We start from the raw sequence: 57509 nt of genomic DNA, 5'->3' as shown, positions 1-57509 counted from the left end.
GCGACCCCGGCCGTGCCGGCGAGCACACCGAGCAGGACCAGCATCGGCGAGCGGGTCAGGACGTCCTTGATGGGCAGCTTGGACGTCTGCTTGCGCTCCAGGGCCGCGGCCATCTCGGGGGTCTCGGCGAGCCGCAGGCGGATGAACAGGCCGACGGCGACGAGTACGGCGGAGAAGAGGAACGGGACGCGCCAGCCCCAGGACTCGAAGGCGGCGTCCGGGAGTTGGGCGATGCCGAGGAAGGCGAGCGTGGCGAGGAGGTTGCCGACCGGCGAGCCCTGCTGGGCGAACGCCCCGTACAGGAGCTTGCGCTTGGGCGGGGCGTACTCGGTGGCGACGAGGACGGCGCCGCCCCACTCGCCGCCCATCGCGACGCCCTGGATCATGCGCAGCAGCACGAGGAGGACGGGCGCGGCGGCGCCGATCTGGGCGTAGCCCGGGAGCAGGCCGACGCAGAAGGTGGCGGCGCCCATCATGGTGAGCGTGGTGACGAGGGCCTTCTTGCGGCCGTAGCGGTCGCCGAAGTGGCCGAAGATCACGCCGCCGAGCGGGCGGGCCAGGAAGCCGACCCAGAAGGTGGCGAAGGCGGCGAGGGTGCCTACGGCCGGCGAGGCCTCGGCGAAGAAGATCTTGCCGAGGACCAGAGCGGACGCGGAGCCGTAGATGTAGAAGTCGAACCACTCGATGGTGGTCCCGACGAAGGCGGTGACACCGGCGCGGCGGGCATCACGGGCCTGTGTTGCGCTGACCCCGGGGACTGGGGCGTCGTGCGACATGACGAGCGTCCTCTCGTAGCGGCGTCCCGCTGGGAGGGGACGGGCCGGAGGGGGCGGGGCCACCGAGCGGCCGGTGCCCGTCCACGCTCCACGCCCGGCGCTCATCGCTCCGTCGCGAGACGTGGATCACTCTGCACCCGCTCATTAGGATGTGTCCAAGACCAATACCGGCCTCCAGTCAGATGCCATCCGTCAAAATAATGGGGATCATCCGCGGGCGTCGGGTGCGTCCGGGGGCGTCGGCAGGACTTCCTCCGCCACGCGCAGGACCGCCTGGAGGGGCGCCGAGCGGTTTCCGGTGCGCCAGCCGAGGGCGATGGGGAGCACCGGCACGTCGTCCCCGGCCAGCGGCCGGAACACGACGTGTTCCAGATGGATGGCGCGCGCGGACGCCACGACGACGGCGAGCCCGACACCCGCGCCGACGAGGGCGAGCATGTTGTACGAGTCCGGCGCCTCCTGCGCGATCCGGGGCGCGAACCCGGCCTCGTGGCAGGCCTGCACCATGGCCTCCCGCACGGCCGAGCCGCGGGCGACGGGGAACGTCACGAAAGGCTCGTGCGCCAGCTCGGCGAAGTGGACCTCGTCCTGCCGGGCGAGCGGATGACTGTCGGGCAGCGCGAGCACGAGCCGCTCCATCCGCACGACGCGCGCCGTGATTCCGCGCCGCACCGGGAGCGCCACGAACCCCACGTCGAGGGACCCGTCCGCGATCCTTCCGAGCGCCTCGCCGGTATAGGTCTGGCCCTCCAACACCAGCTCAATACCCGGGAGTTCGGACGTGACGGCGCGGGTGAGCAGCGGCAGCGCCGAGTAGCTGCTGGCCCCGGCGAACCCGACGGTGACCCGCCCCACCTCCCCGAGGTGCGCGGCCTGCACGGTCCTGCGCACCGCCGACGCCTCGGCGAGCAGATGCCGGGCGGGCCCGAGCAGCGCGTGCCCGGCGGCGGTGAGCCGCACGGTCCGGGTGGTCCGGTCGAACAGCTTGACGCCCAGATCCCGCTCGAGCAGCTTGATCTGCTGGCTGAGCGGCGACTGCGCGATGTGCAGCCGTTCCGCTGCGCGGCCGAAGTGCAGCTCCTCGGCAACGGCGACGAATCCTGAGAGGTGACGTAGCTCCACGCAGGTGACCATACGGTGGCGCCGTTGTCGTCCGCGGGTGAGTGGGGGCTGGTCACGTCCACGCGGCGGAGCCGCAAAGTGTCACAGCCCCGCGCCCCTGACCGGGCGTCCCCGCCTAGTCTCTCGGCAATCCCAGAATCCGCTCGGCGACCACGTTCAGCTGCACCTGCGTCGTGCCGCCCGCGATCGTCAGGCAGCGCGACATCAGGAATCCGTGCAGCGCCCGCTCCCCCGCTCCCTCCCTCAGGGCGCCCTCGGGGCCGAGCAGCTCCAGGGCGAGTTCGGCAACCTTCTGCTGGTGCGGCGTCTGCACGAGTTTCCGTACGGACGCCCCCGGGCCCGGGTCCGCGCCGGCAACCTGCCGCATCGTCGTGCGCAGCCCTGTGCAGGCCAGGGCGTGCGCCTCGGTGGCGAGCGCGCCGATCCGCGCCCGGTACGCGCCGTCGAGCGTTCCGGCGCGGGCGATCAGCGCCTCAAGGCCCGTGTCGAAGGTCAACTGGTCGGCCATGTGGACCCGTTCGTTGCCGAGCGTGTTCCGGGCGACGCGCCAGCCGTCGTCCACCTGCCCCACCACGGCGTCCTCGGGGAGCAGCACGTCGTCGAAGTACACCTCGTTGAAGAGCGAGTCCCCGGTGATCTCCTTCAGGGGCCGTACGTCGATGCCGTCGGTCCGCTTCATGTCGACGACGAAGTAGGTGAGGCCCTTGTGCTTGGGGGCGTCCGGGTTGGTGCGGGCGAGCAGGATCCCGTGGTCGGCCCACTGGGCGGCGCTCGTCCACACCTTCTGCCCGTTGACGCGCCAGCGCCCGTCCTCGGTGCGCTCGGCCTTCGTCCGCAGCGAGGCCAGGTCGGAACCGGCGCCGGGTTCGGAGAACAGCTGGCACCACAGGACGTCGCCCAGGAGCGTGGGCAGGAGATAGCGGTCCCGCTGCTCCGGGGTCCCGTAGGCGAGGAGCGAGGGGACGACCCAGGTCCCGATGCCGAGGTCGCTGACGCGGACGCCCGCGGCGGCGAGTTCCTGCTGCACGGCGAGCTGCTGGACGGGGCCCGCGCCGAGGCCGTACGGCTCGGGCAGGTGCGGCGCGGCGTACCCCGTGGGCGCGAGGGCCCGGCGGGCCGCGGCCGGGTCGAGGCCGCGCATCCCCTCGACGGCCTCGCGGGCCCCCGCCCGGAACGCCTCCGCCTCCGCGGGCAGCTCCAGACGCAGCTCGCGCCGCGCCCCGCCCTCCGCGAGCCGCACCGCCCGCAGCCGGTGCGTGTCCCCCGCGCCGAGCAGCTGCCGCGCGACGACGGCCCGCCGCAGATAGAGATGAGCGTCGTGCTCCCAGGTGAACCCGATCCCGCCGAGGACCTGCACACAGTCCTTGGCACAGGAGTACGCGGCATCGAGCGCGGCCCCGGCGGCGAGCGAGACGACCAGCTCACGCGCCGCGCCGTCGTCGGCCCCCTCAGCGCCGCCCCCCGCCGCCCGCGCCGCGTCCCACACCAGCGCCCGCGCCTGCTCGACCCGGACCAGCATGTCCGCGCACAGGTGCTTGACGCCCTGGAACTGTCCGATCGGCCGCCCGAACTGCTCCCGCACCTTCGCGTACTCCGCCGCCATGTGCAGCGCCCACGCCGCGACGCCGCACGCGTCGGCCGCGAGGACGACCGAGGCCAGGTCACGCACGGTGGCCGTGTCGACGGCGAGGATCCTCACGGCCGGCACCAGGGCGCCCCGGGCGGTGATCTCCGCGGTCGGGCGCGTGGGGTCGGCGCTCTCGTGGACGCGGACGCCGATTCCGGCGGTGCCCGCGTCGACGGCGACCCATACGGTCCCGGTCGCGGACTCGGCGGCCAGGAGGAGCAGGTCGGCGTCCCCGCCGGACAGGACGGGCGGCGCCACCCCGTCGAGGACGAGTCCGTCGGACACGGTGACGGCGGTCAGCGTTCCCGTACCGAGGGCGGCGGCGCCGATGCGGTCGCCGGACGCGAGGGACGCGGCGAGGCCGGCGGCGCCCGCGTGGCGCAGGACCAGTGAGGCGGCGGCGCTGGCCGCGAACGGGCCGGGCAGCGCGGCCCGCCCCGCCTCTTCGAGGACGACCGCGAGGTCGACGAGGTCGCCGCCCCCTCCGCCGTACTCCTCGGGGAGATGGAGGCCGAGCAGCCCCTGTCCGGCGAGTCCGTCCCAGTGGGCGGGGCGGCCCGCGGGGGCGGCGGGGGCGTCGAGCAGTTTGCGCACTTCCTCGGGCGGTACGGCGCGTGCGAGCCAGCCGCGCACGGCGCCCGCCAGCTCCTCTTGCTCCTGCGTGATCGCGATGCCCATGCGGCGCACGGTAGAACACGTTCCAATCTGACGGAAGGTCAGACGCAGATTCCGCGACCCTCGGGCGTGTAATCAAAAGGTAAAGACCGTCAAGACTTCCCCTTGTACGACGCCCGTCGGAATAGTCGCCCCAGGTAACGGGTTCATCTTCCACGTACCCGCAGCGCGAAACCCGCCGCCCGCGCGACCCCTTTGACTCACTGCCTCCGGAGGCACTACGTAATGACGCAGACGACCCAACGGCCGACCGCACAACGCGGAATACGCGGAGTCGTCCCCGTACTCGCCTTCGCCGGCATCACCGTCGCGGTGATGCAGACGCTCCTCGTCCCGGTCATCAAGGACCTCCCGGTCCTGCTCGGCACCGCCCCCTCCAACGCGACCTGGGTCCTGACGTCGACCCTCCTCGCGGGCGCCGTCTCCACTCCGATCATGGGCCGCCTCGGCGACCTCTACGGCAAGCGCCGGATGCTCCTCACGAGCCTCGCGATCATGGTCGTCGGCTCGCTCGTCGCGGGCTTCACCAGCGACCTTCTCGTGATGATCGTGGGTCGTGCCCTCCAGGGCTTCGCGATGGGCGCCATCCCCCTCGGCATCGGCCTGATGCGCGACGAGCTGCCGCGCGAGAAGCTCGGGTCCGCGATGGCCCTGATGAGCTCCTCCATCGGCGTCGGCGGCGGACTCGCGCTCCCGCTGGCGGCCCTCGTGGCCCAGCACGCCGACTGGCACGCCCTCTTCTTCGGCGCGGCGGGACTCGGCGTCGTCGCGATCCTGCTCACCCTCTTCTTCGTCCCGGAGAGCTCGGTCAAGGCCGAGGGCAGCTTCGACGTCCTCGGCGCGATCGGCCTGTCCGCCGGACTCGTCCTCCTCCTGCTGCCGATCACCAAGGGCAGCGACTGGGGCTGGACCGACCCCATGACGCTCGGCCTGTTCGGCGCGGCCCTCGTCGTGCTCGTGCTGTGGGGCGTGATGGAACTGAAGCTCAAGGCCCCGCTCGTCGACCTGCGCACCACCGCGCGGCGCGAGGTGCTCCTCACCAACCTCGCCTCGATCATGGTCGGTGTCGCGTTCTACGCGATCTCGCTCGTCCTGCCGCAGCTCCTCCAGCTGCCGAAGGCCACCGGCTACGGACTCGGCCAGTCGATGGTCGTCGCGGGCCTGTGCGTGGCGCCGCTCGGCCTCACCATGATGTTCACAGCCCCCGTGTACGCCCGCCTGTCGGCGAAGTACGGCCCGAAGACCACCCTGATCCTCGGCATGCTGATCATCGCGATCGGCTACGGCGCCGGCCTCGGCCTGATGAGCGCCGCCTGGCAGACCATCGTCATCTCGGTGGTCGTGGGCGCCGGCATCGGACTCGCCTACTCCTCGCTGCCCGCCCTGATCATCGGCGCCGTCGACGCGTCCGAGACGGGTGCGGCCAACGGTCTCAACACCCTGATGCGGTCCATCGGCACCTCGGTGTCGAGCGCCGTGATCGGCATGGTCCTCGCCAACACGGCGAACCACGTCGGCGGTGCGGCCGTGCCCACCATGCACGGCTTCCGCGTCTCGTTCCTGATCGCCACCGCCGCGGTCGCCATGGGCGTCCTGCTCGCCGTCTTCCTGCCGAAGCAGCGCCAGGCGACCAAGCCGCAGCTGCGCGCCAGCAGCGAGGAGGACGCCGCGCTGGAACGCGCCGAGGAGATACTCGGCGGATTCCGCGGCCAGGTGCTCGACGCGGCGGGCCTGCCCGTCTCCCGGGCCAAGGTCACGCTCATCGACCGGCGCGGCCGCCAGGCGGGCGCCGCGCTGACCGACCACACCGGCCGTTACGCCCTGGAGGTCCCCGCCGGCGGCTCGTACGTGCTGGCCGCCACGGCCGCCGGGCACGCGCCGCGGGCCTCCGCGGCCACGCACCACGGCGAGGACCGGCCGGTCGATGTCGACCTGGCCCTTGAGCTCATCGCGCCGGAGAGTCGAACCGCGGCTCGCAGCTGAGCAGTTCGGAGACATCGGAGCCGACCGGCAGCTCCTTCGGGGACGCGTCGCGGGTGAAGAGGCGGGCAGCACGCTCGCCCTGAACCGCGGCGCGTTCGCCGTTCACCCGCAGCCAGGACCCCTCGCGCAGGCCGAGCACCGGCACGTCGTTCTCCTCCAGGAACTCGGTGAGGCGCTCCTCGCGGGTCTCGCCCTTGTGCGTGGACGCCGGGTCAGGGTCCAGGTAGTGCGGGTTGATCTGGAACGGGACGAGGCCGAGCGCCTCGAACGACGGGGGCTGCACGATCGGCATGTCGTTGCTCGTGCGGAGGCTGGGCGCCGCCATGTTCGTGCCGGCGCTCGCGCCCATGTAGGGCAGCCCACCGCCGACCGCCTCGATCAGGGCGTCGCGCAGGCCGGTGCGGTAGAGCGCGCTCAGCAGCCGGAAGGAGTTGCCGCCTCCGATGAACACGGCGTCGGCTGCGGCGAGTTCGGCCACCGGGTCGTCACCCTCGTGGACACCACGCACGCTGATCCCGGCACCGTCGAGCGCGCCGCGCACCCGGTCCGTGTACGTGTCGTGGTCCGCCAGCGCGTACGGCACGAACGCGAGACGGGCCTTCGGGGGCAGGAAGCCGGTGACGGTGTCCAGGGCGTGGGCGAGGTAACCGCGGCCGTACTGGGTGGAGTTGGAGAGCAGCAGCAGATTCAAGGGAGTGACTCCTCAGGGGCGGTTCAGGACTTCAGGACTGCAGGACTTCGGAACTTCGGGCTTCAGGACTGAGGCGCGCGCGGTTTGCGCGTGCGCTGCGGAGGGTGCGTGAGCCGCTTCTCCAGGAGGCGCGCGGCCTTGCGCAGGGCGTCGAGCCGGCCCTCGGGCCCGTCCGTGAAACGCTCCTTGGCGCCGCCGAGGCTGAGGCTGCCGTAGGGCTCGCGGCCCAGGAAGACCGGCACGGCGACCGTCGCGATCCCGGCGTCGTACTCACCGACCGTCCAGGCGTACCCCTGGGCGCGCACCTGCACCAGCTCCCGCTCCAGCTCGTCCGGGTCGGTCACCGTGCGGTCGGTGAAGCGGGCCATGGGGCGGCCACGGAAGAGCCGGTGGCGCTGCTCGTCGGGCAGGAACGCGTAGAACGACTTGGCCGTGGCTCCGGCGTGCGCCGGGTACAGCTCGCCGACCAGCGGGTAGTAGCGCAGCGGCCCGGACTCGCCCTCGACGGCCGCGACGCAGCGCATGTGGAAGCTGTCCGGCAGACAGAACAGGACGGTGTCGCCGGTCACCCGGCCCAGCTCCTCCAGGACGGGCGCGGCGAGCAGTTCGAGCGAGCCCGAGCGCTCCCAGAGCCGGCCGAGCCGGAGCACGGCGGGCCCGATGCGGTAGCGACGGGTGGCCGGGTCGGAGACCAGGAAACCGCGGCCCGCGAGTGTCGAGAGCAGCCGCTGGGCGACCGAGGTGTCCCACCCGAACTCGGCCGCCACCTCGGTCACGCCCCAGTCGGGCCGCGTCCGCTCGAAGGCGAGCAGCACCAGCAGGGCGCGGTCGACGGTCTGCAGCGCACCCGCGGGCGTCTTGCGGTCCAACGGGATCTCACTCATCGCATCTCACCATTCAGACCTGAATTGCAGATAACGGGAAACAGTTGCCGACAACGCTAACCGATCCCGAATCTGCTGTCAGCACCACCCGACCTGGAGTGCGTGTCGGGAGCGAGAGAGGCCGCCCAATGCTGAAGTACGTCCTTGACATCGTCGAACTCCTCGACGATCCGAACGCCGACGGCAAACGCGCCGTGGAGTACCTCGACTCGGTCGCGGGCCCCGAGGGCTCCGGCGCCGAGGTCACCACCGTCACCGGCGAGCGCGGCTCGACCGACTTCCTGCTGGTACGCATCCCGGGCAGCACGGGACGTACGAGCGGCGGCCCGTCCCGCACGCTCGGCGTGGTCGGCCGCCTCGGCGGCGTCGGCGCCCGGCCCGAGATGACGGGTCTGGTCTCCGACGCGGACGGCGCCGCCGCCGCGCTCGCCACGGCGGCCAAGCTGCTCGACATGCGCCGCAAGGGCGACGTGCTGCCGGGCGACGTCATCGTCGCCACGCACATCTGCCCGGACGCGCCCACCGCGCCGCACGACCCGGTCCCCTTCATGGACTCCCCGGTCGACATCGCCACGATGAACCGGCACGAGGTCACCGGCGAGATGGAGGCCGTGCTCTCCATCGACACCACCAAGGGCAACCGGATCATCAACCACAAGGGCCTTGCCCTGTCCCCCACCGTCAAGGAGGGGTGGGTCCTGCGGGTCAGCGAGGCGCTCGGCGAGCTGCTCGCGGTCGTCACAGGTGAGCCCTTGGTCACATACCCGGTGACCACGCAGGACATCACGCCGTACGGTAACGGTGCACATCACATCAATTCGATCCTCCAGCCGGCCACGGCGACCCCCGCTCCGGTCGTCGGCCTCGCGGTCACCTCGGCCGCCGCGGTCCCCGGCTGCCAGACCGGCGCGAGCCATGAGACCGACATCGCCGGTGCCGCGCGCTTCGCCGTCGAGACGGCCAAGGCGTACGGGGGCGGCCGCCTCGACTTCCACGACGAGGCCGAGTTCGACAACCTCGTGAGCCGCTACGGCTCCCTGTCCCACCTTCAGACCCTCGGCCATGAGAGCCGTGAGCCCCGGGAGTCCTCATGACCGCCACAGACACCGAGACCAAGCGGCTCGGCAGCGACGACTACTCGCTGACCCGCGTCCCGCGCGACCAACGCCTCGGCTTCTGGACGATGCTGCTCCAGTGGCTCGCCCAGTCGGGCTCCATCTCGCAGTTCACGCTGGGCGCCACCATCGGCGTCGGCATGACGTTCGGGAACGCGTTCCTCGCCTTCACGCTCGGCGCGGTCATCCTCGAAGTGGTGATCTTCGCGATCGGCCTGGCCGGCATGCGCGAGGGACTCGCGACCCCGATGCTCACCCGCTGGATCGGCTTCGGCCGCAACGGCTCCGCGCTGGTCAGCTTCGTCATCGCGGTCAGCCTCGTCGGCTGGTTCGGCGTGCAGAACACGATCTTCGGCAACAGCGTGTCCGCGCTCGTCGGCGGACCGTCGTGGGTGTGGTGCGTCGCCGCGGGCCTCGCCATCACGGTCCTGGTCATCTTCGGCTTCCGCTACATGGCGCTCTTCGCGAAGATCGTCACCCCGCTGTTCTTCGCCCTGGTCGCCTGGTCGGTCACGAACGCCCTGATGGACCACTCCGTCGGCGACCTGATCAGCTCGCCGGCGCCGGGTCAGACGATCCCGCTCGCCGTCGCGGCCACCGCCATCGCGGGCGGCTACATGACCGGCGCGATCGTCTCCCCGGAGATGACCCGCTACAACCGCAAGGGCTCGCACGTCTTCCTGCAGAGCGCCTCGTCGATGATCCTCTCCGAGTACATCGTCGGCCTCACCGGCGTGCTGCTCGGCCACCTGGTGAAGTCCAGCGAGGTGTCGCACATCGTGCTCTCCACCTCGGGCGCCTTCGGTGTGATCGTGGTCCTGATGTCCACCGCGAAGATCAACGACTGGAACCTGTACGGCTCCTCGCTCGGCGTCGTCAACTTCTTCCAGGTCGTCTTCGGCAAGCGCCTGCACCGTGGCGCCGTCACCGTCGCGCTCGGCCTCGCGGGCACCCTGCTCTCGGCCGTCGGCATCATGACCCACTTCACCGAGTTCCTGTCCGTGCTCGGCGTCGCCATCCCGCCCATCGGCGGCATCATCGTGGCCGAGTACTGGGTCGTACGGCGCATGCGCAAGCCGCTCGACGAGACCCGCGAGGCCGGGACGCTGCCCGCGTCCTCTCCGACCTGGGTGCCCATGTCGATCGTGATCTGGATCGCCGCGTTCTGCGTCGGCAAGTACGTGACGGTCGGCATCCCGGCGCTCAACTCGCTGGCCACCGCCTTCGTCCTGTACGCCGTCCTCGGCCTCCTCGGCCTCGTGCGGCCGTACGGCACCTCCGCCCTGGACGACGAGGACACCACCGTCCCCGCCGCCCCCGAAGCGACCCCCGTGGGAGCGGCATGAACACCCCCAGCGCCCTGACCCCCGCATCCGAAGAGGCCCAGGCCGAGGTCGTCGGGCTGTGCGCGGAGCTGATCCGCTTCGACACGTCCAACCCGACGAGCGACGAGCGCGCCTGCGCCGACTGGGTCGTGGACCGCCTCGCCGAGGCCGGCATCGACTCGACGCTCGTCGAGAGCGCGCCGGGCCGGGCGAACGTCATCGCCCGTATCCCCGGCGCGGACAGCACCCGCGGCGCCCTCCTCGTGCACGGCCACCTCGACGTCGTGCCCGCCGACGCCGCCGAGTGGCAGGTGCCGCCCTTCTCCGGCGAGATCCGCGACGGCTACCTGTGGGGCCGCGGCGCGATCGACATGAAGGACACGGTGGCCGTCATGCTGGCCACCGCCCGCCACTTCGCCCGCACCGGCACCCGCCCCTCGCGGGAGATCGTCCTCGCGTTCCTCGCCGACGAGGAGGCGGGCGGCAAGTTCGGCGCGCACTGGCTCGTCGAGCACCACCCGGAGCTCTTCGCGGGCGTCACCGAGGCGATCGGCGAGGGCGGCGGCTTCTCGTACGCGCTCGACGACACCCAGCGCCTCTACCCCATCGAGAACGCCCAGCGCGGCATGGCCTGGATGGAGCTCACGGCCACAGGCCGGGCCGGCCACGGCTCGTCCCCCAACGACGAGAACGCGGTCACCGACCTCTCCGAGTCCCTCACCCGCATCGGCCGCCACACGTTCCCGATCCGCCTCATCGAGCCCGTACGGGCGCTGCTGACCAAGGCAGCCGAACTCAAGGGCGTGAAGATCGACTTCGAGGCCGACGACCTCGACGCCGAACTCGCCGAGCTGGGACCGGTCGCCGACTTCATGCAGGTGGTGCTCCGCAACTCCGCGAACCCCACCATGTTCACGGCCGGCTACCAGACCAACGTCATCCCCGGTAAGGCCACCGCCCGCGTCGACGGCCGCTTCCTGCCCGGCCACGAGCAGGAACTCGTGGACACCATCGACGAGTTGCTCCTGCCGTCCGTGCGGCGCGAGTGGGTCAACCACGACATCGCCATGGAGACGACGTTCGACGGCCCGCTCGTCGACGCCATGTGCGAGGCCGTGCGCGCCGAGGACCCCGACGGCCACCCGGTCCCGTACTGCAACCCGGGCGGCACCGACGCCAAGGCCTTCACCAAACTGGACATCCGCTGCTTCGGCTTCAAGGGCCTCAAGCTGCCGCACGACCTGGACTACGGCCGCCTCTTCCACGGCGTCGACGAGCGCGTCCCGCTGGAGGGCCTGCGGTTCGGCGTCCGCGTCATGACGCGCCTCTGGCAGAGCTGCTGACCCGCAGCTCAGCCCCCTCGATCGCCCCTGACCCGGGCTCACCCCCCGTACGCCCCCGCCGCAGCCGGCGACGGGGGCGTACGGCAACATGAGCGGACCTCACCCACGCCTACGACAGGGGACCCCATGAGCGCGGCGCCCAAGCCGGAGATCCTCGTCGCCTTCGAGGCCGCCAAGGGGTTCATGCCTCTCGGCGAAGGGCTGGCGCTCTACGCGGCCGCTACCGAGGCCGCCGCGCTGGGCCTGCCGCTCCTGGAGGTCGGCACATACTGCGGGCGCTCCACGATCCTGCTCGCCGACGCGGCCCGCCAGGCCGGCGTGAGCGCGCTCACCGTGGACCACCACCGCGGCAGCGAGGAGCAGCAGCCGGGCTGGGACTACCACGACCCGGAGACCGTGGACCCGGTCGTCGGCCGCATGGACACCCTCCCCACGTTCCGGCGCACGCTGCACGCGGCCGGCCTGGAGGACCACGTCGTGGCCCTGGTGGGCCGCTCCCCGCAGGTCGCCGCCGTCTGGGGCGGCAAGCTCGGCCTCGTCTTCATCGACGGCGGCCACACCGACGAGCACGCCACAGCCGACTACGAGGGCTGGGCCCCGCACGTCGCCGAGGGCGGCCTGCTCCTCATCCACGACGTGTTCCCGGTCAAGATCGACGAGTGGACGGGCCAGGCCCCGTACCGCATCTACCTCCGGGCCCTGGAATCCGGCGCGTTCACAGAGGTCTCGGCGACGGAATCCCTGCGCGTCCTGCGCCGAACGGGCACCGGGATCTGAAGAAGGACCGTTAGGCTCACCCACGTGTCATACGTAGGTCCGGACAGTGACGGTTTCTTCGACGGCGACGGGGACGGCCCCCGGCGGCCGCGCCGGTTCAGCGGCGGTCCGCTGACGGTGGCGCTCGCCGCGCTCGTGCCCACGGCTCTCGCCGGGTGGCTGATCTGGCAGGTGGCGGGCGGCCCGGGCGAGAACGAGCCCGCGAAGACCCTGCCCGCCGCGAGCCGGTCGTCGTCGGCGGGCACGGACACCACGTCCCCCTCCCCGTCGAAGTCCGACGACGGCAAGAAGGGCGACGGGTCGCCCAGCGCCACCCCCTCGAAGTCGAAGCCGCCCGCCCCCTCCTCGAAGCCCGCCGGATCCGGCCCCCTCAAGGGCAAGGTCGTCGTCATCGACCCGGGTCACAATCCGGGCAACTTCCAGCACGCCACGGAGATCAACCGGCTCGTCGACATCGGGACGAACCGCAAGGAATGCGACACGACCGGCACCTCCACCAACGCCGGTTACACCGAGGCCCAGTTCACCCTCGACGTCTCGCGCCGGCTGCGCACCCTGCTCCAACAGCAGGGCGCCACCGTCGAGTTGACCCAGAACGGCGACCGCTCCTGGGGCCCGTGCGTGGACGAGCGCGCCCGGATCGGCAACAAGGCGCATGCGGACGCGGTGATCTCCGTGCACGCCGACGGTTCCGCCGCGGGCAACCGCGGCTTCCATGTGATCCTTCCCGCATCCGTGAACTCCGGTTCCGCGAACACCACGGCGATCGCGAGCCCCTCGCGCGATCTCGGCGAACGCGTCGCGGGCAACTTCCTGCGCGCCACGGGCTCGGCCCCCTCCAACTACATCGGCGGCGGCACCGGCCTCGACGTGCGCAAGGACCTGGGAGGCCTCAACCTCTCGACCGTGCCGAAGGTGTTCATCGAGTGCGGCAACATGCGCGACGCGAAGGACGCGGCCCTGTTGACGAGCGGCGCGTGGCGGCAGAAGGCGGCGCAGGGGATGTCTGACGGAATCGTGAGTTTCCTGCGCGGGTAGTTCTCACCCTGCGGATCTCGGCAGACACCCCCGCCGCGCGGACGATAGTGTCTCCCTACGATGTGGGGCCACCCCCGCGCTTCGCACGGCACATCAGCGACAGCGACGCCTCCGCCGACGACCGGACGACTGACGAAGGACCTGAAGTGAATATCCGCTCCCTCACTCGAGGCGACGGCGTGGTGATCGGAGCAGCGGTGTTGCTGTTCATCGCCTCGTTCCTCGATATCTATTCGATCGACGGGAACTCCAGCAACGAAAGCCTCCCGAACGCCTGGGAGAGCGCGCCGCTCCTGTTCAGCGTCTTCCTCGCGGGCGTCATCGCCGCGGTGCTGATCGTCGTCGCCCGGGGGCTGCCCAGCGTGCCGAAGGTCGCCGGTCTCGACCTCGGCCAGTTCGGCATCGCGCTCGCCGTCTTCGCGGCATGGAGCGCGCTGGGGAACATCTTCGACCCGGCGGGTGGCTGGAACAACATCGGCACGTTCCCGGACGACGCGTTCGGTGCCGGTACGGGCGCCATCCTCGGCCTGATCGCCGCTCTCGTGCTCGCCGGTGCCGCTGTCGCGACGCCGCTCGTGCCCGCGCTGAAGGGTGCCCTCGTCGGCGCCCCGCGTCCGCAGGCCCCGCAGCCGTACGGCGCACAGCCTGCCGGTGCCTACGGCTACCCGGGTGCCCAGCAGCCGGGCCAGCCCTACGGCGCCCAGCCGGGCCAGCCGGGTCAGCCGGGTCAGCCGGGTCAGCCGGGTCAGCCCTACGGTGCCGCCCAGCCGCAGCAGCAGGCGGCGCCCGCGCCGCAGGCCGCGCAGGCCCCGGCCGGCGACTTCTCGCCGTTCTGGTTCGCGGTGCCGGTGCCGCGTCCGCTGTACGCCGAGGACGGCTCCCCGACGCCGATCGCCGAGCTGGCGCCCGGCACGTGGTACCTGGCCGTCGAGCAGCGCGGCCCCGGCCTGGTGGCCCAGACGCAGGACGGCCGTCGCGGCGTCCTCCAGGACACGACCGGGATCCAGCGCGGCTGACGTCGCCCCGACTTCCGCGTCACGGCCCCTCACCCGTCTTCCGGGTGGGGGGCCGTTGTCGTACAGTCGCCCCGGAACCACGAACTGACAGTGCGTCAGAAATGGGAGCGGCCATGCGACTCGGACTCGCGCTCGGTTACTGGGGCCGCGGTCCCGACCCGCGCCACCTCGAACTCGCCCAGGAGGCCGAGCGGTTGGGCTACGACTCGGTGTGGACCGCCGAGTCCTGGGGCAGCGACGCGTTCACGCCGCTGACGTGGATCGCGGCGCACACCTCGCGTATCCGCCTGGGCACGGCGATCGCGCAGATGGCGGCCCGCTCCCCCACGACGACGGCGATGCACGCGCTCACCCTCGACCATCTGTCCGGCGGCCGCATGATGCTGGGGCTCGGCCTGTCGGGGCCGCAGGTGGTGGAGGGCTGGTACGGGCGGCCGTTCCCGAGGTCCCCGCTCACGGCGACCCGCGAGTACGTGGACGTGGTGCGGCAGGTCCTGCGGCGCGAGGGCCCGGTCGAGGTGGACGGACGCTTTCATGCGCACCCCTATCGCGGCGAGGACGCCACCGGCCTCGGCAAGCCGCTGAAGCCGATCACGCATCCCCTGCGCGCCGATCTGCCGATCCTGCTCGGCGCCGAGGGCCCGAAGAACATCGCGCAGACGACCCGTATCGCGGACGGCTGGCTCCCGCTGTACTGGTCGCCGACGCGCACGGACGCGTACGAGGCGTCCCTCACGGACCTCCCCGAGGACTTCGTGATCGCGCCGATGGCCCGCGTCACGGTCTGCGACGACGTCGCGGAGGGGCTGCTGCCGGTGAAGGCGATGCTGGGCTTCTACATCGGCGGCATGGGCCACGCCAAGCGCAACTTCCACGCGGACCTGATGGCGCGCATGGGGTACGCGGACGAGGCCCGCCGGGTCCAGGAGCTCTTCCTCGCGGGACGGCGCGAGGAAGCCGTGCTGGCCGTGCCGGACGCCTTCGCCGACGAGATCTCGCTGGTCGGCCCGCGTGGGCGCATCGCCGAACGTCTTGAGCTGTGGCGCAAGGGCCCGGTCACCGACCTGCTGGTCCTGGCCCCGGACCCGCACACACTGCGGGTCCTGGCAGAGCTCAACTCGTAGCCTTGCAAGTCCGGTTGGGGAGTCGGCGCTACGAGCCCGAGGACAGCTCCTTCGCCGACGGCACCTTGTCCTTCACCTCGGCGCCCGCGCTCTTGCCCGCGTCCTTCACCGAGTTGATGACATCGTCGAAGGAGTTGACGGCGGCGCCGTCGCCCTTGCGCAGCTTGGACGGCAGGTCCTTCAGCTTGTCGATGCCCGCCGTGAGCGGCGCGACGGCCTTGGAGAGCAGCGGGTCGCCCTTCGCGTTCTTCACGGCCGCCTTCAGCCTGTTGTACGCGAACGCGCCCGCGACACCCGCCTTGACGAGGGCGAGCTTCCGCCCGTGGGCGCCCTTCTTGAACTTGCCCTTGCGGTACGGCTTCACGATCCACTGGTAGGTCGCGCCGGCCGCGAGCCCCGCGTTGGCGACGAAGCGCGTCTTGGCGAACTTCTGCTTCTCGGCGGAGCTGCTGGCGGTCGGTTCCGCCACATCCGCGGCCACGGTGGCCGACTCCTTGGCCTTCTTCGTGTCGTTGCTGCTGCACGCCGTCCCGCCCACGAGGAGCGCGGAGCTGACGGTGAGCGCCACGACGGCGCGGCGTATGGGCAGGGTGGAACCGGTCACGACAAACCTCCAGGGCACGGTGCTGCTGCTCCCTGGCAGCGTCCCCCGGGCCCCATGGCCGTGCCACTCGGGCGAGCCCGTACGGGTTTCACCCGCCGCAGAGCGGTAACCAGTGCTTCATGTCTCCCAGCCAAGCAACGCGAGGCACCAACCAAGCCGCGACGATCGTGATGGTCGTCGCAGACATCCTGGCCGCGATCCTCGGCCTGTGGATCCTGATGTACCTGCTGGACGCCAACCGCGGCAACGACCTGGTGCAGTTCATCCACGACGCGGCCCTGTGGCTAGCCGGCTGGTCGCACGACCTGTTCACGTTCGACGACGCATGGGCGCGGGTGGTCGCGGGCTACGGCCTGGCGGCGCTGGTGTACCTGTTCGTCGGGCACTTCGTCGCCGGCCGGCTGCGCCGCTACTGAGCGGGGCTTCCCTCACAGCAGTCGGGTTCGAAGCCCGCCGGGAGGCGGCCGCCGAACACCGAGCAGGTGGCCTCGTCGCCGCCGAGCGCGGCGACGGCGAGCAGCACCGAACCGGCTGTCCACGCGGTCAGTTCCAACGGCCAGACCGCCCGGTCGTCGAAGACGTAGCCGGTCCAGTACAGGCCCGACTCCGGGTCGCGCAGGTGCTGGATCGACTGGAGGATCTCCAGAGCGCGGTCGGACTCGCCCACCGCCCACAGGGCGAGGGCGAGTTCGGCGCTCTCACCGCCGGTGACCCACGGGTTGGGGACGACGCAGCGCACGCCGAGCCCGGGGACGACGAAGCGGTCCCAGGACTCCTGGATGCGCTCCTCCGCCTCGGTGCCGGTGAGGGCGCCGCCGAGGACGGGGTAGTACCAGTCCATCGAGTAGCGGTTCTTGTCGAGGAACCGCTCGGGGTGGCGGCGGATCGCGTGCCGCAGGCTGCCGGCCGCCAACTCCCAGTCGGGCTGCGGCTCTTCGCGCTCTTCGGCGATGGCGAGGGCGCACCGCAGCGCGTGATGCACGGACGAACTGCCGGTCAGAAGCGCCTCGTTGACGGGTGTCCCGTCCGGCTCGCGCTTCCAGCCGATCTGCCCGCCGGGCTGCTGGAGCCGCAGGACGAACTCCATGGCCGCGTACACGGTGGGCCAGATGCGGTCGAGGAAGGCGTCGTCGCCGGTGGAGAGGTAGTGGTGCCAGGCGCCCACGGCGACGTAGGCGACGAAGTTCGTCTCGCGGCCGTGGTCGGTGATGTCACCGGCGTCGCCGTCGGCGTAGGCCGCGTACCAGGAACCGTCCTCGTTCTGGTGGCGGGCGAGCCAGTCGTAGGCGCGCTCGGCGGCGTCGTGCTCGCCGGCCGCGTCGAGGGCCATGGCGGCCTCGGTGTGGTCCCACGGGTCGAGGTGGTGGCCGCGGAACCACGGTATGGCGCCGTCCTCGCGCTGCACGGCGAGAAGCCCGCGGACGGTCGCGGCGGCCTGCTCGGCGGTCAGTACGCCGGGCAGGACGAGGTGTTCGGTCTTCTCCGGGCTCGTCACGCCTCGGCCTTGGGCAGGTGCGGCTTGGTGGCGTACGCGACGAAGCTCTTGCCGACGACCGGGTTGAGGAGCCGCTCGGTCACCCGGGTGAGCGCCGGCTTCTTCATGATGTCCCAGACCAGGAGCTTGTGGTACGCCCGCACGGGCAGCGCCTTGTCGTTGTCGACACCGAACGCGCACTTCAGCCACCAGTACGGCGAGTGCAGGGCGTGCGCGTGGTGGGTGCCGTACGGCTTGAGGCCCGCCTCGCGCATCTTGGCGAGGAGTTCGTCCGCCTTGTAGATGCGGATGTGGCCGCCCTCGACCTCGTGGTAGGCGTCGCTGAGGGTCCAGCAGACCTTCTCGGGGCCGTAGCGGGGCACGGTCACGGCGATGCGGCCGCCCGGCTTGAGGACGCGGACCATCTCGGCGAGCACGCCCTTGTCGTCGGGGATGTGCTCCATCACCTCGGAGATGATGACGACGTCGAACGAGGCGTCCGGGAAGGGGAGGTTGAGGGCGTCGCCCTCCATGGCGGTGGCCGTGGCGCCGGCGAGGGCCTCACCGGCCTCCTTCATCGCTGCGAACCACTTGGCGACCTCGCGGATCTCCTCGCCGTTCTGGTCGAGGGCGACCACCTGGGCCCCGCGCCGGTAGCACTCGAACGCGTGCCGCCCGGCTCCGCAGCCGAGGTCGAGGACGCGGTCGCCTGCGGCGAGCGGGAAGCGGGTGAAGTCGACGGTCAGCACGTGGCCCTGCTTTCGCGGTCGGATCCTGCACGTTCGAGAGGGGTGGTGGCCGCGGCGCCGGTGGTCCGGCCGGCCGAGCGGGCGATGGACTCGCGGTAGAGCTCGGCGGTGCCGAGCGCCGCGCGGGCCCAGGTGAAGTTCCCGAGGACGCGTTCGCGTCCGGCGGCGCCGAGCCGCGCCCGCAGCCGCGGGTCGTCCAGGAGTCTGCCGAGCGCGGCGGCCAGCGCGCCCGCGTCGCCGGTGGGCACCGCGAGGCAGGTCTCCCCGTCGGGCCCGGCGACCTCGGGAATCGCTCCGCCGGTGGTGGCGACCAGGGGGGTGCCGGTGGCCATGGCCTCCGCCGCGGGCAGCGAGAAGCCCTCGTACAGGGAGGGCACGCAGGCGACCTCCGCCGACCGTACGAGGTCGACGAGTTCGGCGTCGGTGATGCCCTTGACGAAGGACACGGCGCCTTCGAGGCCGTACTTCTCGATGGCCGCGGCGACGGGCCCGTCCTCGGCGCGCTTGCCGACGACGACGAGGTGGGCGGCCGGGTTCTCGGTGCGGACCTTGGCGAGCGCCTCGATGAGGAAGACGAGTCCCTTGAGGGGGACGTCGGCGCTGGACGTCGTCACGATGCGGCCCGGCACCTCGGCGACCGAAGGGTCGGGCGAGAACAGGTCGGTGTCGGCGCCGATGTGCACGACGCGGATCCGGTCCTGGCGCACGCCGAGGTGGTCGACGATCTCCTGGCGCGAGGTCCCGGAGACGGTGAGCACGGACGGCAGGCGGCGGGCGACGCGCTTCTGCATCCGCGTGAACGCGTACCAGCGCCGTACGGAGGCGCGCCGCTTCCAGTCGGGCGCGGCGTCGATCTCCAGCTGCCGGTCGACGGTGATGGGGTGGTGAATCGTGGTGACGAGGGGCGCGCCGAGGGCGGCGGGCCCGCCCAACAGGCCGTAGCCCAGCGTCTGGTTGTCGTGCACGATGTCGAACTCGCCGCGCCGCGCCCGCAGATGGCGCCGGGCGCGCAGGGAGAACGTGAGGGGTTCGGGGAAGCCGCCGATCCACATGGTGCCGACCTCGAGCGCGTCCACCCAGTCGCGGTACTCGTCGCGCTTGGGGGTGCGGAACGGGTCGGGGCTGCGGTACAGGTCGAGGCTGGGCAGCTCGGTGAGCCGGAGCCCCGACAGGTCCTCGCCGTCGTCGAGCACGGGGTACGGCTGGGAGCCGATGACCTCGACCTGGTGCCCGAGCCGGGCGAGTTCGCGGGACAGATGGCGTACGTAGACGCCCTGCCCGCCGCAGAACGGGTTCCCCTTGTACGTAAGGAGAGCAATGCGCAACGGACGGTCACCGTCGGCGGAGGAGCGGGCCCTGGGGCCCGCCTCCATGGCCTCAGCGGTCACTCGTGGCCCCCTTCTCGCGGCACGTTCACGCGAGACTACGCGTGGGCGGTAATCTAGAACAAGTTTCAGAGTTGCCGGCTCTTTGATCCTTCAAGGAGCACAGAATCTACCGGCAGGTAGCCTCGCTGTAACGCTCGGATCAGGTGATTCGCGCCACGACGGAGCCCCCGCTCCCCTGCCATGATGAGCCTCTCGAAAGCACCGGATTACGGCTTGACAGCCACGGAACGGGACACATGACAGCGGAAGCGAAGACAGCACATCCGGCGTCGCCACCCCTCACCGAGCGCCAGGAGGCGCGCCGCCGCCGCATCCTGCACGCGAGCGCCCAGCTGGCCAGCCGCGGCGGGTTCGACGCGGTGCAGATGCGTGAGGTCGCCGAGTCCTCGCAGGTCGCGCTCGGCACGCTGTACCGGTACTTCCCGTCCAAGGTGCATCTCCTCGTGGCCACGATGCAGGACCAGCTCCAGCACATGCACGCGACGGTCCGCAAGCGCCCGCCCTCGTCCGACCTGCCGTCGGAGCGGGTCGCGGAGACCCTGATGCGGGCCTTCCGCGCGCTCCAGCGCGAGCCGCACCTCGCCGACGCGATGGTGCGCGCCCTGACCTTCGCCGACCGCAGCGTGAGCCCCGAGGTCGACCAGGTCTCCCGTCAGACGACGGCGATCATCCTGGACGCCATGGAGCTCGACGACCCGACGCCGCAGCAGCTCTCCGCGGTCCGCGTCATCGAGCACACCTGGCACTCGGCGCTCATCACCTGGCTGTCGGGGCGCGCCTCGATCGCACAGGTGAAGATAGACATCGAGACGGTGTGCCGGCTGATCGACCTCACCACGCCGGACGCGAAGAAGTAGGCGCCCCGGGGCGGGGCGGCGGCCCCGGGCCGCGAGCGGCGCCGGGGCACGCGAAAGACCTACGAGACGGGTTCCCTGCGCCGGCATGGTCCGGATCAGGTGTTAGGGGTCGCCTTCCGGCTCTGCTACTGCCTTCTGGCCTCTCAGCCCTACCGTCGACGTCGGCCACGGCGGATGCCGTTTGCGTCACGCCACAGTCGGCTACTCCGGTGGGACTCCCTCACTCGCCTCATAGGCCAATTACCACAATAGACCGCCCATGTCATGACGCAACCCGCCAAAGGGGATTTTTTTCAGTCTTCCGGCGGGAAGACCGGCTCCCCGCTGCCGAGGAGCGTGATCATGACGGCCTCCACGGGGCAGCCCTCCGCCGCCGCCAGGATCTTCTCGTTGGCGTCGGCCTGCGCCTCAAGAGGGCGGGACTGCCTGCCGGAGTCGAGACGGAAGGCGTCCGGGGCGTGGTGGACGCACTGGGCCGAGCCGATGCACACGCCCCGGTCGACCTCTACGTGCCAGCGGTCCCCCATCACGCCTCCCAGCCGGCCGGCAGATGGATCATCTTGTGCTCCAGGAAGGCGCCGTATCCCTCGGGCCCGAACTCCCGGCCGAGACCGGAGTTCTTGTAGCCGCCGAAGGGGCCGAGCATGTCGAGGCTGAAGGTGTTCACGCTGTACGTGCCGGTGCGCACCTGCCGTGCGACGTCGATGCCGTGCGCGACGTCGGCCGTCCACACGCTGCCGCTGAGCCCGTAGTCGGAGTCGTTGGCGATCTTCACCGCCTCGGCCTCGTCGCCGTACGGGAGCAGGCAGATGACGGGGCCGAAGATCTCCTCGCGGGCGATGCGCATCGAGTTGTCGACGCCGCCGAAGAGGGTCGGCTCCACGTACCAGCCCCGGTCGAGCCCGGCGGGACGGCCGCCGCCGGTGAGGATCTTGGCGCCTTCCTCCTGTCCGATGCGGATGTAGTCGAGGGAGCGGCGCTGCTGGCGCTCGGCGACCAGCGGGCCGACCTGGGTCGCCGGGTCGAGCGGGTCGCCGACGACGAGCGCGGCCGCCGCCTCCGTGAGGGCTCCGGCGAACTCGTCGTAGCGCGAGCGGGGCAGGAGGATGCGGGTCTGGGCGACGCAGGCCTGGCCGTTGTTCATCCAGGCGGACTGGACGAGGCCGGGGACGGTCGTCGCGAGGTCCGCGTCCGGCAGGACGACGGCCGCGGACTTCCCGCCGAGTTCGAGGGTGACATGGGTGAGGCCCCGCGAGGCGACCTCCATGACGCGGCGGCCCGCGGCCACGGACCCGGTGAAGGAGACCTTGTCGACGCCGGGGTGCCCGACGAGGTACTCGCTGACCTCGCGGTCCGCGGGAAGGATGGACAGGACCCCCTCCGGAAGGCCCGCCTCCTTCGCGATCTCGCCGAGCAGATACGCGTCGAGCGGCGATTCCGGGGACGGCTTGAGGACGACGGTGCAGCCGGCGAGCAGCGCGGGCGCGAGCTTGGCCGCGGCCACGAACTGCGGGACGTTCCACGGGACCACGGCCGCCACGACGCCGACCGGCTCGCGCCGCACCAGGATCTTCCCGAGCGCGCCGTCGCGTGTCTCCTCGTACGTGAAGTTCTTGGCGACGGTGATCGCGGAGTCCCACACCATCATCGCGCCGAGCGCCTGCGCGAGGACGCTCCAGGAGTACGGGGAGCCGTTCTCCGAGGAGATGAGGCGGGCGATCTCCTCGTGCCGTACGGCGATCGCGTCCTTGATGCGGGTGACGACCGCGATCCGCTCCTCGAGCGGGAGCCGCGGCCAGGGGCCCTCGTCGAACGCCGTACGGGCGGCGGCCACCGCGCGGTCGACATCGGCGGGCGCGGCGTGCGGCACGCGCCCGAAGACCTCGCCGGTGTGCGGGGAGATCACCTCGATGACGTCCGTGCCGGACGGCTGGGTCAACTCCCCGCCGATGTAGAGCTGTCCGTGCTCCACGAACTCGTGCTCAAGCCGTTCCTCATGCCCGGTCATGACCGACCGCCTCTCGCGGGAAGTTTTCTGACACTGCATCAGAACCTCTGGAAACTGATACCAGTTCCAGTTCCAGGAGTCCACGGATCGGCACGGCGACCGTCACGCAACAAGTCGACCCGGGCGACCATTGGAACAAGTTCTATTACAGTGGCGGGAGTTCGAGGTCGTCGTACGAGAGGTGGGGCCCGATGACGCAGGTGACCGACCACGGCGGAGGCGTCTGGTCCCTTCGGGTGCCGATCCCCGACAACCCGCTCGGCTTCACCCTGGTCCACCTCCTCGACACCGACCGCGGGCCCGTCCTCATCGACACCGGCTGGGACGACCCCGAGTCGTGGGACGCGCTCACCGGGGGACTCGCCGCCTGCGGCACGAGCGTCGGTGAGGTGACGGGAGTCCTGATCACCCATCACCACCCCGATCACCACGGTCTGTCGGCCAAGGTGCGCGAGGCGTCCGGCGCCTGGATCGCCATGCACGAGGCGGATGTCTCCGTGGTGCGCCGCACCCGGGAGAACCCGCCGGAGCGCTGGTACGCGTTCATGGCCGCGAAGCTCGCCGCGGCCGGCGCCCCCGAGGAGCACATGGCGCCGCTGATCGCCGCCCGCGACTCGGGCCGGGCCCGCAGCCTCCCGGGCCTCGCCCCCGCGCTCCCCGACCGCACCATCACCCCGGGCGATCTGCTCGACCTGCCGGGCCGCCGCCTGCGCGCGATCTGGACGCCCGGCCACACCCCGGGCCATGTCTGCCTGCACCTGGAGGAGGACCACCCCGCCGGGCTCGCGGGCAACGGCCGCCTCTTCTCCGGCGACCATCTGCTCCCGGGCATCACCCCGCACATCGGCCTCTACGAGGACCCCGACGACGCCACGGTCACCGACCCGCTCGGCGACTACCTGGACTCGCTGGAACGCGTCGGGCGCCTGGCCCCCGCCGAGGTGCTCCCGGCCCACCAGCACACCTTCACCGACGCCCCCACCCGCGTACGGGAGCTGCTCGACCACCACGAGGAGCGCCTCACCGGCCTGCTCACCCTGCTCGCCACCCCGCTCACCCCCTGGCAGCTCGCCGAGCGGATGGAGTGGAACCGGCCGTGGGAACAGATCCCTTACGGGTCACGCACCATCGCGGTCTCGGAGGCCGAGGCGCACTTGCGCCGGCTGGTGAAACTGGGCCGCGCGGAGGCGGTCGCCGGGAGCGACCCGGTGACGTATGCACCGGTCTGACCTACGCACTTGACCTGTGCTTTACCGGCGTTGCGCGATCTTTACCGGGTGTGCGAAACAGCCTGCCCGGCGGGCCTTCCTCCGCATGGTCGGCGGGTGGCAACAGGCGTAATGTCTGGCATCTCAGAACTGGACCGACAAGGGGGCGGCCACCGATGGCGCCGGACGAGGCCGTGGTCGGCTGTACGGGGAAGCTGGTCATCGCCACGCGCGGAGCCGAGGGCCCGGGCGAGGTACTGGTGCGGGTGAGGGGCGGCAGCGAGACGTTTCTCGCGTGGTCCGACGAACCCATGGAGCGCGGGTCGACGGTCCTGGTGATCGAGTCCCGCGGCACCCGCCAGGTCGTCGTCATGGCCTGGAGCGATCCGTCGCTCGACGACGAGCGGACCGACGGCTCCGGCGACACGGGTGACGCCCGCTAAGGAGACTGAAGGATGTTCGGATATCGCGTTCCCGCTCCCGATGAGGCGATGCTGATCTCGGGTGGCAGGCGGGGACTTGGGGGAGCGCCGTTCCGGGTCGTGACGGGACACGGAAAATTCGTCCTGCCCATCTTCCGCAAGACCCGCTTTCTGTCCTTGGCCATGTCCGAGGCCGAGGTCGTCGAGAAGTGCGTGACCCGGCAGGGCATCGCCCTGACCGTGCGCGCCGTCATCGCGTTCAAGGTCGGCAACGACACGGAGTCCATCGTCAACGCCGGCCAGCGCTTCCTGTCCGACCAGGACCAGATGTCGGTCCTGACCGGCCGGATCTTCGCCGGTCACCTGCGCTCCATCATCGGCTCGATGACGGTCGAGGAGATCGTCACGGAGCGGCAGAAGCTCGCCGCCGAGGTGCTCGACACCTCGAAGGCCGAGATGGCGAAGATCGGGCTGATCGTGGACTCGCTCCAGATCCAGTCCATCGACGACGGCAACACCGGCTACATCGACGCGATGTCCGCCCCGCACAAGGCGGCCATCCAGCGGCAGGCCCAGATCGCCCAGGCGCAGGCCACCCAGGCCTCGACCCAGGCGGAGCAGGAGGCCCAGCGCAACCAGGCCGAGTACGCGCGGCAGACCGCCGTCGTCCAGGCCGAGTACAAGGCCGAGGTGGACCGCGCGCAGGCGGCGGCCGCCCAGGCCGGGCCGCTGGCCCAGGCGCACGCCGAGCAGGAGGTCCTCGCGGCGCGCACCGAACTGGCCGAGCGGGCCGCCGAACTGCGCCAGCAGCAGCTGGTGGCCGAGGTCGTGAAGCCCGCGGAGGCGGACGCCGAGCGGATCCGCGTGATGGCCATCGCCGAAGCCGAGCGGATGAAGATCCAGGCCGCGGCGGCGGCGTCGTACGACCGGGTCGCGCTCGACCGGATGCTGATCGACCAGCTGCCGCAGATCGTGAAGGAGGCGGCCGGCGGTCTCAAGGGCGCCAACGTGAACGTGCTCAACGGCGCGGACGGCCTCGGTGAGATCGCGGCCGGACTCGTCGGCCAGGGTCTGACCATCCTGGACTCGGTCCGCCGCAACCTGGGCGGCCCGGACGGCGACGCCAAGAAGAGCGGCGGCGAGATGGAGATCCAGCGGTACCTGGGGGCGGCGTCGAGCCCGGTGGACGGTCGCGACGGCCGTGACAGCGGCGACGACGGGCCGGTCGACATCCGCTAGGCACTGGCGTCATCAGCTGGGCGCACTCGTCCCGAAGGGCCGGGGCAGACTTCGGTCTGTCCCGGCCCTTCGGGCGCCCCGGGGGAGGTCCCCTACGGGCCGGTACAGTGGGCGGGTCGTCATCATGCCCGCACGGGGGGAAGCCGGTGCGAATCCGGCGCTGACCCCGCAACCGTGAACCACGTAGGTGGTGAGCCGGACTGCCCCGTGCGGCGCGTGACCGGCTCGTGTCATCGGCCCCCGCCGGTGGCCGGCACCGTCGAGGCATACGGAGCCGGAGCCGCCCGGTGCCCGCGTGTGCCGTGCCGCCCGGCTCCCCGCAGGGAGAGGCACCCGCCCCACCATGAACATTCGCCGCAGCGCCGCGCTCGTGGCGGCCACCGCCGTCATCGGCATGGCCACCGCCCCGGCCGCCCTCGCGGACGGCTCCGCGCCCTCCGCGTCCCCCTCGGTGGCGATCCCCTCCGGGCTCTACGGGAAGGGCGACCCGACGTACGACGGTGTCTGGCGGCAGTCGATCGCGCTGGTCGCGCAGGACACCGTCGGTGTGAAGCCCGCCGACAAGGCCGTGGACTGGCTGACCGGGCAGCAGTGCACGAACGGCGGGTTCGCCGCCTTCCGCGCCGAGCCGGGCAAGGAGTGCGACAAGAAGACGCTCGTCGACAGCAACAGCACGGCCGCCGCGGTGCAGGCCCTCGTCGCGGTCGGCGGCCGCGAGGGCGAGGTCACCCGCGGCGTGGACTGGCTGAAGAAGGCGCAGAACGGCGACGGCGGCTGGGGCTACAACCTCGGCATGGACAGCGACGCCAACTCGACCGCCGTCGTGATCGGCGCGCTCGTCGCGGCCGGTGAGAAGCCCGCCGACGTGAAGTCGGGCCGCGGCAAGACCGGCCAGGACGCCTTGGCCGCGCTCGCGCTCCCCTGCTCGGACGCCAAGGACGGCGGCGCGCTCGCCTATCAGCCCGACAAGAAGGGCAAGCTGGCCGCCAACGCGGACGCCACCGCGGCCGGCGTGCTCGGCGCGCTCGGGACCGGCATGGCGCCCGGCAAGGGCAAGGCCCCGGACAGCTACGTCTGCAAGGACGGCAGGACGGCCGGGGACCTCGCGCACAACGCCGCCGTCTACCTCCAGGGCCAGCTCAGCACCCGCCTGTACCTGAAGGCCGTCACCCCGGGCAGCACCAAGTCGCAGCCCGACTACGGCAACACCGCCGACGCGGTCACCTCGATCGCGGCCGCCGAGGGCGTCAAGTACACGAAGGACCCGTACGCCTGGCTGGAGAAGAACGCCGGGGACTGGGCCGAGCAGTCCGGTCCGGCCGCCTACGCCCAGCTGATCTTCGCCGCGCACGCGACGGGCAACGACCCGCGTGACTTCGGCGGCACGGACCTGGTCAAGGCCCTGAACGCGACGGGCCCCGCGCCGTCCTCCACGAAGGCCGCCACGGCCGACGAGAAGAAGGACGACGACGGCGGCATCAGCGTCTGGTACGTCGTCGCCGTCGCGGCCGTCGCCGGTATCGGCATCGGCTTCCTGTTCAGCGGCCGCAAGAAGCAGCAGCTGTGACCACGTACCGCCGCCGAAGCCTGGCCGTTCTCATATCGGGCGTGCTGTGTGCGCTCGTCGCGGGGGCGGGCCAGGCGCAGGCGACCGGCTATCGCTACTGGTCGTTCTGGGACCGCGACGGCTCCGCTTGGGTGTACGCGTCGCAGGGCCCGTCGACGGCCCGCCCGTCGGACGGTGATGTGCAGGGGTTCCGGTTCTCCGTGAGCGAGGACTCGCAGGACTCGGCGAAGCCGCGCGGGGCTGCTTCCTTCGACGCCATCTGCGCGGACACTCCGGCGAAGGGCGGCGAGAAGCGGGTGGCGCTCGTCGTCGACTTCGGCACGGCGCAGGACGCGCCGTCCGGTGAGACGCCGCCGAAGGCGCGTGCGGCGTGTGCGCGCGTCGCGGACGACGCGACCAGCGCGGAGGCGCTCGCCGCCGTCGCGAAGCCGCTGCGCTACAACAACCAGGCGCTGCTGTGTTCCATCGCCGGCTTCCCGAAGACGGGCTGCGGCGAGCAGGTGTCTTCCGCCAAGGGGACTTCCGAGGGGACCGAGCCGGGCAAGTCCAAGGACGCGGCGTCCGACGGCGGTGGCCCCTCCGTCGGCCTGATCGCGGGCGGCGCCGCCGTCGTCGTGCTCGGCGCGGCCGCGGCCTGGCAGGCCCGCCGCAGGCACGGCTGAGGCAGGCACGGCTGACGCAGGCACCTGACCACAGACACGGACACGACGATTCGATGAGCAGCACCGGCGCAGGTTCACCGCACCCCGCCCCGCGTACGCGCCTCGCGCGCGACCCGGGGACGGGGCCGTCCGCGCGCCGTCGTCCGCTCGCCGCTCCCCGGGCCCACCGCTCGAACGCGCTGCACCCAGGCGCCTGGTGGCTCTGGGCGCTCGGGCTCGGCACCGCGGCTTCCCGGACGACGAATCCGCTGCTGCTCGCGCTGCTCATCGGGGTGGCCGGGTATGTGGTGGCCGCGCGGCGCACGTCGGCGCCGTGGGCGCGCTCGTACGGGGCGTTCGTGAAGCTGGGGCTCGCGGTGATCGGGATCCGGCTGGTGTTCGCGGTGTTCCTGGGGTCGCCGATCCCGGGCACGCATCTGCTCGTCACGCTGCCCGAGGTGCCGCTGCCCGAGTGGGCGCAGGGGGTGCGGATCGGGGGCCGGGTCACGGTCGAGGGTCTGGTGTTCGCGCTGTACGACGGCCTGAAGCTGGCCGCGCTGCTGATCTGCGTGGGCGCGGCGAACGCCCTCGCGAGCCCGGCCCGCCTCCTCAAGTCCCTGCCGGGCGCGCTGTACGAGGCCGGGGTCGCCGTCGTCGTCGCGATGACGTTCGCGCCGAACCTGATCGCCGATGTGCGGCGGCTGCGCGCCGCGCGCCGGCTGCGCGGCCGGCCCGACAAGGGGCTCCGGGGCCTGGCGCAGGTCGGTCTTCCCGTCCTTGAGGGCGCACTTGAGCGGTCGGTGGCGCTGGCCGCCGCGATGGACGCGCGCGGGTACGGGCGCACGGCCGAGGTCCCGGTCGCCGTGCGCCGGGCCACCGCGGTGCTGACGCTGGGCGGTCTGGTCGGGGTGTGCGCGGGTACGTACGGGCTGCTGACCGCGGACGGCGCGCGGTACGGGCTGCCCGTGCTGCTCGCCGGGGTGGCGGCCGCGCTCGGCGGGCTCTGGCTCGGCGGGCGCCGCTCGGTCCGCACCCGGTACCGGCCCGACGTGTGGGGCGTGCGGGCATGGCTCGTCGCCGCGTCGGGGGCGGCCGTCGCCGCCGTGATGATCCGGGCCGGTTCCTACGATCCCTCGGCCCTGGCGCCCGGCGTCGTGCCGCTCGCCGCGCCGACGCTGCCGCTGTGGCCCGCGGCCGGGGTGCTGCTCGGACTGCTCCCGGCGTTCGTGGCGCCCGCGCCGCCGCTCGCCGAAACGCCCTCGAAGGAGGCTTCATGATCCGGTTCGAGGACGTCTCGGTGACGTACGACGGGGCCGCGACACCCACGGTCCGTGACATTCGACTCGACGTGCCCGAGGGCGAGCTGGTGCTGCTCGTGGGCCCTTCGGGCGTCGGCAAGTCGACGCTGCTCGGCGCGGTGAGCGGGCTCGTGCCGCACTTCACCGGGGGCACACTGAGCGGGCGCGTCACCGTGGCGGGGCGCGACACCCGTACGCACAAGCCACGCGAACTCGCCGACGTGGTGGGCACGGTGGGGCAGGACCCGCTCTCCCACTTCGTCACCGACACAGTCGAGGACGAGCTCGCGTACGGCATGGAGTCGCTCGGGCTCGCGCCCGACGTGATGCGGCGCCGCGTCGAGGAGACCCTCGACCTGCTCGGCCTCGCCGATCTGCGCGACCGTCCCATCGCGACGCTGTCCGGCGGGCAGCAGCAGCGCGTCGCCATCGGCTCCGTCCTCACCCCGCACCCGCGGGTCCTGGTCCTCGACGAGCCGACGTCCGCGCTCGACCCGGCCGCCGCGGAGGAGGTCCTCGCGGTGGTGCAGCGCCTCGTGCACGACCTCGGTACGACGGTCCTGATGGCCGAGCACCGGCTTGAGCGGGTCGTGCAGTACGCGGACCAGGTCGCGCTCCTCCCAGGACCCGGCGAGCCCCTGCTGCTCGGCGCGCCCGCCGAGATCATGGCCGTATCGCCGGTGTTCCCGCCGGTCGTGGACCTGGGCCGCCTCGCGGGCTGGTCACCGCTGCCGCTGACGGTGCGGGACGCGCGGCGCAGGTCCGGGGAGCTGCGGGAGCGCCTGGCGGGGCACGAGCCGCGCGAGCCTCATGAGCAGCCGCAGGCCACTGCCTCCCCCGACTCCCGCCGGTCCCCGCTGCGCCGCACCCGCAAGCAGCCCGAGGTGGCCGCCGTCGCCGAGGTCGCGGGGCTCGCGGTGCGGCGGGGGCGCGTCGAGGCGCTGCGCCATGTCGACCTCACGGTCGGGCCCGGCGAGATCGTCGCCCTGATGGGCCGCAACGGCGCCGGCAAGTCCACTCTCCTGTCCACCCTGGTCGGCCTGGTCCGCCCGTCGTCCGGCACGGCCCTGGTGGGCGGGGCGGTCCCGCACCGCACGGGCCCGCGCGAGCTGATCCGCCGCGTCGGCCTGGTCCCGCAGGAACCGCGGGACCTCCTGTACGCGGACACGGTGGCCGCCGAGTGCGCCGCTGCCGACCATGACGCGGGCGCGGGGCCGGGCACCTGCCGCGCCCTTGTCTCGCGGCTGTTGCCCGGCATCGCGGACGACACCCACCCCCGTGACCTCTCGGAAGGCCAGCGCCTCACCCTCGCCCTGGCGATCGCGCTGACGGCCCGCCCTCCGCTGCTCCTGCTCGACGAGCCGACGCGTGGCCTCGACTACGCGGCGAAGGCCCGCCTGATCACGGTCCTGCGCGGCCTCGCGGCCGAGGGGCACGCCGTCGTCCTGGCCACGCACGACGTGGAACTGGCCGCCGAGCTGTCCCACCGCGTCGCCGTCCTCGCCGACGGCGAGATCGTGGCGAACGGGCCCACGCCCGAGGTGGTCGTGGCCTCCCCCGCCTTCTCCCCCCAGGTCGCCAAGGTCCTGGCCCCGGGCGAGTGGCTCACGGTGGCCCAGGTCCGCGAGGCCCTGGAGTCCGCGGGCGGGCCGGAGGAAAGGGTATGAAGACCGCACCCGGGACCGGGCGCCCCGACCGCCAGGCCCGCGCCGTACGTCTCGGCCCCCGCTCCGTGGTGGCCCTGCTCCTCGTGAGTGCCGTGGGGGTGGCCGCCTTCGGGTGGCCGCTGCTCGCGGGCCCTTCGTCGCAGGTCAGCGCGCATGCGCAGGACGCGCCCTGGCTGTTCGCGGGGCTGCTCGTCCTGCTGGTGGGCGTGGTGGCGGCCGCCGTGTCCGAGGGCGGGGTCGGGCCCAAGGCGGTGGCGATGCTCGGGGTGCTTGCCGCGACGGGCGCCGCGCTGCGCCCGATCGGGGCGGGGACCGCCGGGATCGAGCCGATGTTCTTCCTGATGGTGCTGAGCGGGCGGGTGCTCGGGCCGGGCTTCGGGTTCGTGCTCGGGTCCGTGACCATGTTCGCGTCCGCGCTGCTCACCGGCGGTGTCGGTCCGTGGATGCCGTTCCAGATGCTGTCGATGGGCTGGTTCACGATGGGCGCGGGACTGCTCCCCGGCCCGGACCGGCTGCGCGGCCGCGCCGAGGTGCTGATGCTGGCGGCGTACGGGTTCCTCGCCGCGTTCGCGTACGGCACCGTCATGAACCTGGCCGGCTGGCCGTTCCTGGACTCGCTGTCGTCGAGCGTCGCGTTCCAGGCGGGCGCCCCGCTGCACGAGAACCTGGTCCGCTTCCTCGCCTACTGCCTGGCCACGTCGCTGGGCTGGGACCTGGGCCGGGCGGCCCTGACCGTCGTCCTCACCGTCACCGTCGGCCCGGCGCTCCTGAGGGCGCTGCGGCGGGCCACGCGCCGGGCCGCGTTCGAGGCCCCGGTCACATTCGAGGGCACCGAGCCGTAGCGCTTCACGCGCGCTGCGTCACCGAGACGTGCCCGCGCCGTGAAGCACCGCACATGACCCACGTCACCTACGAGGCGCGGCCGTAGACGCGGAGGCTTGACGCGTCCCCACCAAAACACCCTCCGACCTGGGTAATGAGAGCCAGGTCACCTAGGGGGCATTTCGACCACATGCGACCTCAACTAGTAAAAGGGGCGATTGCCACCGTTGTCCGGGCCTGTTTGTCTGGAGGAGTCGCAAGGCGCCGACAGCCCCCACCAGGGCCCCGGCGCCTCTGTACGCCGCAGGGCGTGCAAAGCGGCCCCTGTCCCCCACGGAAGGATCACGCTTTGTCCGCCACCATCCTCCGCCGCATCGCCGCTCCGAAGAAGGCCCTCGCCGGTGTCGCCCTGGCTGCCGCCACGGCCGGCATGGTCATGGCCGCCGCCCCGGCGTCGAACGCCGCGGCCACCTCTTCGCCGAAGGCGATCGCCCAGCAGAAGATGAGCGCCGAACAGTTTGCGTGCTTCGACAAGATCGTGTCCCACGAGAGCGGCTGGAACGTCAACGCGACGAACGCGTCGTCCGGCGCCTACGGCCTGGTCCAGGCTCTGCCCGCCCACAAGATGGCCTCGGCCGGCGGCGACTGGAAGACCAACCCCGAGACCCAGATCAAGTGGGGCCTCACCTACATGAACGAGCGCTACGGCAGCCCCTGTGGCGCCTGGTCCCACTGGCAGTCCGCCGGCTCGTACTGAGCCCGGCCGGCCCCCAGCCGACCCGAGAAGGCGGCACCCTCCCCCCGTGGGAGGGTGCCGCCTTCGTCGTGCGTTCCGGGCCGCCCGGGAGCGGGCTCCCCTACAGCCGCTGGATGATCGTGCCCGTCGCCAGCCCGCCGCCCGCGCACATCGTGATCAGCGCGAACTCCTTGTCCTGGCGCTCCAGCTCATGCAGGGCCGTGGTGATGAGCCGGGCGCCGGTCGCGCCGACGGGGTGGCCGAGGGCGATGGCCCCGCCGTTCACGTTGACCTTCGCCAGGTCCTGCTCGAAGACCTGCGCCCAGCTGAGCACGACGGACGCGAACGCCTCGTTGATCTCGACGAGGTCGATGTCCTTGAGGGACATGCCCGACTTGCCGAGCACGGCGCGCGTGGCGTCGATCGGCCCGTCCAAGTGGAAGTGCGGGTCGGCGCCGACGAGAGCCTGGGCGACGATCCGGGCGCGCGGCTTGAGCTTCAGGGCGCGCGCCATCCGCTTGGACGCCCACATGATCGCCGAGGCGCCGTCGGATATCTGCGAGGAGTTGCCCGCGGTGTGCACGGCGGTCGGCATGACCGGCTTGAGCCCGCCAAGGCCCTCCATGGTCGTGTCGCGCAGGCCCTCGTCCCGGTCCACGAGCCGCCACATGCCCTGCCCGGCGGCCTGCTCGTCCTCGTTCGTGGGCACCTGCACGGCGAACGTCTCGCGCTTGAAGCGCTCCTCGGCCCACGCGGTCGCGGCGCGTTCCTGGGAGATGAGCCCCAGCGAGTCGACGTTCTCGCGGGTCAGTCCGCGGTGGCGCGCGATGCGCTCGGCGGCCTCGAACTGGTTGGGCAGGTCGACGTTCCACTCCTCGGGGAACGGCTTGCCGGGACCGTGCTTGGAGCCGGAGCCGAGCGGCACCCGCGACATCGCCTCGACCCCGCAGCTGATGCCGATGTCGATGACACCGGCGGCGATCATGTTGGCGGTCATGTGCGAGGCCTGCTGCGAGGAGCCGCACTGACAGTCGACGGTCGTGGCCGCCGTCTCGTAGGGCAGGCCCATGGTGAGCCAGGCCGTGCGCGCCGGATTCATGGACTGTTCGCCCGCGTGGGTCACCGTGCCGCCCACGATCTGCTCGACGCAGTCGGCGTGGATGCCGGTCCTGCCGAGCAGTTCCCGGTACGTCTCGCCGAGGAGATACGCGGGATGAAGATTGGCGAGCGCGCCTCCGCGCTTGCCGATCGGGGTACGTACGGCTTCGACGATGACGGGTTCCGCGGCCATGAGCTGTCGTCCTCTCCACACATTCCCGGACCGAACCAGAAGACGTAAGAACTAGAACGCGTACCAGTTCTCCGTGCAGTCTCGACGGTGCTACTCCCGGTACGCAAGGGTCGTGCACGTAACCGCGCGCGCAATCGGGCGTACCACGGGTCTTGCCACTTGTAGAACCCGTTACTACGGTGCCGACAAGCTGACGCCCCGTCAGACCGTCACCGGGAGTTGCCCATGCCGTGCCCAGCGCTGCCCGAAGGGTTCGACTTCACCGACCCCGACCTCCTCCAACGCCGTGTCCCCTTCCCCGAGTTCGCCCAGCTGCGGCAGACGGAACCGGTCCGGTGGATCGCCCAGCCGACCGGCATCTCCGGCTTCGGCGACTCGGGCTACTGGGCCGTGACCCGGCACGCGGACGTCAAGTACGTCTCCACGCGCCCCGAGCTGTTCTCCTCGAACCTCAACACGGCCGTCATCCGCTTCAACGAGTCGATCAGCCGCGACCAGATCGAGGTCCAGAAGCTGATCATGCTCAACATGGACCCGCCGGAGCACACCCGGGTGAGGCAGATCGTCCAGCGCGGCTTCACTCCCCGCGCCATCCGCTCGCTCGAGGACGCCCTGCGCACCCGTGCGGGCTCCATCGTCGAGACGGCGCTCGCGAACGCCGCGCCCGACGGCTCCTTCGACTTCGTCACGAACGTCGCCGTCGAACTCCCGCTCCAGGCCATCGCCGAGCTGATCGGCGTCCCCCAGGACGACCGCACCAAGATCTTCGACTGGTCCAACAAGATGGCCGCGTACGACGACCCGGAGTACGCGATCACCGAGGAGGTCGGCGCCGAGGCCGCCATGGAGATCGTCAGCTACGCCATGAACCTGGCCGCCGCCCGCAAGGAGTGCCCGGCCAAGGACATCGTGAGCCAGCTGGTGGCGGCGGAGGACGAGGGGAACCTCTCCTCGGACGAGTTCGGCTTCTTCGTGATCCTGCTCGCGGTGGCCGGAAACGAGACGACGCGCAACGCCATCACGCACGGCATGCACGCCTTCCTCACCAACCCGGACCAGTGGGAGCTGTTCAAGCGGGAGCGCCCGGAGTCGACGGCGGAGGAGATCGTCCGCTGGGCGACCCCCGTGGTCTCCTTCCAGCGCACCGCGACCCAGGACACGGAGCTCGGCGGCGCGCAGATCAAGAAGGGCGACCGGGTCGGCATCTTCTACTCGTCGGCCAACCACGACCCCGAGGTCTTCGACCGCCCCGATACGTTCGACATCACCCGCGACCCGAACCCGCACCTCGGATTCGGCGGCGGAGGCCCGCACTTCTGCCTCGGCAAGTCGCTGGCCACGCTCGAGATCAACCTCATCTTCAACGCCGTGGCCGACGCCATGCCGGACCTCCGCCTGACCGGCGACCCGCGCAGGCTCCGCTCTGCCTGGCTCAACGGCGTCAAGGAACTTCAGGTCAGCACCGGCTGACCGCGGGCGGCCGCACGCCGGCCCAGGGAGGCAGGGGCCATCCCCCTACGCCACGCTCCTGCCTCCTTGCCTGCCTCCCTGTCTCCCTGTCTCCCTGTCTCCCTGTCTCCCTGTCTCCCTGTCTCCCTGTCTCCCTGCGACACAAGCACTGCGCCGCGCTACGCGCCCGGTTCCGGGCACTCCGACGGCGAGGGACTGGGCGACGGGGACGGTGAAGGGGACTCGTCGGGGTCGGGCGAAGGGGACGGGGACGTCGTGTCCGTGGGGCAGTCCGTCGGCGGGGTACTGCCAGGGTCCGACGGGGTGCCAGGGTCCTGTGACGACGGGGGGTCGCTCGGGTCCGGTGACTGCGTGGGCGGATCCGACGGGTCACCGCTCGGGCCCGGGCCGGGACTGGGGTCGGGGCTGCCGCCGTCCGAGGGGCCGGAGGGGGTCGGATCGGGCCCGATGACGATCCCGCCGCCCCCGCCCTTGCCGGGGCCTTTGCCGCCGCCGACCGGGCTGGTCGCCGGGGTGTCGCCGCCCGCGCCGGGGCTCCTCGGGATCACACCCTTGCCGTCGGGCACGGTGTGCACGCCCTCGCGGTAGAACTCCATCCAGTACAGAACCAGTTGGAGATAGTCGCGTGAGTAGTTGTAACTGAGGATGGCGCGTTCGAGGCCGGCCGCACGGCTGACGTCACGGCTTCCGGCGCACAGGTAGTGGCCCGCCGTCAGGGCGGCGTCGAAGATGTTGTCGGGGTTCTTGTCCCCGTCGCCATTGCCGTCGGCACCCCAGCGCCGCCACGTCCCCGGCAGGAACTGCATCGGGCCGACCGCCCGGTCGTAGACCGTGTCACCGTCCCACGCCCCGCCGTCCGAGTCCCGGATCAGGGCGAACCCCTGGCCGTTGAGGGCGGGTCCGGTGATACGGCCCAGAGTCGTGCCGTGCGCGTCGACGGCGCCGCCGCGGGCCTGGCCCGACTCGACCTTGCCGATGGCGGCGAGCAGCTCCCAGGGCAGTCGGCAGCCCGCGTCGGTACGGGCGATCGCCGACTCGGCCCTGCGATAGGCGGCCAGGACGGTGGCCGGGATGCCGGACTGGGCGCGGATCCGGGCGGGCGGGTAGACGCGCGCGGGCGCGTCCGGGCTGTTCAGGGGCGGCAGTTCGGTGTGGTACGAGTCGTCGCCCTGCGAGTTCACGTAGGGCAGCGGAGCCTCGGCCGACGCGGGGTGCTCCGCGCTGTCGCCGCCTTTCCCGCCGCCCAACTCCTCGACGATTCCGGGCGCTTGGGACGCCGTGAGCAGGGCCACCGCGGCCGCGGCGACGGCGGTGCCACGCAGTCCGCGGCGGGTGCGGGCGTCGCGGGGGCGCAGGCGGGCGAGGAGGTGCGGTCCGCGCTTCACGGGGTTCACGGGGTTCACGGGTCGGACTCCTTGTCTCACGTGGTGGCGGAACGTGCCCTCACCGGCCGAAGGTGTCGATGCCGGAGACCAGCCAGCGGCCGTCCTGGCGCACCCATTCGACGGCGAACATGGCCCCGGCGTACGCCGTGCCGCTCTTGCCGTGCGTGGTGCTGCTGCTCTGGTCGGCGAAGACGAGGACCCGGGCCCGGTCGCCGCTGATGCGCTCCACGGCGCTCTCGGTGACCGTCGTCGTGATCACGGCCTTCGACTTGTCGGCCTGCGCGAGGACCGGGCCGAGCAGCTGCTTGTGCTCGGTCACGGCCCTCCCGGTGAGCAGCGAGGACACCGCCTCCCGGGCGACCTCGGGATGGGCGTAGTCGTACGAGAACAGGTCCGCCACGGCTTTGTCCGTGCGGCCCTTGATCTCGCTGGTGCGGGCGACGTCGGTGAGCGCGGTGTTCCGCGCGGCCGGCACGTCGCGCTCCGCGGCGGCCCGGGAGTGCGCCCACCCGGCGAACGCGCCCAGGAGGAGGGTGAGGACGCAGATGACGACGAGGGCGCGCCCGGGTGGGGAGTGCGGGTGGGAACTGGATTCTGCCGCTACGGGTTCCTTGACAGGCCGTTTCCGTAGTGGCGTCGGCTCCGTCACGGTTTCCGTGCGGCGTGGCCTGGGGGCCGCGGCCAGGCGGCGGGTGCGGTTGATGTGGTGGCGTGTCGTCGACATCGTCTGTCCGTCCTCTCCCGGCTCAGTCGGCCGAGGTGTCGCCCACCGGCGCCTGGCCCAGCGCGCTCAGTTTCCAGTGGCCCCTGGTCCGGGTGAGTTCGCCGAGCATGCGGCTGTCCTTGTCGGTCGCCTTGCTGCCCGGCGCGCGCACGGTGACGCGCAGCGCGACCAGTACGCGGGCGCGGCCCGCCCGTTCGTCGAGTTCGGTCACGGCGCCGGAGAGCACCTTCGCCGTGCTGACCGTCTTCGCCTGCCTGACCTGGTCCTCGAACTTCGCCCTCCCGGCGACGAGTTGGCTGTGCAGCTCGCCCGTCGTGGACGACTCCCACAGGTCGAGCCCGCGCTCCAGGCTGGTGTGGTCGAGCGTGTTGAGGTTCTGCACGGACTGCTCACCGGCCGACAGGGCGTTGTCGCGCTCGGTGGCGTACGCGGCGGACTCGTCGTGCGCGGCGTCGTACCAGGACACGCCGCCCCGGGCCGCGAACCCGCCCGCGACGAGCAGGAGCGCGAGCGCCGCCACGAGCAGCGGCTGCGCGACTAGGGCCACGCGGAGGGAACGGGTCGAACGCTGTCGGCGTGTGCGTGGCACAGGGGTGCCCCTCTCTGTCTCATCTCTGTCTCAGCGGGCCTTGATGTCGACGATCTGCCAGTGGTCCCCGCGCAGCCGCGCCGTCACGGACAGCTGGGCGGCGGACGACGTCGGCTTGCGGTCGCCGCGCCGCGCGGTCTGGTCGAGGAAGACGAGGAGCTGCGCGCTGTCGCCGTCGAGGCTGACCACCCCGGATCTGACGCTCTGGGTGGTGAGCGTGATGCGCTGGTCGGCGACGCGCGCGTGCACCTGCGCGAAGAGCTGCGTGTACTGCCGCGCCGCCCGCCCGCCGAGCAGCTCCCGCGCCGACCGCTCGGTGGCCCCGGTGCCGTCCGGCGTGTACGAGAAGATCCTGGCGAGCGCGCTGCTGACGTCACCGTTGACGCGGGTGGTGGCCTCGGTGTCGGTCAGGGCGTGATTGGCGGCGGCGGGCGTCGACCTCAGCTCCTGGGCCTTGACGAGGAGTCCGGCCCCGGCGAGTACGAGCACGGCGGCGACGCCACCGAGCAGGAGACGCCGGCGCCGGCCCTCATCCCTCTCGTTCGTCTCGTTCGTCTCGTTCGTCTCGTTCGTCTCGTTCGTCTCGTCCGACGCCTCCCGCACATCGGTCTCCCCCACGTCATCGGCCACCCTCACCACAGGCCCGATCCCGTCCCACGGAGTCACTGGTCCGAACCCCCCGAAGTCTCAGAACTGCCGTTCACCGGCACCGCGTTGAGCGCCTTGAGCTTCCAGCCGTCCGGCGTGCGGGCGAGTACCGCCTCCAGCCGTTTGCGGTCCTCGCTCGCCGGTGTGCCGGCCTTCGGTGTGACCGAGACGCGGACCGTCGCGATGACCTTCGCCGTGCCCGCGCGGGTGTCGAGCGCGGTCACGGCGGCCTCGGTGACCGTGCCGCGGGCGGAGGCGCCCGCCGCGGGCTTCGTACGCCCGAGTTCCGTGCGCAGCTCCCCCGTCGAGGCGTCGACCCAGGCGCGTACGCCCTTCCTGGCCCGCTCCGCCGTGGTCGCGTCGAGTGTGGTGAGCGTGGCGATGCCCTGGCGCCCGTCCGCGAGCACCTCGTCACGTGCCCTGCTGTAGGCGAGCGCATCGTCGCCGCGCGCCTGGGCGTAGGACACGGCGCCGTATCCGCAGAAGGCCGCCGCGGCCACGAGACCTGCCCCGGCCAGGGCGGCCCCGCGTCCGGCCCGGAACACCTTCATCTCCCGGATCACCTTCATCTCCCGCCTCCCGTGGTGAGCCCGAGCAGTCCGGCCATCCCGGTCGCACCACGCGCGTCGGCGAGGCCGAGCGCTCCCGGCAGCGCGGCGGTCTGCGGGGTGGCCGCGGGCGCCCGGTTCCCCGAGGGCAGCGACCCCGGTTTCGCGGGCTCCGGCACCGGGCCGCCCTTGGGGGCGTTCGCCGAGCCGCGTACGTTGATGCCGCTCGACGGCGGCGAGGCGCACCGGGCCTGGGTGTTGAGCGCGGGGGCCGTGCCGAGGTCGAGGCCGCTGCGGTAGCGCGTGCCGGAGTAGCCGGCCGTGCAGGGCAGCGGCTCGAAGAAGGTGACCGCCATGCCGAAGTTGACCTTGTCGCCGTCGACGACAGTGGCTCCCGCCGCTACCGCCTGCGGGAACTTCACGAGGAGTTCCTCGGTGCCGTGCTGCCGGGTGACGGCCACCTCGGACGTGGTGAGGAGGTTGGCGAGTACGACGCCGAGACTCGGGTCGAGGTCGCGCAGGAGGCCGCTCAGCTGGGTCGCCGCGCCGGGCGCCGCCTCGATGAGCCGGCGCAGGTCCGCGTCGGAGCCCTTCAGCGCGACCGCCAGTTCCTTGGCGCCGCCCGCGAAGTCCCGTATCGCCTGCCCCTCCTCGGCCTGGGTGCGCAGGACCACCTCGCCGTCCGCCATGAGCTTCGTCGTGGCGGGCAGCGCCCGGTCCGCGGCCCGCACGAAGTCGCTGCCGTTGTCCATCAGGACCTGGAGGTCCTCGCCCCGACCTTCGAAGGCCTTCCCGAACTCGTCGACGACGGTGCGCAGGGAGTCCAGGGGGACGGAGGACGTGAGGTCGTTCATGCTGGTCAGTACGGAGGTGACGGGCGCCGGGACGCTGGTCTGCGCCTCCTCGATGTGCGCGCCGTCGGCGAGGTAGGGGCCGCCGGCGCGCTCGGGCCGCAGGTCGATGTACTGCTCGCCGACCGCCGACAGGCTCGCCACGACGGCGTGCGCGTCGGTCGGGATGCGCGGGGCGGACTTCTTGATGCGCAGCTCGGCGACGACGCCGTCCGCGGTCAGCCCGATGGGCCCGACCCGGCCCACGGAGACGCCCCGGTAGGTGACGTCGGAGTAGGTGAACAGACCGCCCGTGCGCGGTAGTCGGACCTTGACCGTGTAGTAGTCGGCGACGCCGACGTACCGGCCGAGGTCCGCGTACCGGATGCCCAGGAAGCTGAGCACGAGGACGGCGATGACGAGGAAGGCGAGGTTCTTTAGTCGGATCGCGAGGGTGATCACGGGGCCTCACTCCCGGAAGCCGAAGCGGACGGAGTGGACGGCACCGACGGGAGCGGCAGGGGCGCGTCGGAGCCGCCCTTGCCGCCCTTCTTGTCCGAACCGGCCTTGCCCGGCGCCGCCTTCGCCGGTGAGGGCGACGGACTTCCCGACGGCGTCCCCGACGGCACCAGCGGAGGAATCACCTGCGTCCCCGGCGCCGCCACCACGTCCAGATACGTGTTGAGGTAGTCGCCCTTGACGCCCCGCAGCACCTCGTCGGTGAAGGGGTACGTCAGGAGCACCTGGAGCGAGTCCGGCAGGTCCTCGCCCGCGTCCGCCAGGGACTTGAGGGTCGGGGCGAGAGCCTTGAGGTCGGCGACCATGTCCTCCTTGCCCTGGTCGATGGTGGAGACGGCGACCGTCGAGAGCCGGTCGAGGGAGCGCAGCATCGTCAGGAGCGAACCCCGTTGCTCCTCAAGGGTCTTGAGGCCCGGAGAGAGGTCCGTGAGGACCGCGCCGACGTCCTGCTTGCGCGTCGCGAGGGTCGCCGAGAGTTTGTTGACGCCGTCGAGCGCGTCGGTGATGTCACCGCGGTGGTCGTCCAGGCTGGTCACCAGCTTGTTCACCCGTTTCAGCATCGAGCGGACCTGGGGTTCACGGCCGCCGATCGCGGCGTTGAGTTCCTTGGTGATGGTCTTGAGCTGATTGACGCCCCCGCCGTTGAGGAGCAGGGACAGCGCGCCGAACACCTCCTCGACCTCGGTGTTGCGGCTGGTGCGCGCGAGCGGGATGGTGACGCCGTCGGCCAGCGTGGAGCCAGAACCTCCGGCCGGCGCGGAGGCAACCTCCTTGGGAGCGATCAGCTGGATGTACTTCTCCCCGAGCAGGCTCGACTGCTCAAGGCGTGCCGTCGTGTCCGCCGGCAGCCGCACGTCCCCGTTGATCTTCATCGTGACCCGGGCCGTCCAGTCGTTCCCGCCCAGCCGGATGTCGGTCACCCGCCCCACCGCGACGTCATTGACCTTGACCGCGGACTGCGGCACGAGGCTGAGCACATCGGCGAGTTCGGCGCGCACGGTGTACGGATGGCTGCCGAGGTCGGCGCCGCCGGGCAGCGGCAGGTCCTCGATGCCGTCGAACTTCGGCGCCGTCACGGAGAACGCGCCGAACGCGAGCGCGAACCCGAGCCCGACCGCGAGCAGCCCGCCGAGCCCCACGCCCGCGGCCCCCACCGCACTGCCGGTCCTGAACCCTCGCATCACCGACCGCCTCCCCCGACCGCGGGCAGCGGCAGCAGATCCCCGCCCATGCTGATCTCGTTGAGGTTCGTACGCCCGTCGAGCGTGCGGCCGTCCTTGTCGTACGTGTTGACGACGTTTCCCGTGGCGAGAGGCGCCGTGTCGAGCGCCTCCGCGAGCGAGGCGCGCTGTCTGACGAGGGTCTGCGTGATCGGCACGAGCTTGTCGACGTTCTTCTTCAGCTCGCCGCGGTTGTCCTCGATGAACGTCTTGACCTGGCCGAGCGCCGTGCCGAGCTCCTTCAGTGCGCCCGTCAGGTCGTCCTTGTTGTCGGCGAAGAACCCGACGACGTCATCGAGGCGTTCCTGCGCCGTGCGCACCCCGCCGTCCTTGTCCTTGAGCATCGTGGTGAACGCCTGGAGCTGCGCGAGCGTCGTGAAGAGGTCGTCACTGCTGCCGTCGAGGGTCTTGGCGGCCTTGCCGAACTGCTCGATGCTCTCGCCGATCGCGGTGCCGTTCCCGTCGAGGTTCTTCGCCCCGGTGTCGAGGAGGTCGGAGAGGGCGCCCTGCGCGTTGGCGCCGTTCGGGCCGAGGGCGTCGCCGAGTTCGGTGATGCTGTCGTAGAGCTGGTCGATCTCCACGGGGGTGCGGTTGCGGGACGCCGGCAGCACGGCGCCCGCGGCCAGTGCGGGTCCCGCGGTGTAGGCGGGGGTGAGCTGGACGTACCGGTCGGCGACGATGCTGGGCGCGACGACCACGGCCCGCGCACCCTCGGGAACCCGTACGCCTTCGTCGAGGCCGAGGATCACCCGCACCTGCTTTCCCTGCGGGTGCACGGAGCCGACCGAACCCACGCGCACGCCGAGGATCCGCACGTCGGATCCGGCGTAGACGCCGACGGCCCGGTCGAAGTACGCGGTCACGGTGGTCCCGCCCCCGCCGAGGGCCCGTACCCCCACGAGACCGCCCGCCGCGAGCACCGCCAACACGACGACTCCCACGACGATGTGGCGTCTTCTGCCGCTGATCCATGCGCGCGTCACCGGCCCGCCCCCTTCGCGCTCGCACCCTGCTGCGGTGGCTTGCAGTCCGTCGTCCGCTGTTCCTTCGGGAGGTACTCGGGAGGCACGACGCCGCACAGGTAGCTGTCGAACCAGCGGCCGTTGCCGAGGGTGTTCCCGATGAGCCGGTAGTAGGGACCGACGAGCGCCAGTGTCCTGTCGAGGTTCTTGTTGTTCTTCTCCAGGACGGTGGTGACCCGGCCGAGCGCCTTGAGCGTCGGACCGAGCTGCTTGTCGTTGTCGTCGACGACGCCCTTCAGCTCCGTGCCGAGTTCCTTGCTGCCCTTGAGCAGCGCCTTGACGGCGGCGCGCCGGTCCTTCAGCTCGCCGAGGAGCGAGCCCCCGTCGTCGATGAGCGTCTCGAAGCTGGACTTCTTCGACTTGAGGGTCTTCGTCAACTGGCGGCTGCCCTTGAGCAGTTCGGCGAGCTGTGTGTCCCGCTTGGACACGGACTTCGACAGCTCGGAGAGCCCCGTCGCCGCGGCGCGCACGTCGGGGGGCGAGTCCTTGAAGGTGTCCGAGATGGTCTCGAAGCTCTTGGCGAGCTGCGCGGTGTCGATCTCGTCGACGGTGCTGCTGAGGTCCTGGAACGCCTGCGTGACGTCGTACGGCGAGGTGGTCCGGCTGACCGGGATGCGGCTGCCGGGGTCCTGGCGGGCGGAGCCCAGCGGGTCGACGGCCAGGTACTTGTCGCCGAGGAGGGTCTTGATGGCGATGGCCGCGGTGGACCGGTCGCCGATCCAGGCGTCGCCGGCGTCGAAGGTGACCCTCACCCGGCCGCCGTCCAGCGAGACGCCGGTGACCTCGCCGACCTTGACGCCCGCGATCCGCACCTCGTCGCCCTCGCCCAGACCCGCGGCCTCGGTGAAGTCGGCGGTGTATGCGGTGCCGGACCCGACGAGCGGGAGCCGGTCGGCGTTGAAGGCCAGGAGCGCCACGACGGCGAGCACGACGAGCCCGGCCAGGGCGACGGCCACGGGGTTGCGTTCCTTCATGGGTTTCGGTCTGGGCAGTCTCATCCCCGGCACCTCTCCTGGGTGAGGGCGATTCCGGTCGGCGGCCTGGACCCGTCGCTGGTCGTGACGCCGCTGATCCTGGCCTCGCAGAGATAGAGGTTGAACCAGGACCCGTACGACGAAAGGCGCGACAGGGCCGTCAGCTTCGCCGGGGACTTGTTCAGGAAGTTCTCGATCTGCGGGATGTTGTCGCCCAACGAGCCGGAGAGGCGGCCGAGTTGGCTGATGTCCTGCTTGAGCGGTTCGCGGCCCTCCTGGAGAAGTCCGGCGGTCGCGGTCGTCAGGTCGCCCATCGCGGTGACGGCCTTGCCGAGGGGTTTGCGGTCGCTGTTGAAGCCGGACACCATCGCCCTGAGCGTCTCGACGAGGTCCTTGAAGCCGGCCTCTCGGGTGTTGATGGTGGTCAGAACGGTGTTGAGGTTGCCGACGACCTCGCCGATCACCTCGTCCTTCGCGGCGACGGTCTTGGTGAGGGACCCGACGTGCTCGATGAGGCTGTCGACGGTTCCGCCCTCGCCCTGGAGTACCTGCACGATCGACCCGGCGAGCTGGTTGACGTCCTTCGGGGAGAGGCCCTCGAAGAGCGGCTTGAAGCCGTTGAAGAGGAGCGTCAGGTCGAGTGCGGGCGTCGTGCGGTCGAGGGGGATGGCGTCCCCGGGCCGCAGCGTGCCGCCGACTGCTCCGCTGCCCCGGCCGAGTGCGACATAGCGCTGTCCGACCATGTTCAGGTACTTCACGGAGGCGGTCACGGAACCGGGCAGGTCGCGCTCGTCCCGGACGGAGAAGGTGACCTGCGCGGTGCGGTGGCGCACCACGCGGACGTCGGTCACCTCGCCGACCTTCACCCCCGAGATCCGTACGCTGTCGCCCTCCATCAGGCCGGTGACGTCGGTGAAGAGGGCCTTGTACTGCGTCGTGGGGCCGCCCACGCCGGTGTTGGCGATGCTGAAGCCGAGGACGGTCGTCGCGAGGGCGGTGACGAGTACGAAGACGAGGGACTTGACGACGGGTCCCGTGAGGCTCTTCCGCTTGATCCTGCTGTCCGCGACCATCTCGCCGGTGTCGCTCACTTGAGTTTCACCTCCGCTCCCCGGAAGGCGGGCCCGGCGAGCAGGCTGCTCCAGTCGGGCAGGTCGTCGGGCCGCTCCTTCATGGCGGGCGCGAGGAGTTCGTTGACGAGGTCGTTCTCCTGCGGCGAGTTGGCGGGACCGAGGTCCTGTTCTGCCGACACGGCGGTCGCGGGGGCCTTGGCGGGTGCGCCGAGGTAGGGCACGGGGTAGCAGTGCGGGCCGCCGCCGGAGCCGTAGACGGGGGTGTCGTGTCCGGGGACGTAGGCGCCGCGCGCGGGCACCGTGGTGACGCTGACGTGCAGGCCCGGCTCGCCCGTGCCCTTGCCGAGCGCCTTGTCCATGCGGGGCACGAAGTCGGCGAGGGTGCGCAGGGTGCACGGGAAGGACGAGGAGTACCTGCCGAGGAGTTCGAGGGTCGGCCGGCTCGTGGCGCTCAGCCGGATGATGTTGTCCTTGTTCTGCTGGAGGAAGGCCGTCAGGTCCTCGGCGGTCCTGGTCGTGCCCCCGTAGGTGGCGGCCAGGTCCTTTTCCTTCTCCGCGATCGTGCCGCTGGTGGTGGTGAAGTCGGTGAGTGCGTCGAGGACGTCGGGCGCGGCGTCCGCGTAGACGTGGCTGACCTTCACCAGCTCCTTCAGATCGCGGGTGAGGGTGGGCAGGTTCGGATTGAACTTCCGCAGATGTGCGTCGAGTTGGGCGAGGGTGTCGCCGAGCTGGTCGCCGCGCCCGCCGAGGGCCTGGGCGACGGCGGACAGGGTGGCGGAGAGCTTCTGCGGCTGCACGGCGGTCAGCATCGGCAGCACGTTGTCGAGAACCTGCTGGAGTTCGACCGCGTTCTGCGAGCGGTCCTGCGGAATGATGGCCCCGGCCGGCAGCGGCTCGGCGGACGGGTTCGCGGGCGGTACGAGCGCCACGAACCGCTCCCCGAACAGGGTCGTCGGCAGCATCTGCGCCCGTACGTCGGACGGCACCTGCCGCAGCGCGCCCGGCTTCAGGGCGAGGGTCAGCCGGGCGCCGGTCCTGGTCGTGTCGATCTTCCGGACCTCGCCGAGGACGACGCCGCGCAGCTTCACCTCCGCGCCCAGGTGCATCTCGTTGCCGACGCTGCCGGTCTCGACGGTCACCGGGTCCGAGCGCGTGAAGTCCTTGTTGTAGACGGCGACCGCGAGCCAGATCAGCAGTGCGGGCACCAGCAGGAACACGACGCCGGCGAGTCTGCGGCGCACGGCGGAGGTCTTCGCTTCGCTCATGTCACCCCGCCACCTTCACCGTCGTGGTCGCTCCCCACAGGGCCAGCGAGAGGAAGAAGTCGGTGACGCTGATCAGGACGATGGCGTTGCGCACGGACCGGCCGACGGCGACGCCGACCCCGGCGGGACCGCCGCTCGCGCGGAAGCCGTAGTAGCAGTGGGCGACGATCACCATGACGCTGAAGATCAGCACCTTGAGCACGGAGAGCAGCACGTCGGCCGGGGACAGGAAGAGATTGAAGTAGTGGTCGTACGTGCCCTGCGACTGGCCGTTGAACCAGACGGTCACGTAGCGGGACGCAAGATAGGAGGACAGGAGCCCGATCGCGTACAGCGGGACGATCGCGACGACGCCCGCGATGATGCGGGTGGTGACGAGGTAGGGCATGGAGCGGATACCCATGCCTTCCAGGGCGTCGACCTCCTCGTTGATGCGCATGGCGCCGAGCTGCGCGGTGAATCCGGCGCCGACGGTCGCGGACAGGGCGAGACCGGCGACCAGGGGTGCGATCTCGCGGGTGTTGAAGTAGGCGGACACGAAGCCGGTGAAGGCGGCGGTGCCGATCTGGTCCAGGGCGGCGTATCCCTGGAGTCCCACGACGGTGCCGGTGAACACGGTCATCGCGAACATCACGCCGATGGTGCCGCCGATGACGCCGAGCCCGCCGGACCCGAAGGCGACCTCGGCGAGCAGGCGCTGCACCTCTTTCAGATAGCGCCGCAGGGTGCGCGGAATCCAGACCAACGCCCGTACGTAGAAGATGAGTTGGTCGCCAGAGCGGTCGAGCCAGACGAGCGGGGATGCCATCGCGGTCAGCCACCCTTCGGCGGAACGATCTGGAGGTAGATCCCCGTCAGCACCATGTTCACGAAGAACAGGAGCATGAAGGTGATGACGACGGACTGGTTGACCGCGTCGCCGACGCCCTTGGGGCCGCCGCGCGGGTTGAGGCCGCGGTAGGCGGCGACGATCCCGGCGATGAACCCGAAGATCAGCGCCTTGAGTTCGCTGACGTAGAGGTCGGGGAGCTGGGCGAGCGCGGAGAAGCTGGAAAGGTACGCGCCCGGGGTGCCGCCCTGCAGGACGATGTTGAAGAAGTAGCCGCCGAGGGTGCCGACGACGGAGACCATGCCGTTGAGGAGGAGCGCCACGGACATGGTGGCGAGCACGCGCGGCACGACGAGCCGCTGCACGGGCGAGACGCCCATGACCTCCATGGCGTCCAGCTCCTCGCGGATCTTGCGGGAGCCGAGGTCGGCGCAGATGGCGGAGCCGCCCGCGCCGGAGATGAGCAGCGCCACGATGAGCGGGCTCGCCTGCTGGATGACGGCGAGGACGCTGGCGCCTCCGGTGAACGACTGGGCGCCCAACTGCTCGGTGAGGGAACCCACTTGGAGGGCGATCACGGCGCCGAACGGGATGGAGACGAGGGCGGCCGGCAGGATCGTCACGCTCGCGATGAACCAGAACTGCTCGACGAACTCCCTGAACTGGAAGGGCCGGCGGAAGATCGCCCGGGCCACTTCGAGGGCGAGGGCGAAGAGGCGTCCGGTCTGACGGAGGGCGCCGAGGCCGGGAACGGGAGCGCGGGGTCCGCGGTCCTTCGGCGGCCCGGCCTCCGGTTCCGGTTCTGCGGGTCTCTCCGGGGGCTGCCGCTCGTCGAGGCTCATGAGCCGCCCCCGGCCGACGGCATCGCGAGGGTCGGCGCTTCGCCGCTGTCGGCGTACGTCGTCTCGATCGCGGCCCGCGCGGCCGGCGGCAGCCCGTCCAGCATGCCGAGGACGCGTTCGCGGCGCCGGGCGACGGCCCTGCGCGGCGGCAGCCCGGGCGAGGGTTCGAGCTGCGGCACGATCACCCGTGGCACGGGCTCCTCGTCGGGCGAGCGGCCGGCGGCCTCGGCGGCGAGCGTCGCGGCGTCCTTCTCCTCGGACATGCCGATGGGCCCTTCCACGCTGCCGCTCAGGAACTGCGACACGACGGGCTCCTCGCTGGTCAGGAGCACCTCGCGCGGCCCGAACGTGACGAGGCCGCGGCGGAACAGCATGCCCATGTTGTCGGGCACGGTGGAGGCGATGTCGAGGTTGTGCGTGACGATGAGCATCGTCGCGTCGATCTGCGCGTTCAGGTCGACCAGGAGCTGGGAGATGAACGCGGTGCGGACCGGGTCGAGCCCGGAGTCCGGCTCGTCGCAGAGGATGATCTGCGGGTCGAGGACTAGGGCGCGGGCGAGGCCGGCCCGCTTGCGCATGCCGCCGCTGATCTCCCCCGGCAGCTTCCCCTCCGCGCCGAGGAGTCCGACGATGTCGATCCGCTCCATGACGATGCGGCGGATCTCGGACTCCTTCTTCCTCGTGTGCTCGCGCAGCGGGAAGGCGATGTTGTCGAAGAGGGACATGGAGCCGAAGAGGGCACCGTCCTGGAACATGAGGCCGAACAGCTTCCGGGTCTCGTAGATGTCGCGCTCGCGGCTCCCCGCCATGTCGACACCGTCGATGAGGACCCGGCCGCGCTCCGGCTTGAGCAGACCGATGATCGACTTCAGGAAGACGGTCTTGCCGGTCCCGGACGGCCCGAGCATGACGCTGATCTCACCGGCGGGCAGGGTGAGCGACACGTCCCGCCAGATGTTCTGCCTACCGAAGGACTTCGTCAGGCCTTCGACCTTGACCTCGATTCCCATCTCACCTCCAGCAAGCTCGAACGGATTTCTTCGGACTTGTAACCCCCGTGACAGGCGAGCACCGAGGGTGCGCACGGTAAGGCGACCGGAAACGCCCCGACAAGACCCCGGAGTGACATTCCCGCCCCCTTCCCCGAAATTGTCGCCGGGCGATAATTCACGTCGCTCGATTTGTCATCGCGGAGATACATCACGTGATGAAAAGCGGGGCCTCGCGCTTCCGGAGGGTTGGATTCGCAAGGCCCCGCTTACGGAGGCATCCGGCACGGAAGGAGGGTCGGCCGGACGTTTCCCCGTTGCCACTCCGGGCCGACAAGGGGGCGTCGACCTGGAGTTCAGCGGCCACGACAGGACGTTACGGCCGGGTAACCTCCACCGGCAATACCGGTGTCCGAGTTTTCGCACAAGCCGTACACGCCATGTCGACTTTCCTCACCGCGGAGCCAATACACGCCTTCTGGTTTCTCACCTGGGAAACAGAACGGAGGACCCCGAAAAAGAATCATGGACAGCGGGATTGTTCCGTGAAGTTTCCGGCCAGTAACGTCACGGCTCGCGACTCTCGGCCTGTGCGAATCGATGCGGGGCCGGCCACCCCGACTCGACGCAGGCGAATCCGAATTGGACGATTCCGGAGGACCAGCATGAAGTCTCCCCTCAAGAAGACCGCACTCGTCGTCGCGGCGGCGGGCGCCGCCCTTGGCCTCGCGGCCGCACCGTCGTCAGCCGCCTCGACCAACTGGGCAGTGGGCCCGAACTCCCCCGAGACGGTGACCGCGACCTCGTCGAACGTGCTCCTCGGAGTCAACGGCATCGACATGACGTGCACCTACGCGGACGCCACCGCGGCCCTGCAGAGCGCCACCGGGAACCCCGCGCAGGTCGGCACCATCGCCCCGGCCAACTTCGGCCGCTCCGGTGAGCCGTGCACCAGCATCCTCGGCAACGTCACCACCACGACCACCACACCGTGGCGCCTGTGGGTGGAGGGCGACTACGACGCGGCCACCGGGACGTCGCCGGGCTTCATCGACAACATCAAGGCGACGGTCACCGTGGCGACCTGCAGCTTCGACGTCACCGGCACCGCGCACGGCAGCTACAAGAACGGCGGCACCGGCACGGCCGGCAAGCTCACCGTCGCGACGAACGCCACCGAACTCACCACGTCCAACGTCAGTGCGGGCTGCGCCGGGATCATCTCCAACGGCGACCACCCGTCCTTCAACGGCGTGTACGACGTGGTCGTCTCCGGCACCTCGAACGGCGCCACCATCGTCGGTTCGTAGCCACACAGTTCGACCTCTCCCCGTCCCGCCCGGCGCAGCCAGCTCCGGGCGGGACACCCCACGCCCACCCGGCCCCGCGCGACAGGAGCTGACGGACCGTGACAGTCAAGGCCTCTCACCCCTCACGCCTGCGCCGCAGGGCCGCGGCGGTCGCCGTCGGTGCGATGGTGGCGGCAGCGGCCCCAGGTGCCGGCGCCGCGCCGGCCACTCAGCACGTGGACGCCCGCCTCGACTACACCTGCCGCTTTCCGTCCGGTGAGATGCCCGTCACCATGACGGTCACCGCCCAACTCCCGGAAGAGGCAAGGGTTTCCGAGGAGATACGTCCGTCCGACGTCGGCACGTCCGTCGAACTGCCGCAGGCCGCGGTGGACGAACTGCGCACGCTCGGGGCCGCGTCCGCCACGCCCGCGACCGGTCTCTCCGTGGGCGTCACCCAGGGAGCGGACACGGCGACGACCACCTGGAAGGGCACCGGACAGCCGACCCCGCTGCCCGCGACGGGCTCACTGCGCCTGGACACATCGGGCGACGTCGCCGCCGTCAGCACCGGAACACCCGCCGAGCTCGCCTTCGACGCGGGCGAGCTCGACCTGGGCCTCGCGCTGTCCGCAGATCAGGGGGCACCCGCCAACACCCCTTTCCTGTCGGTGAGTTGTACGCCGAAGAGTCCGGACTCCGGGCACCTCGCCACCGTACGCGTGACGGACGGCACCGGCACCACCACCCCGGATCCGTCAGACACTCCCGGCACCACGCCCTCGGGTTCACCGGACGACGACAAGAGCCGGGACACGGGGCCACGGGTGGCGACACCACGCTCAGCGACCCCGCGCGAAGGGTCGGCACCGCCCTGCCACAAGAACCCGGACGCCAAGTTGCCGCTCGTCGCCTACATCACCGGCTTGTCCAACGTCGACAAACTCAAGGGCGCGTCGCTGATCCCCCTCTCGTGCACCCAGGCCGACCAGGGCCCCCAGTCGCTCAAGGTGATGCCGGACGGTGTTCACCTGATTCAGCACTCCACGGCCCGCCTGTTCAACGACGGCAAGGAGCAGTCGACTGTCGGCACAGGCACCTTCCTGACCTTCGGCTTCATGCCCACGGAGGCCAAGATGATCCTGGAGCAGACCGGCGAGATGACCCTCGACTCGGATCTCAACGCCACCAAAGGCATGGGCCGGACCGACATCCGCCTGCCCCTGACGCTGCGTCTGTACGACGTACGCGTCAACGGGACACCGCTCGATGTCGGCCCCAACTGCCGTACTCGTGGCTCCCTCTACTCCACCGACCCCGACCCGGCGCGGGACACGAAGGACCATGTGCACCTGCTGGGCACCGTCGCCAGGCAGCCCAACGGGGCCTACGCGGGGTACACCCTCACCACCGGCGGACCGCTCACCACCACCCTCACCATCCCGCCCTTCACCGGCTGCGGCGTCGACGAGGACCTCGATGCCCTGCTCACCGCATCCATATCCGGCCCCGGCAACTTCGCCAAACAGATCCAGGGACAGACCTGCGCGACCGACGTCATGCCCCGACCACCGGCGGAATGCACGGAAGACCGCCAGCCCGTCGTCATCCCCGTACCCCAACGCTGACCACAAGGGCCCCTCGCACCTCCCTCGGTCCCCTCATCCCTCCCACCCATGGAGCCGCCATGTCCCGCCGCATCCCCCTACGCGCAGGATTCGCCGCAGTCTCCGCCGTCGCCGCCTTCGCGTCCTTCGCCGCGATGGGTACGGCCACCGCGGCGGACGCCCAACTCAACGGATCCTGGGCGCCGTTCACGCGCTGCCCGGTCGACAGCGCGCCGATGCTGTCGGCGGACGGGCGCGCGACCACCCCGCAGTGCGTCTCCTCCCACTCCGACAGCGGCTCCATCACCCTGGGCAGCACCAAGGTGACGACCGGCGCGAGCGACCTCCAGCTCGGGGTCGTACAGAACTCCGACGGCACCAGCACCCTCGTGCCGCCCGCCTCGGGTTCGATCATCGCCGACTCCGCCGCCGTCCCCGGCGGTCTGATCGGTCTGATGTGCCCGAGTGACATCCCCGTGATCACCGACATCTGCAAGCAGCTCGACGACTCCGCTCTCAACCGGATCACGGCCACGATCGAATCGGTCGGTACGCCGAGCGACTTCGCGCTGACCGCCGGCGCCACGACGGGCAAGCCCATCATCGCCATCCCCGTGCGGATCCGGCTGCAGAACCCGTTCCTGTCCGACCACTGCTACATCGGCTCGGCCTCGGACCCGATCGTGCTGCGCCCGCAGAACCTCACCCAGCCCACCTTCAAGATCGAGCGGTTCGCCGCCGACGGCACCCCCGACACGGCCGGCACGATGTCCCGCATCGCCCTGACCGGCTCCACCCAGGGCGACTCGTCCTTCGCCGTGCCGGGCGCGAGCGGCTGCGGGCTCCTCGGCCTGATCGACCTGGCCGTCAACGCCAAGACGGGCCTGCCCTCCGCCGCCGGACAGAACAGCGTCACCCTGAACGACACCCAGACGTACCTGGGCGGCCTGTTCGCACCCGGCACCCACTACCCCGACGCCGGCAAGGTCCTCGCACAGAACTGGCACACGGCGGCCGGATGACACCCGGCACGTCACCCGCGGAACGCTGACATCGATATCCCGCCATTCTCCGGATGCGGCCCTTGCGGCGGAAACCTGGACCCGCCGCTCACCGCAGCGCGCACAGGCCCGGGCCGCCGCACCGGAACAGTCCAGGTGAGGAGTGCGAGCACCGGAAGCGTCCGGCGATACGGGCCGCCCGCCGGACCTTCCGAAACTCCTCACACCACCTGCAACATGAAGCTACTTCTCCTTCAAGTGGTGTACATCACACATGAGTTGTTCTAGCTTCGGCAGTCCCACCAGGTATGCACCTGCGGCCCGTGGGAGCGCTTCCCCTCACCCGGGTCGGCGCGCCCGCGGCCCACCCCCCACCGGGCGCAGGAGACCAAGGGGAGCGTCATGCCCTCAGCCGCACCGTCCTCGGAAGTGGAAGAACCGCTCGGCCCTCTGCCCCCGGAATTCGCCACCATCATGCGGCCCGAACTGCCCAGTCTCATCAAGGAGATCCGGGTCGAGGTCACCCGCACCTACCCGGAGTTCGCGCAGCTGCTCAACGGCCCCAACAGCGCGGTGGTCCGCCTGGGCGTGGAACAGAGCCTCTCCGCCTTCGTCGACCGGGTGGCCGAGCCGAGCGCCCCGGCCGGTGAACGTGACGAACTGTGCCGAAGATTCGGGCGGTTCGAGGCGTACGAGGGCCGCAGCCTCGACTCCCTCCACGGCGCGTACCGCATCGGCGCGCGCATCGCCTTGCGGCGCGCCAAGCGCGTCGGCCGCCAGTACAACCTCTCCCCCACCCTGATCCTGACCTTCGCCGACGCGCTCTTCGCGTACGTCGACGAGCTGGAGGCCCTGTCCCGGGAGGGCTATCTGGAGGTGCAGTCGCACTCCGCCGCCCATCTGGACTCCCTGCACCGGCGCATCCTGCATCTGCTGCTCGCCGGTCATCCGCTGCCGGGCGGCGCGCTCGCCGAACTGTGCGACCAGGCCGGCTGGCGAGTCCCCGAGCAGGTCACGCTCGTGGCGTTACGGGCTCCCGCCCCCGCCCGCATCAGGGCCGGCCTCGACCCCGACGTCCTGGCCGACCTCTCCGACCCCCAGCCGCATCTGCTGATCCCGGGACCCCTCGAAGACCCGGCCGACCCGGACGGCGAGGCACGTGCCCGCCTCGACAGGCTGACGGCCGCCCTCGGCGACACCCGGTGCGTGCTCGGCCTCACCGTGCCCACCGCGCGCGCCGGTGACTCGATCCGGTGGGCCCGCCGGATCCTGGACCTCGTCGACGAACAGATCATCGCCGACGCACCCGCGGTGCGCTGCGCGGACCATCTGACGACGCTGTGGCTGCTGTCGGACCCGGCGCTCCTCGACCGGCTCGCCGCCCGCGAACTCGCCCCGCTGTCCGGCCTGACCGGCAGCCGCCGGGCCCGGCTGATCGACACGCTGCGGGTGTGGCTGACCACCCGCGGCACGGCCGACCACGTCGGCGACATCCTGGGTGTGCACGCCCAGACGGTCCGCTACCGGCTGCGCAATCTGGACGCGCACTTCGGGGACCGGCTCACGGACCCTGAGCACCGGTTCGCCACGGAGGCGGCGCTGCGGGCCCGGCATCTTCAGGGTCACCGGCACCAGTCGGAAGACGCCTGACCCTCTCTTCAGGGCCGGTGGTGTTCGGCCGGCAGCCGCGCGTGGCCGACCTCGCCCTTCGACTGCTCCGGGACGGTCCCGCTCGTGAGACGGGCGCGCGGGCCGCACAGCAGGTACGTGAGCCCGAAGCCCGCGCCGACGACCGTCGCGCCGCCCACGGCGTCGAGCACCCAGTGGTTACCGGTCGCGATGATCGCGGAGATGGTGAACAGGGGGTGCAGCAGTGCGATCGCCTTCATCCACCACTTCGGGGCGAGGACCGCGATGACGAGCCCGCACCACAGGGACCAGCCGAAGTGCAGCGAGGGCATGGCCGCGTACTGGTTGGTGAGCGCGGTCAGCGTGCCGTAGTCCGGCTTGGAGAAGTCCTGGACGCCGTGCACCGTGTCGATGAAGCCGAGCGAGGGCATCAGGCGCGGCGGGGCCAGCGGATAGAACCAGAAGCCGATCAGGGCGAGCACCGTGGCGAAGCCGAGCGCCGAGCGGGCCCAGCGGTACTGGGCGGGCCTGCGGACGTAGAGGATGCCGAGGACGCACAGCGGCACGATGAAGTGGAACGACTCGTAGTAGAAGTTGAAGAACGACTTGAGCCACGGGACGTGCACCACCGCGTGGTTGACCCAGTGCTCGATGTCGATGTGGAGGAACTTCTCCAGGGAGTGGACCTGCGTGCCGTGCGCCTCGGCGGTGGCCCGGCCCCCGGTGGTCGTGCCGCCCGTGGCGGCGAGCCTGACCTGCTGGTACGCGTAGTAGCCGACGCGGATCAGCAGCAGTTCGAGCAGCAGGTTCGGGCGGGTCAGGACCCGGCGCCAGAACGGCATGAGCGGGACCCGTGACCAGCGCGACGGGACGGGCTTCGCGTACTCGGTGGGGACGGGCGCGCGGTACTCGGGCGCGGTGCGGGACAGGAACGGGACGAGCGTGGCCGCGGCGACCGCGGCGATCAGCACAACGTTGTCGCGCAGCGGATCCGCGAGCGCCGTGCCCGGCAGCAGCATCCTCGCGGGGAGCGTCATCACGAGAATGACCGCGACCGGCCACACGTACCGGTCGGACGCCTTCTTGCCGACGCGGCCGACCACGGCGAGCAGCACCCACAGAAGCTGGTGCTGCCAGGTCGTCGGCGACACGGCGACGGCGACGCAGCCGGTGAGGGCGACGGCGAGGAGGAGCTGTCCGTCCTGCGCGTAGCGCACCGCGCGCCGCAGTCCGACGACCGCGACGGCGACGGCGAGGAGCAGGAAGAGCCCGATCTCGAGGGGGCCCTCCAGGCCGAAGCGCAGGAGTGCGCCGTGCAGCGACTGGTTGGCGAGCCCGTCGGGGCTCGAACCGAGGCCCGCTCCCGCCAGGTGGTGCACCCAGTACGTCCACGAGTCGTGCGGCATCGCGGCCCACGCGAGGAGCGTGCACGCCGCGAACGTGACGCCCGAGGACACGGCGGCGCGCCGCCGCCCGGTGAACCACAGGAGCGGCGCGAAGAGGAGGACGGTCGGCTGGAGGGCGGCGCCGATGCCGATGAGCAGCCCCGAGCTCTTCTCTCCTCGGGCGGCGAAGCAGCCGAGCAGGACGAGGAGGACCGGGATGATGCTGGTCTGGCCGAGATGCAGGGTGTTGCGCACCGGCAGCGACAGCATCAGGAGGCTGACCGCGACCGGGGCGGCGAGGAGCGAGGTGCGCCGGGTGACGGGCTTGGGCAGGGCGCGCGCGGCGACGAGACCGAGGACGACGACGAGGCCGAGCGTCCCGAAGGTCCAGGCCCAGCCCAGCGCCTGCTCGGCGCCCCGCGCGAGCGGCTTCAGCACCAGTCCCCCGAACGGGGTACCGGTGAACCGGTCGGCATCGTAGAGGGAGTCCTTCACGTGGAGGACTCCTTCAGGACCGATCCAGGTCTCCAGGTCCGTGAGCCGCTCCCCGCTCGGGGTGCTCAGGACGGCCACGACCTGCCGCACCGCGAGCACCGCGGCGATCAGCCAGAGGCCCGCCCGGACCATGCCCAACCGCGCTGTCGCGGCCCCCGCCACCAAGGCTTTGCCCGGTCCATGCTCCACGTTTGCCACGCGCCGTCGGCCCTCCCGCCATGCGTACTGTCCCAAGAGGCTCGCACTACCCCCGGGGTGAGACGTAGGCAACCCCCGCTTCACCTGAGCGTCCACCGGTTTTTGACCTGAAGACGATGACGCGGGGCCTGCGGGGTCTGCGTGGTTGCGGTCGAGGGCCGCGACAAAGCTCACAGATTTGTCCGTTTGCGGCGCGCCGGGGCCGGGGCGTCATGCCTGGCCGGACCCACTTTTCCCACGGTGCGCGACGACTCGAACACTACCCGTAATGATCGCGAATGCCCCTATGGTCGATTTCTGGCCGCCCCGCCGTGGGCGGCTTCGTCCGTGCCCCACGCGGACATGTCCCTGTCCCCGTTGAAAGCAGGCGAGCAGACCCTTGTCGAGTGCTCTAACCGTCGCACCCAGGACCAACGCCCCAGCGAAGGGCGCCTCCCCCGAGGTCACCGTCACCGACCCAGTGCTGGTCAAGCGCGCGGTCAAGGCGGCGGCACTCGGCAATGCGATGGAGTGGTTCGACTTCGGTGTCTACAGCTACATCGCCGTCACCCTCGGCAAGGTCTTCTTCCCGTCGGGCAACCCCACGGCCCAGCTCCTGGCCACGTTCGGCGCCTTCGCCGCGGCGTTCCTCGTGCGTCCGATCGGCGGCATGGTCTTCGGACCGCTCGGCGACCGCGTCGGCCGGCAGAAGATCCTCGCCGTCACCATGATCATGATGGCGGCGGGCACGTTCGCGATCGGCCTGATCCCGTCGTACGCGACGATCGGCGTCTGGGCGCCGATCCTGCTGCTCCTGGCCCGTCTGGTGCAGGGCTTCTCGACCGGCGGTGAGTACGGCGGCGCGTCCACCTTCATCGCCGAGTACGCACCCGACAAGAAGCGCGGCTTCTTCGGCAGCTGGCTGGAATTCGGCACGCTCGCCGGATACATCGGCGGCGCGGGCCTCGTCACGCTGATGACGGCGCTGCTCTCCTCGGACGACCTGCTCTCCTGGGGCTGGCGCATCCCGTTCCTGATCGCGGGCCCGATGGGGATCATCGGCCTCTATCTGCGGATGCGGCTCGAAGAGACCCCGGCGTTCGCGGCCGAGCTGAAGAACGCGCACGAGTCGGAGAAGGCCCGGCCCAAGGTAAAGGTCCGCGACATGATCGCCGGCCAGTGGAAGGCGCTGCTCCTGTGCGTCGGCCTGGTCCTCGTCTTCAACGTCACCGACTACATGCTGCTGTCGTACATGCCGAGCTACCTCACCAGTGAGCTCCACTACGACGAGACGCACGGCCTCCTCGTGGTCCTCGGTGTGATGGCGCTGATGATGATCGTCCAGCCGTTCGCGGGTGCGCTCTCCGACCGTGTCGGCCGCCGCCCGGTGATCGCCGCGGGCTGCGTCGGGTTCCTCGCGCTGTCCGTCCCGGCCCTGCTCCTGATCCGCGAGGGCTCCCTGTGGGCCATCGCCCTCGGCATGGGCGCGCTCGGCCTGCTCCTGGTCTGCTTCACCTCGGCGATGCCGTCCG

52 protein-coding genes and 1 riboswitch (2 of these 53 only partly in view) are annotated in these 57509 nt (G+C 71.2%); of the genes, 25 read left to right on the top strand and 27 right to left on the bottom strand.

Features of this window, described 5'->3' with window-relative positions; genetic code table 11:
* From CG723_RS05070 to CG723_RS05060, 3 genes are all read right to left on the bottom strand, one after another.
* Window positions 1-776 carry the 5' portion of an MFS transporter gene (locus CG723_RS05070; RefSeq protein ID WP_100592014.1) on the bottom strand. Its footprint begins 565 nt before the window's first position, so the window shows 776 of its 1341 coding nt (coding positions 1-776); it begins with the start codon at window positions 774-776; its stop codon lies off the left edge, out of view.
* A 207-nt stretch (window positions 777-983) separates the two neighbouring features.
* Window positions 984-1898 carry a LysR family transcriptional regulator gene (locus CG723_RS05065; RefSeq protein WP_100592568.1) on the bottom strand — a complete coding sequence of 305 codons (915 nt, stop codon included), beginning with the start codon at window positions 1896-1898 and terminating at the stop codon, window positions 984-986.
* A gap of 115 nt (window positions 1899-2013) precedes the next feature.
* A complete protein-coding gene (locus CG723_RS05060) occupies window positions 2014-4203 on the bottom strand; it encodes an acyl-CoA dehydrogenase (RefSeq protein WP_100592013.1) in 2190 nt (729 codons plus the stop codon).
* A gap of 222 nt (window positions 4204-4425) precedes the next feature.
* Between CG723_RS05060 and CG723_RS05055 the strand changes: the two genes are divergently transcribed.
* Window positions 4426-6183, top strand: a complete 1758-nt coding sequence (locus CG723_RS05055) for an MFS transporter (protein WP_100592012.1) — start codon at window positions 4426-4428, stop codon at window positions 6181-6183.
* Here the strand turns inward: CG723_RS05055 and pepE are convergent.
* Both pepE and CG723_RS05045 read right to left on the bottom strand, forming a co-directional pair.
* Complete coding sequence (gene pepE, locus CG723_RS05050) at window positions 6146-6874, bottom strand: dipeptidase PepE (RefSeq protein ID WP_100592011.1); 729 nt, start codon at window positions 6872-6874, stop codon at window positions 6146-6148. The genes CG723_RS05055 and pepE overlap by 38 nt on opposite strands.
* A gap of 62 nt (window positions 6875-6936) precedes the next feature.
* Window positions 6937-7758: an IclR family transcriptional regulator gene (locus CG723_RS05045; RefSeq protein ID WP_100592010.1), complete on the bottom strand. Its 822-nt coding sequence runs from the start codon at window positions 7756-7758 to the stop codon at window positions 6937-6939.
* A gap of 128 nt (window positions 7759-7886) precedes the next feature.
* On the opposite strand from CG723_RS05045, the gene CG723_RS05040 reads away from it, so the two are divergent.
* From CG723_RS05040 to CG723_RS05010, 7 genes are all read left to right on the top strand, one after another.
* A complete protein-coding gene (locus CG723_RS05040) occupies window positions 7887-8852 on the top strand; it encodes a DUF1177 domain-containing protein (protein ID WP_100592009.1) in 966 nt (321 codons plus the stop codon).
* Window positions 8849-10219 carry a cytosine permease gene (locus CG723_RS05035; RefSeq protein ID WP_100592008.1) on the top strand — a complete coding sequence of 457 codons (1371 nt, stop codon included), beginning with the start codon at window positions 8849-8851 and terminating at the stop codon, window positions 10217-10219. The genes CG723_RS05040 and CG723_RS05035 overlap by 4 nt, the downstream gene beginning before the upstream one ends.
* Entirely contained in the window at window positions 10216-11541 is a 1326-nt protein-coding gene (locus CG723_RS05030) for a M20/M25/M40 family metallo-hydrolase (RefSeq protein ID WP_100592007.1), read from the top strand. The genes CG723_RS05035 and CG723_RS05030 overlap by 4 nt, the downstream gene beginning before the upstream one ends.
* Before the next feature lie 126 nt (window positions 11542-11667).
* Entirely contained in the window at window positions 11668-12318 is a 651-nt protein-coding gene (locus CG723_RS05025) for a class I SAM-dependent methyltransferase (RefSeq protein ID WP_100592006.1), read from the top strand.
* Between the two features lie 24 nt (window positions 12319-12342).
* Complete coding sequence (locus CG723_RS05020; protein ID WP_199841660.1) at window positions 12343-13356, top strand: N-acetylmuramoyl-L-alanine amidase; 1014 nt, start codon at window positions 12343-12345, stop codon at window positions 13354-13356.
* 146 nt (window positions 13357-13502) lie between these two features.
* Window positions 13503-14372: a DUF5336 domain-containing protein gene (locus CG723_RS05015; RefSeq protein ID WP_100592005.1), complete on the top strand. Its 870-nt coding sequence runs from the start codon at window positions 13503-13505 to the stop codon at window positions 14370-14372.
* A 113-nt stretch (window positions 14373-14485) separates the two neighbouring features.
* Window positions 14486-15496, top strand: a complete 1011-nt coding sequence (locus CG723_RS05010; protein WP_100592566.1) for an LLM class F420-dependent oxidoreductase — start codon at window positions 14486-14488, stop codon at window positions 15494-15496.
* Window positions 15497-15524: 28 nt separating this feature from the next.
* Here the strand turns inward: CG723_RS05010 and CG723_RS05005 are convergent, their stop codons facing one another.
* Complete coding sequence (locus CG723_RS05005; RefSeq protein WP_234374152.1) at window positions 15525-16100, bottom strand: hypothetical protein; 576 nt, start codon at window positions 16098-16100, stop codon at window positions 15525-15527.
* A gap of 119 nt (window positions 16101-16219) precedes the next feature.
* Between CG723_RS05005 and CG723_RS05000 the strand changes: the two genes are divergently transcribed.
* Window positions 16220-16516 carry a hypothetical protein gene (locus CG723_RS05000; protein ID WP_100592004.1) on the top strand — a complete coding sequence of 99 codons (297 nt, stop codon included), beginning with the start codon at window positions 16220-16222 and terminating at the stop codon, window positions 16514-16516.
* Here the strand turns inward: CG723_RS05000 and CG723_RS04995 are convergent.
* The 3 genes from CG723_RS04995 to CG723_RS04985 are packed head-to-tail and all read right to left on the bottom strand — an operon-like array spanning window position 16510 to window position 19711.
* Window positions 16510-17595 (bottom strand): prenyltransferase/squalene oxidase repeat-containing protein, encoded by a 1086-nt coding sequence (locus CG723_RS04995; protein WP_100592003.1) that lies wholly within the window; start codon window positions 17593-17595, stop codon window positions 16510-16512. The two genes, CG723_RS05000 and CG723_RS04995, sit on opposite strands and share 7 nt — an antisense overlap.
* Window positions 17592-18323, bottom strand: a complete 732-nt coding sequence (locus tag CG723_RS04990) for a class I SAM-dependent methyltransferase (RefSeq protein ID WP_100592002.1) — start codon at window positions 18321-18323, stop codon at window positions 17592-17594. Before CG723_RS04990 ends, CG723_RS04995 begins: the two co-directional genes overlap by 4 nt.
* Window positions 18317-19711 (bottom strand): glycosyltransferase family 4 protein, encoded by a 1395-nt coding sequence (locus CG723_RS04985; protein WP_100592001.1) that lies wholly within the window; start codon window positions 19709-19711, stop codon window positions 18317-18319. Before CG723_RS04985 ends, CG723_RS04990 begins: the two co-directional genes overlap by 7 nt.
* 236 nt (window positions 19712-19947) lie before the next feature.
* Here CG723_RS04985 and CG723_RS04980 point away from each other — a divergent pair, with 236 nt between their 5' ends.
* Window positions 19948-20568 (top strand): TetR family transcriptional regulator, encoded by a 621-nt coding sequence (locus CG723_RS04980; RefSeq protein WP_100592000.1) that lies wholly within the window; start codon window positions 19948-19950, stop codon window positions 20566-20568.
* 293 nt (window positions 20569-20861) lie between these two features.
* On the opposite strand, the gene CG723_RS04975 is transcribed toward CG723_RS04980, so the two are convergent.
* Window positions 20862-21095: a ferredoxin gene (locus tag CG723_RS04975; RefSeq protein WP_100591999.1), complete on the bottom strand. Its 234-nt coding sequence runs from the start codon at window positions 21093-21095 to the stop codon at window positions 20862-20864.
* Window positions 21095-22576, bottom strand: coding sequence for an aldehyde dehydrogenase (locus CG723_RS04970; protein ID WP_100591998.1), 1482 nt, complete (start codon window positions 22574-22576; stop codon window positions 21095-21097). Before CG723_RS04970 ends, CG723_RS04975 begins: the two co-directional genes overlap by 1 nt.
* Window positions 22577-22767: 191 nt before the next feature.
* On the opposite strand from CG723_RS04970, the gene CG723_RS04965 reads away from it, so the two are divergent.
* The 9 genes from CG723_RS04965 (at window position 22768) to CG723_RS04925 (ending at window position 32197) form a co-directional block, all read left to right on the top strand.
* Window positions 22768-23805, top strand: coding sequence for an MBL fold metallo-hydrolase (locus tag CG723_RS04965; RefSeq protein WP_100591997.1), 1038 nt, complete (start codon window positions 22768-22770; stop codon window positions 23803-23805).
* Window positions 23806-23960: 155 nt separating this feature from the next.
* Entirely contained in the window at window positions 23961-24227 is a 267-nt protein-coding gene (locus tag CG723_RS04960) for a hypothetical protein (protein ID WP_100591996.1), read from the top strand.
* Between the two features lie 12 nt (window positions 24228-24239).
* Complete coding sequence (locus tag CG723_RS04955) at window positions 24240-25445, top strand: SPFH domain-containing protein (RefSeq protein WP_100591995.1); 1206 nt, start codon at window positions 24240-24242, stop codon at window positions 25443-25445.
* Window positions 25446-25582: 137 nt separating this feature from the next.
* Window positions 25583-25667, top strand: a riboswitch (cobalamin riboswitch).
* A 121-nt stretch (window positions 25668-25788) separates the two neighbouring features.
* Window positions 25789-27012, top strand: a complete 1224-nt coding sequence (locus tag CG723_RS04950) for a prenyltransferase/squalene oxidase repeat-containing protein (protein WP_100591994.1) — start codon at window positions 25789-25791, stop codon at window positions 27010-27012.
* Window positions 27009-27674 (top strand): SCO2322 family protein, encoded by a 666-nt coding sequence (locus CG723_RS04945; RefSeq protein WP_100591993.1) that lies wholly within the window; start codon window positions 27009-27011, stop codon window positions 27672-27674. Before CG723_RS04950 ends, CG723_RS04945 begins: the two co-directional genes overlap by 4 nt.
* Before the next feature lie 53 nt (window positions 27675-27727).
* Window positions 27728-28930, top strand: coding sequence for an energy-coupling factor transporter transmembrane component T (locus CG723_RS04940; RefSeq protein ID WP_107489190.1), 1203 nt, complete (start codon window positions 27728-27730; stop codon window positions 28928-28930).
* Window positions 28927-30618 (top strand): ABC transporter ATP-binding protein, encoded by a 1692-nt coding sequence (locus CG723_RS04935; protein WP_100591992.1) that lies wholly within the window; start codon window positions 28927-28929, stop codon window positions 30616-30618. Before CG723_RS04940 ends, CG723_RS04935 begins: the two co-directional genes overlap by 4 nt.
* On the top strand, window positions 30615-31460 hold the full coding sequence (locus tag CG723_RS04930; RefSeq protein WP_100591991.1) for an ECF transporter S component: 846 nt from the start codon (window positions 30615-30617) through the stop codon (window positions 31458-31460). The genes CG723_RS04935 and CG723_RS04930 overlap by 4 nt, the downstream gene beginning before the upstream one ends.
* Window positions 31461-31789: 329 nt before the next feature.
* Window positions 31790-32197 (top strand): transglycosylase SLT domain-containing protein, encoded by a 408-nt coding sequence (locus CG723_RS04925; RefSeq protein ID WP_234374151.1) that lies wholly within the window; start codon window positions 31790-31792, stop codon window positions 32195-32197.
* A gap of 100 nt (window positions 32198-32297) precedes the next feature.
* Here CG723_RS04925 and CG723_RS04920 read toward each other — a convergent pair whose 3' ends face one another.
* Complete coding sequence (locus tag CG723_RS04920) at window positions 32298-33467, bottom strand: steroid 3-ketoacyl-CoA thiolase (protein ID WP_100591989.1); 1170 nt, start codon at window positions 33465-33467, stop codon at window positions 32298-32300.
* A gap of 225 nt (window positions 33468-33692) precedes the next feature.
* Between CG723_RS04920 and CG723_RS04915 the strand changes: the two genes are divergently transcribed.
* The gene (locus CG723_RS04915) at window positions 33693-34937 is read left to right on the top strand and encodes a cytochrome P450 (protein ID WP_100591988.1); all 1245 of its coding nucleotides are present in this window, start codon (window positions 33693-33695) and stop codon (window positions 34935-34937) included.
* A 158-nt stretch (window positions 34938-35095) separates the two neighbouring features.
* Here the strand turns inward: CG723_RS04915 and CG723_RS04910 are convergent, their stop codons facing one another.
* The 14 genes from CG723_RS04910 to CG723_RS04845 all read right to left on the bottom strand — a co-directional run bounded on the left by CG723_RS04910 (window position 35096) and on the right by CG723_RS04845 (window position 48415).
* Window positions 35096-36340, bottom strand: coding sequence for a lytic transglycosylase domain-containing protein (locus CG723_RS04910; RefSeq protein ID WP_442802523.1), 1245 nt, complete (start codon window positions 36338-36340; stop codon window positions 35096-35098).
* A 40-nt stretch (window positions 36341-36380) separates the two neighbouring features.
* Window positions 36381-37046 carry a hypothetical protein gene (locus CG723_RS04905; protein WP_100591987.1) on the bottom strand — a complete coding sequence of 222 codons (666 nt, stop codon included), beginning with the start codon at window positions 37044-37046 and terminating at the stop codon, window positions 36381-36383.
* A 22-nt stretch (window positions 37047-37068) separates the two neighbouring features.
* Entirely contained in the window at window positions 37069-37593 is a 525-nt protein-coding gene (locus CG723_RS04900) for a hypothetical protein (protein WP_100591986.1), read from the bottom strand.
* Between the two features lie 72 nt (window positions 37594-37665).
* Entirely contained in the window at window positions 37666-38253 is a 588-nt protein-coding gene (locus CG723_RS04895; RefSeq protein ID WP_442802522.1) for a hypothetical protein, read from the bottom strand.
* Window positions 38254-38297: 44 nt separating this feature from the next.
* Entirely contained in the window at window positions 38298-38852 is a 555-nt protein-coding gene (locus CG723_RS04890; protein WP_442802521.1) for a hypothetical protein, read from the bottom strand.
* Window positions 38849-40123, bottom strand: coding sequence for an MCE family protein (locus CG723_RS04885; RefSeq protein ID WP_100591984.1), 1275 nt, complete (start codon window positions 40121-40123; stop codon window positions 38849-38851). The genes CG723_RS04890 and CG723_RS04885 overlap by 4 nt, the downstream gene beginning before the upstream one ends.
* Window positions 40120-41361: an MCE family protein gene (locus tag CG723_RS04880; protein WP_100591983.1), complete on the bottom strand. Its 1242-nt coding sequence runs from the start codon at window positions 41359-41361 to the stop codon at window positions 40120-40122. Before CG723_RS04880 ends, CG723_RS04885 begins: the two co-directional genes overlap by 4 nt.
* The gene (locus CG723_RS04875; protein WP_234374150.1) at window positions 41361-42383 is read right to left on the bottom strand and encodes an MCE family protein; all 1023 of its coding nucleotides are present in this window, start codon (window positions 42381-42383) and stop codon (window positions 41361-41363) included. The genes CG723_RS04880 and CG723_RS04875 overlap by 1 nt, the downstream gene beginning before the upstream one ends.
* The gene (locus tag CG723_RS04870; protein ID WP_100591982.1) at window positions 42380-43420 is read right to left on the bottom strand and encodes an MCE family protein; all 1041 of its coding nucleotides are present in this window, start codon (window positions 43418-43420) and stop codon (window positions 42380-42382) included. The genes CG723_RS04875 and CG723_RS04870 overlap by 4 nt, the downstream gene beginning before the upstream one ends.
* Window positions 43417-44469 carry an MCE family protein gene (locus tag CG723_RS04865; RefSeq protein ID WP_100592560.1) on the bottom strand — a complete coding sequence of 351 codons (1053 nt, stop codon included), beginning with the start codon at window positions 44467-44469 and terminating at the stop codon, window positions 43417-43419. The genes CG723_RS04870 and CG723_RS04865 overlap by 4 nt, the downstream gene beginning before the upstream one ends.
* A gap of 14 nt (window positions 44470-44483) precedes the next feature.
* Window positions 44484-45734, bottom strand: a complete 1251-nt coding sequence (locus tag CG723_RS04860; RefSeq protein ID WP_100591981.1) for an MCE family protein — start codon at window positions 45732-45734, stop codon at window positions 44484-44486.
* Window position 45735: 1 nt separating this feature from the next.
* Entirely contained in the window at window positions 45736-46542 is an 807-nt protein-coding gene (locus CG723_RS04855; RefSeq protein WP_100591980.1) for an MlaE family ABC transporter permease, read from the bottom strand.
* A 5-nt stretch (window positions 46543-46547) separates the two neighbouring features.
* Window positions 46548-47405: an MlaE family ABC transporter permease gene (locus tag CG723_RS04850; protein WP_234374149.1), complete on the bottom strand. Its 858-nt coding sequence runs from the start codon at window positions 47403-47405 to the stop codon at window positions 46548-46550.
* A complete protein-coding gene (locus CG723_RS04845; protein ID WP_100591979.1) occupies window positions 47402-48415 on the bottom strand; it encodes an ABC transporter ATP-binding protein in 1014 nt (337 codons plus the stop codon). The genes CG723_RS04850 and CG723_RS04845 overlap by 4 nt, the downstream gene beginning before the upstream one ends.
* 644 nt (window positions 48416-49059) lie before the next feature.
* On the opposite strand from CG723_RS04845, the gene CG723_RS04840 reads away from it, so the two are divergent.
* The 4 genes from CG723_RS04840 to CG723_RS04825 all read left to right on the top strand — a co-directional run bounded on the left by CG723_RS04840 (window position 49060) and on the right by CG723_RS04825 (window position 53941).
* Window positions 49060-49704: a hypothetical protein gene (locus CG723_RS04840; protein WP_100591978.1), complete on the top strand. Its 645-nt coding sequence runs from the start codon at window positions 49060-49062 to the stop codon at window positions 49702-49704.
* Between the two features lie 98 nt (window positions 49705-49802).
* On the top strand, window positions 49803-51311 hold the full coding sequence (locus CG723_RS04835; protein ID WP_100591977.1) for a DUF6801 domain-containing protein: 1509 nt from the start codon (window positions 49803-49805) through the stop codon (window positions 51309-51311).
* Between the two features lie 59 nt (window positions 51312-51370).
* Window positions 51371-52312 carry a hypothetical protein gene (locus CG723_RS04830; protein ID WP_100591976.1) on the top strand — a complete coding sequence of 314 codons (942 nt, stop codon included), beginning with the start codon at window positions 51371-51373 and terminating at the stop codon, window positions 52310-52312.
* A 381-nt stretch (window positions 52313-52693) separates the two neighbouring features.
* Window positions 52694-53941, top strand: coding sequence for a helix-turn-helix domain-containing protein (locus CG723_RS04825; protein WP_100591975.1), 1248 nt, complete (start codon window positions 52694-52696; stop codon window positions 53939-53941).
* A gap of 8 nt (window positions 53942-53949) precedes the next feature.
* Here the strand turns inward: CG723_RS04825 and CG723_RS04820 are convergent, their stop codons facing one another.
* A complete protein-coding gene (locus CG723_RS04820) occupies window positions 53950-55998 on the bottom strand; it encodes a bifunctional glycosyltransferase 87/phosphatase PAP2 family protein (protein WP_442802520.1) in 2049 nt (682 codons plus the stop codon).
* A gap of 379 nt (window positions 55999-56377) precedes the next feature.
* Here CG723_RS04820 and proP point away from each other — a divergent pair, with 379 nt between their 5' ends.
* Window positions 56378-57509, top strand: the 5' portion of a protein-coding gene (gene proP / locus CG723_RS04815; RefSeq protein ID WP_100591973.1) for a glycine betaine/L-proline transporter ProP. Its footprint extends 284 nt past the window's final position; only the first 1132 of its 1416 coding nucleotides appear in the window; the start codon lies at window positions 56378-56380; the stop codon falls past the right edge of the window.

Source organism: Streptomyces sp. CB01635 (assembly GCF_002803065.1).
GTDB lineage: Bacteria > Actinomycetota > Actinomycetes > Streptomycetales > Streptomycetaceae > Streptomyces.
The sequence above is the reverse complement of the archived record's forward strand: the minus strand, read 5'-3'. Positions and strand labels throughout refer to the sequence as shown.

Excerpts from the sequence above, each read along its gene's own strand:
- CG723_RS05035 (WP_100592008.1), top strand. The coding sequence starts at position 8,849 with ATGACCGCCACAGACACCGAGACCAAGCGGCTCGGCAGCGACGACTAC.
- CG723_RS04870 (WP_100591982.1), bottom strand. The coding sequence starts at position 43,420 with ATGAGACTGCCCAGACCGAAACCCATGAAGGAACGCAACCCCGTGGCC.
- CG723_RS04830 (WP_100591976.1), top strand. The coding sequence starts at position 51,371 with ATGTCCCGCCGCATCCCCCTACGCGCAGGATTCGCCGCAGTCTCCGCC.
- CG723_RS04980 (WP_100592000.1), top strand. The coding sequence starts at position 19,948 with ATGACAGCGGAAGCGAAGACAGCACATCCGGCGTCGCCACCCCTCACC.
- CG723_RS05055 (WP_100592012.1), top strand. The coding sequence starts at position 4,426 with ATGACGCAGACGACCCAACGGCCGACCGCACAACGCGGAATACGCGGA.
- CG723_RS04860 (WP_100591981.1), bottom strand. The coding sequence starts at position 45,734 with ATGAGCGAAGCGAAGACCTCCGCCGTGCGCCGCAGACTCGCCGGCGTC.
- CG723_RS05040 (WP_100592009.1), top strand. The coding sequence starts at position 7,887 with ATGCTGAAGTACGTCCTTGACATCGTCGAACTCCTCGACGATCCGAAC.
- CG723_RS04850 (WP_234374149.1), bottom strand. The coding sequence starts at position 47,405 with ATGAGCCTCGACGAGCGGCAGCCCCCGGAGAGACCCGCAGAACCGGAA.
- CG723_RS04960 (WP_100591996.1), top strand. The coding sequence starts at position 23,961 with ATGGCGCCGGACGAGGCCGTGGTCGGCTGTACGGGGAAGCTGGTCATC.
- CG723_RS04970 (WP_100591998.1), bottom strand. The coding sequence starts at position 22,576 with ATGACCGGGCATGAGGAACGGCTTGAGCACGAGTTCGTGGAGCACGGA.
- CG723_RS05030 (WP_100592007.1), top strand. The coding sequence starts at position 10,216 with ATGAACACCCCCAGCGCCCTGACCCCCGCATCCGAAGAGGCCCAGGCC.
- CG723_RS05045 (WP_100592010.1), bottom strand. The coding sequence starts at position 7,758 with ATGAGTGAGATCCCGTTGGACCGCAAGACGCCCGCGGGTGCGCTGCAG.
- CG723_RS04865 (WP_100592560.1), bottom strand. The coding sequence starts at position 44,469 with ATGGTCGCGGACAGCAGGATCAAGCGGAAGAGCCTCACGGGACCCGTC.
- CG723_RS04920 (WP_100591989.1), bottom strand. The coding sequence starts at position 33,467 with ATGGCCGCGGAACCCGTCATCGTCGAAGCCGTACGTACCCCGATCGGC.
- CG723_RS04915 (WP_100591988.1), top strand. The coding sequence starts at position 33,693 with ATGCCGTGCCCAGCGCTGCCCGAAGGGTTCGACTTCACCGACCCCGAC.
- CG723_RS04840 (WP_100591978.1), top strand. The coding sequence starts at position 49,060 with ATGAAGTCTCCCCTCAAGAAGACCGCACTCGTCGTCGCGGCGGCGGGC.
- CG723_RS04855 (WP_100591980.1), bottom strand. The coding sequence starts at position 46,542 with ATGGCATCCCCGCTCGTCTGGCTCGACCGCTCTGGCGACCAACTCATC.
- CG723_RS04825 (WP_100591975.1), top strand. The coding sequence starts at position 52,694 with ATGCCCTCAGCCGCACCGTCCTCGGAAGTGGAAGAACCGCTCGGCCCT.
- CG723_RS05060 (WP_100592013.1), bottom strand. The coding sequence starts at position 4,203 with ATGGGCATCGCGATCACGCAGGAGCAAGAGGAGCTGGCGGGCGCCGTG.
- CG723_RS04880 (WP_100591983.1), bottom strand. The coding sequence starts at position 41,361 with ATGCGAGGGTTCAGGACCGGCAGTGCGGTGGGGGCCGCGGGCGTGGGG.
- CG723_RS05025 (WP_100592006.1), top strand. The coding sequence starts at position 11,668 with ATGAGCGCGGCGCCCAAGCCGGAGATCCTCGTCGCCTTCGAGGCCGCC.
- CG723_RS04940 (WP_107489190.1), top strand. The coding sequence starts at position 27,728 with ATGAGCAGCACCGGCGCAGGTTCACCGCACCCCGCCCCGCGTACGCGC.
- CG723_RS04950 (WP_100591994.1), top strand. The coding sequence starts at position 25,789 with ATGAACATTCGCCGCAGCGCCGCGCTCGTGGCGGCCACCGCCGTCATC.
- CG723_RS05000 (WP_100592004.1), top strand. The coding sequence starts at position 16,220 with ATGTCTCCCAGCCAAGCAACGCGAGGCACCAACCAAGCCGCGACGATC.
- CG723_RS04965 (WP_100591997.1), top strand. The coding sequence starts at position 22,768 with ATGACGCAGGTGACCGACCACGGCGGAGGCGTCTGGTCCCTTCGGGTG.
- CG723_RS04930 (WP_100591991.1), top strand. The coding sequence starts at position 30,615 with ATGAAGACCGCACCCGGGACCGGGCGCCCCGACCGCCAGGCCCGCGCC.
- CG723_RS04890 (WP_442802521.1), bottom strand. The coding sequence starts at position 38,852 with ATGAAGGTGATCCGGGAGATGAAGGTGTTCCGGGCCGGACGCGGGGCC.
- CG723_RS04975 (WP_100591999.1), bottom strand. The coding sequence starts at position 21,095 with ATGGGGGACCGCTGGCACGTAGAGGTCGACCGGGGCGTGTGCATCGGC.
- CG723_RS04905 (WP_100591987.1), bottom strand. The coding sequence starts at position 37,046 with ATGTCGACGACACGCCACCACATCAACCGCACCCGCCGCCTGGCCGCG.
- CG723_RS04935 (WP_100591992.1), top strand. The coding sequence starts at position 28,927 with ATGATCCGGTTCGAGGACGTCTCGGTGACGTACGACGGGGCCGCGACA.
- CG723_RS04955 (WP_100591995.1), top strand. The coding sequence starts at position 24,240 with ATGTTCGGATATCGCGTTCCCGCTCCCGATGAGGCGATGCTGATCTCG.
- CG723_RS05010 (WP_100592566.1), top strand. The coding sequence starts at position 14,486 with ATGCGACTCGGACTCGCGCTCGGTTACTGGGGCCGCGGTCCCGACCCG.
- CG723_RS04845 (WP_100591979.1), bottom strand. The coding sequence starts at position 48,415 with ATGGGAATCGAGGTCAAGGTCGAAGGCCTGACGAAGTCCTTCGGTAGG.